The organism is Kribbella sp. NPDC051137 (assembly GCF_040682535.1).
Taxonomy (GTDB): domain Bacteria; phylum Actinomycetota; class Actinomycetes; order Propionibacteriales; family Kribbellaceae; genus Kribbella; species Kribbella karoonensis.
Map to the genome: position 1 here is coordinate 112,101 of NZ_JBFBBI010000003.1, position 55,995 is coordinate 168,095.

Annotated in this window: 58 protein-coding genes (2 of these 58 running past the window's edge); 34 read left to right on the forward strand and 24 right to left on the reverse strand. The window is 70.2% G+C overall.

Annotated features, from left to right (window positions below):
• On the forward strand, positions 1–29 hold the 3' portion of the coding sequence (locus AB0M51_RS15440) for a glycoside hydrolase family 172 protein (protein ID WP_344188831.1). 1,057 nt of this gene lie to the left of the window's left edge; only the last 29 of its 1,086 coding nucleotides appear in the window; its start codon lies off the left edge, out of view; its stop codon occupies positions 27–29.
• Here the strand turns inward: AB0M51_RS15440 and AB0M51_RS15445 are convergent.
• Positions 26–916, reverse strand: a complete 891-nt coding sequence (locus AB0M51_RS15445; RefSeq protein WP_344188830.1) for an acetamidase/formamidase family protein — start codon at positions 914–916, stop codon at positions 26–28. The genes AB0M51_RS15440 and AB0M51_RS15445 overlap by 4 nt on opposite strands.
• A gap of 19 nt (positions 917–935) precedes the next feature.
• Positions 936–1,562, reverse strand: a complete 627-nt coding sequence (locus AB0M51_RS15450; RefSeq protein WP_344188829.1) for a nucleotidyltransferase domain-containing protein — start codon at positions 1,560–1,562, stop codon at positions 936–938.
• Positions 1,563–1,651: 89 nt separating this feature from the next.
• Between AB0M51_RS15450 and AB0M51_RS15455 the strand changes: the two genes are divergently transcribed.
• Positions 1,652–2,446: a polysaccharide deacetylase family protein gene (locus tag AB0M51_RS15455; RefSeq protein ID WP_344188828.1), complete on the forward strand. Its 795-nt coding sequence runs from the start codon at positions 1,652–1,654 to the stop codon at positions 2,444–2,446.
• Positions 2,443–3,642, forward strand: coding sequence for a YncE family protein (locus tag AB0M51_RS15460; RefSeq protein WP_344188827.1), 1,200 nt, complete (start codon positions 2,443–2,445; stop codon positions 3,640–3,642). The genes AB0M51_RS15455 and AB0M51_RS15460 overlap by 4 nt, the downstream gene beginning before the upstream one ends.
• Here the strand turns inward: AB0M51_RS15460 and AB0M51_RS15465 are convergent.
• Positions 3,639–4,382, reverse strand: a complete 744-nt coding sequence (locus AB0M51_RS15465; protein ID WP_344188826.1) for a GntR family transcriptional regulator — start codon at positions 4,380–4,382, stop codon at positions 3,639–3,641. The genes AB0M51_RS15460 and AB0M51_RS15465 overlap by 4 nt on opposite strands.
• A 111-nt stretch (positions 4,383–4,493) precedes the next feature.
• On the opposite strand from AB0M51_RS15465, the gene AB0M51_RS15470 reads away from it, so the two are divergent.
• From AB0M51_RS15470 to AB0M51_RS15510, 9 genes are all read left to right on the forward strand, one after another.
• A complete protein-coding gene (locus tag AB0M51_RS15470; protein WP_344188825.1) occupies positions 4,494–5,597 on the forward strand; it encodes an FAD-dependent monooxygenase in 1,104 nt (367 codons plus the stop codon).
• 79 nt (positions 5,598–5,676) lie between these two features.
• Positions 5,677–6,465: a TIGR03084 family metal-binding protein gene (locus tag AB0M51_RS15475; protein ID WP_344188824.1), complete on the forward strand. Its 789-nt coding sequence runs from the start codon at positions 5,677–5,679 to the stop codon at positions 6,463–6,465.
• Positions 6,462–8,195 (forward strand): acyclic terpene utilization AtuA family protein, encoded by a 1,734-nt coding sequence (locus tag AB0M51_RS15480; RefSeq protein ID WP_344188823.1) that lies wholly within the window; start codon positions 6,462–6,464, stop codon positions 8,193–8,195. The genes AB0M51_RS15475 and AB0M51_RS15480 overlap by 4 nt, the downstream gene beginning before the upstream one ends.
• The gene (locus AB0M51_RS15485; RefSeq protein WP_344188822.1) at positions 8,192–9,313 is read left to right on the forward strand and encodes an acyl-CoA dehydrogenase family protein; all 1,122 of its coding nucleotides are present in this window, start codon (positions 8,192–8,194) and stop codon (positions 9,311–9,313) included. Before AB0M51_RS15480 ends, AB0M51_RS15485 begins: the two co-directional genes overlap by 4 nt.
• 19 nt (positions 9,314–9,332) lie before the next feature.
• On the forward strand, positions 9,333–10,886 hold the full coding sequence (locus tag AB0M51_RS15490; RefSeq protein ID WP_344188821.1) for a carboxyl transferase domain-containing protein: 1,554 nt from the start codon (positions 9,333–9,335) through the stop codon (positions 10,884–10,886).
• A 5-nt stretch (positions 10,887–10,891) separates the two neighbouring features.
• Positions 10,892–12,793 carry a biotin carboxylase N-terminal domain-containing protein gene (locus AB0M51_RS15495; RefSeq protein ID WP_344188820.1) on the forward strand — a complete coding sequence of 634 codons (1,902 nt, stop codon included), beginning with the start codon at positions 10,892–10,894 and terminating at the stop codon, positions 12,791–12,793.
• Entirely contained in the window at positions 12,790–13,947 is a 1,158-nt protein-coding gene (locus AB0M51_RS15500; RefSeq protein ID WP_344188818.1) for an acyl-CoA dehydrogenase family protein, read from the forward strand. The genes AB0M51_RS15495 and AB0M51_RS15500 overlap by 4 nt, the downstream gene beginning before the upstream one ends.
• Positions 13,948–13,962: 15 nt before the next feature.
• Positions 13,963–15,507 carry an AMP-binding protein gene (locus tag AB0M51_RS15505; RefSeq protein WP_344188816.1) on the forward strand — a complete coding sequence of 515 codons (1,545 nt, stop codon included), beginning with the start codon at positions 13,963–13,965 and terminating at the stop codon, positions 15,505–15,507.
• On the forward strand, positions 15,500–16,111 hold the full coding sequence (locus AB0M51_RS15510; protein WP_344188815.1) for a TetR/AcrR family transcriptional regulator: 612 nt from the start codon (positions 15,500–15,502) through the stop codon (positions 16,109–16,111). The genes AB0M51_RS15505 and AB0M51_RS15510 overlap by 8 nt, the downstream gene beginning before the upstream one ends.
• Here AB0M51_RS15510 and AB0M51_RS15515 read toward each other — a convergent pair.
• Positions 16,084–16,818, reverse strand: coding sequence for a helix-turn-helix transcriptional regulator (locus AB0M51_RS15515; RefSeq protein ID WP_344188814.1), 735 nt, complete (start codon positions 16,816–16,818; stop codon positions 16,084–16,086). The two genes, AB0M51_RS15510 and AB0M51_RS15515, sit on opposite strands and share 28 nt — an antisense overlap.
• A gap of 54 nt (positions 16,819–16,872) precedes the next feature.
• Between AB0M51_RS15515 and AB0M51_RS15520 the strand changes: the two genes are divergently transcribed.
• On the forward strand, positions 16,873–17,991 hold the full coding sequence (locus AB0M51_RS15520; RefSeq protein ID WP_344188813.1) for an MFS transporter: 1,119 nt from the start codon (positions 16,873–16,875) through the stop codon (positions 17,989–17,991).
• Here the strand turns inward: AB0M51_RS15520 and AB0M51_RS15525 are convergent.
• On the reverse strand, positions 17,967–19,658 hold the full coding sequence (locus AB0M51_RS15525) for a signal transduction protein (RefSeq protein WP_363749486.1): 1,692 nt from the start codon (positions 19,656–19,658) through the stop codon (positions 17,967–17,969). The genes AB0M51_RS15520 and AB0M51_RS15525 overlap by 25 nt on opposite strands.
• A 104-nt stretch (positions 19,659–19,762) precedes the next feature.
• Between AB0M51_RS15525 and AB0M51_RS15530 the strand changes: the two genes are divergently transcribed.
• The 10 genes from AB0M51_RS15530 (at position 19,763) to AB0M51_RS15575 (ending at position 26,665) form a co-directional block, all read left to right on the forward strand.
• Positions 19,763–20,236 carry a hypothetical protein gene (locus AB0M51_RS15530; RefSeq protein ID WP_363749487.1) on the forward strand — a complete coding sequence of 158 codons (474 nt, stop codon included), beginning with the start codon at positions 19,763–19,765 and terminating at the stop codon, positions 20,234–20,236.
• A 120-nt stretch (positions 20,237–20,356) separates the two neighbouring features.
• Complete coding sequence (locus AB0M51_RS15535; protein WP_363749488.1) at positions 20,357–20,527, forward strand: hypothetical protein; 171 nt, start codon at positions 20,357–20,359, stop codon at positions 20,525–20,527.
• 45 nt (positions 20,528–20,572) lie between these two features.
• Positions 20,573–22,030: a recombinase family protein gene (locus AB0M51_RS15540; RefSeq protein WP_363749489.1), complete on the forward strand. Its 1,458-nt coding sequence runs from the start codon at positions 20,573–20,575 to the stop codon at positions 22,028–22,030.
• A 258-nt stretch (positions 22,031–22,288) separates the two neighbouring features.
• Positions 22,289–22,534, forward strand: coding sequence for a hypothetical protein (locus tag AB0M51_RS15545; RefSeq protein ID WP_363749490.1), 246 nt, complete (start codon positions 22,289–22,291; stop codon positions 22,532–22,534).
• 827 nt (positions 22,535–23,361) lie between these two features.
• Positions 23,362–23,676: a hypothetical protein gene (locus AB0M51_RS15550; RefSeq protein WP_363749491.1), complete on the forward strand. Its 315-nt coding sequence runs from the start codon at positions 23,362–23,364 to the stop codon at positions 23,674–23,676.
• On the forward strand, positions 23,673–23,867 hold the full coding sequence (locus AB0M51_RS15555) for a hypothetical protein (protein WP_363749492.1): 195 nt from the start codon (positions 23,673–23,675) through the stop codon (positions 23,865–23,867). Before AB0M51_RS15550 ends, AB0M51_RS15555 begins: the two co-directional genes overlap by 4 nt.
• Entirely contained in the window at positions 23,867–24,856 is a 990-nt protein-coding gene (locus AB0M51_RS15560; RefSeq protein WP_363749493.1) for a 2OG-Fe(II) oxygenase, read from the forward strand. The genes AB0M51_RS15555 and AB0M51_RS15560 overlap by 1 nt, the downstream gene beginning before the upstream one ends.
• A complete protein-coding gene (locus AB0M51_RS15565; protein WP_363749494.1) occupies positions 24,853–25,485 on the forward strand; it encodes a hypothetical protein in 633 nt (210 codons plus the stop codon). The genes AB0M51_RS15560 and AB0M51_RS15565 overlap by 4 nt, the downstream gene beginning before the upstream one ends.
• On the forward strand, positions 25,482–25,709 hold the full coding sequence (locus AB0M51_RS15570; RefSeq protein WP_363749495.1) for a hypothetical protein: 228 nt from the start codon (positions 25,482–25,484) through the stop codon (positions 25,707–25,709). Before AB0M51_RS15565 ends, AB0M51_RS15570 begins: the two co-directional genes overlap by 4 nt.
• Positions 25,706–26,665, forward strand: coding sequence for a hypothetical protein (locus tag AB0M51_RS15575; RefSeq protein WP_363749496.1), 960 nt, complete (start codon positions 25,706–25,708; stop codon positions 26,663–26,665). The genes AB0M51_RS15570 and AB0M51_RS15575 overlap by 4 nt, the downstream gene beginning before the upstream one ends.
• 248 nt (positions 26,666–26,913) lie before the next feature.
• Here AB0M51_RS15575 and AB0M51_RS15580 read toward each other — a convergent pair whose 3' ends face one another.
• Positions 26,914–27,129, reverse strand: a complete 216-nt coding sequence (locus AB0M51_RS15580) for a hypothetical protein (RefSeq protein ID WP_363749497.1) — start codon at positions 27,127–27,129, stop codon at positions 26,914–26,916.
• Between the two features lie 151 nt (positions 27,130–27,280).
• Here AB0M51_RS15580 and AB0M51_RS15585 point away from each other — a divergent pair, with 151 nt between their 5' ends.
• On the forward strand, positions 27,281–28,465 hold the full coding sequence (locus AB0M51_RS15585) for a helix-turn-helix transcriptional regulator (protein WP_363749498.1): 1,185 nt from the start codon (positions 27,281–27,283) through the stop codon (positions 28,463–28,465).
• Positions 28,466–28,668: 203 nt separating this feature from the next.
• Here the strand turns inward: AB0M51_RS15585 and AB0M51_RS15590 are convergent, their stop codons facing one another.
• Genes AB0M51_RS15590 through AB0M51_RS15600 form a run of 3 tightly spaced genes read right to left on the reverse strand, consistent with a single transcriptional unit; the run spans position 28,669 to position 30,064 of the window.
• A complete protein-coding gene (locus AB0M51_RS15590; RefSeq protein ID WP_363749499.1) occupies positions 28,669–29,532 on the reverse strand; it encodes a tyrosine-type recombinase/integrase in 864 nt (287 codons plus the stop codon).
• Complete coding sequence (locus AB0M51_RS15595) at positions 29,529–29,807, reverse strand: hypothetical protein (protein ID WP_363749500.1); 279 nt, start codon at positions 29,805–29,807, stop codon at positions 29,529–29,531. Before AB0M51_RS15595 ends, AB0M51_RS15590 begins: the two co-directional genes overlap by 4 nt.
• Positions 29,804–30,064 carry a hypothetical protein gene (locus tag AB0M51_RS15600; protein ID WP_363749871.1) on the reverse strand — a complete coding sequence of 87 codons (261 nt, stop codon included), beginning with the start codon at positions 30,062–30,064 and terminating at the stop codon, positions 29,804–29,806. Before AB0M51_RS15600 ends, AB0M51_RS15595 begins: the two co-directional genes overlap by 4 nt.
• Here AB0M51_RS15600 and AB0M51_RS15605 point away from each other — a divergent pair.
• The gene (locus AB0M51_RS15605) at positions 29,991–31,442 is read left to right on the forward strand and encodes an MFS transporter (protein WP_363749501.1); all 1,452 of its coding nucleotides are present in this window, start codon (positions 29,991–29,993) and stop codon (positions 31,440–31,442) included. The two genes, AB0M51_RS15600 and AB0M51_RS15605, sit on opposite strands and share 74 nt — an antisense overlap.
• A gap of 29 nt (positions 31,443–31,471) precedes the next feature.
• Positions 31,472–32,914, forward strand: a complete 1,443-nt coding sequence (locus AB0M51_RS15610) for a GNAT family N-acetyltransferase (protein WP_363749502.1) — start codon at positions 31,472–31,474, stop codon at positions 32,912–32,914.
• 645 nt (positions 32,915–33,559) lie between these two features.
• Here the strand turns inward: AB0M51_RS15610 and AB0M51_RS15615 are convergent.
• A complete protein-coding gene (locus tag AB0M51_RS15615) occupies positions 33,560–33,733 on the reverse strand; it encodes a hypothetical protein (protein WP_165549662.1) in 174 nt (57 codons plus the stop codon).
• Positions 33,734–33,962: 229 nt separating this feature from the next.
• Between AB0M51_RS15615 and AB0M51_RS15620 the strand changes: the two genes are divergently transcribed.
• From AB0M51_RS15620 to AB0M51_RS15635, 4 genes are read left to right on the forward strand one after another with little or no spacing between them, the layout of a single operon-like run.
• The gene (locus AB0M51_RS15620) at positions 33,963–35,258 is read left to right on the forward strand and encodes an XRE family transcriptional regulator (RefSeq protein ID WP_344188809.1); all 1,296 of its coding nucleotides are present in this window, start codon (positions 33,963–33,965) and stop codon (positions 35,256–35,258) included.
• Positions 35,259–35,267: 9 nt separating this feature from the next.
• Positions 35,268–35,798, forward strand: coding sequence for a GNAT family protein (locus tag AB0M51_RS15625; RefSeq protein WP_344188808.1), 531 nt, complete (start codon positions 35,268–35,270; stop codon positions 35,796–35,798).
• A 15-nt stretch (positions 35,799–35,813) separates the two neighbouring features.
• Positions 35,814–36,677, forward strand: coding sequence for an oxygenase MpaB family protein (locus AB0M51_RS15630; RefSeq protein ID WP_363749503.1), 864 nt, complete (start codon positions 35,814–35,816; stop codon positions 36,675–36,677).
• Positions 36,678–36,703: 26 nt separating this feature from the next.
• On the forward strand, positions 36,704–37,897 hold the full coding sequence (locus AB0M51_RS15635) for an ROK family transcriptional regulator (protein WP_344188806.1): 1,194 nt from the start codon (positions 36,704–36,706) through the stop codon (positions 37,895–37,897).
• A 163-nt stretch (positions 37,898–38,060) separates the two neighbouring features.
• Here AB0M51_RS15635 and AB0M51_RS15640 read toward each other — a convergent pair whose 3' ends face one another.
• Positions 38,061–38,657: a ParA family protein gene (locus AB0M51_RS15640; protein ID WP_344188805.1), complete on the reverse strand. Its 597-nt coding sequence runs from the start codon at positions 38,655–38,657 to the stop codon at positions 38,061–38,063.
• A gap of 112 nt (positions 38,658–38,769) precedes the next feature.
• Between AB0M51_RS15640 and AB0M51_RS15645 the strand changes: the two genes are divergently transcribed.
• Entirely contained in the window at positions 38,770–39,072 is a 303-nt protein-coding gene (locus AB0M51_RS15645) for a sigma factor-like helix-turn-helix DNA-binding protein (RefSeq protein WP_344188804.1), read from the forward strand.
• A gap of 169 nt (positions 39,073–39,241) precedes the next feature.
• Here AB0M51_RS15645 and AB0M51_RS15650 read toward each other — a convergent pair whose 3' ends face one another.
• The 5 genes from AB0M51_RS15650 to AB0M51_RS15670 all read right to left on the reverse strand — a co-directional run bounded on the left by AB0M51_RS15650 (position 39,242) and on the right by AB0M51_RS15670 (position 44,629).
• Positions 39,242–40,195 carry an ABC transporter substrate-binding protein gene (locus AB0M51_RS15650; RefSeq protein WP_344188803.1) on the reverse strand — a complete coding sequence of 318 codons (954 nt, stop codon included), beginning with the start codon at positions 40,193–40,195 and terminating at the stop codon, positions 39,242–39,244.
• Positions 40,192–42,135, reverse strand: a complete 1,944-nt coding sequence (locus AB0M51_RS15655) for an ABC transporter permease subunit (protein WP_344188802.1) — start codon at positions 42,133–42,135, stop codon at positions 40,192–40,194. The genes AB0M51_RS15650 and AB0M51_RS15655 overlap by 4 nt, the downstream gene beginning before the upstream one ends.
• Positions 42,135–43,190, reverse strand: coding sequence for a glycine betaine/L-proline ABC transporter ATP-binding protein (locus tag AB0M51_RS15660; protein ID WP_344188800.1), 1,056 nt, complete (start codon positions 43,188–43,190; stop codon positions 42,135–42,137). The genes AB0M51_RS15655 and AB0M51_RS15660 overlap by 1 nt, the downstream gene beginning before the upstream one ends.
• Before the next feature lie 77 nt (positions 43,191–43,267).
• Positions 43,268–43,726, reverse strand: a complete 459-nt coding sequence (locus tag AB0M51_RS15665) for a group II truncated hemoglobin (protein ID WP_344188799.1) — start codon at positions 43,724–43,726, stop codon at positions 43,268–43,270.
• A gap of 12 nt (positions 43,727–43,738) precedes the next feature.
• On the reverse strand, positions 43,739–44,629 hold the full coding sequence (locus AB0M51_RS15670) for an aminoglycoside phosphotransferase family protein (protein WP_344188797.1): 891 nt from the start codon (positions 44,627–44,629) through the stop codon (positions 43,739–43,741).
• 32 nt (positions 44,630–44,661) lie between these two features.
• Between AB0M51_RS15670 and AB0M51_RS15675 the strand changes: the two genes are divergently transcribed.
• Positions 44,662–45,369 carry a hypothetical protein gene (locus tag AB0M51_RS15675; RefSeq protein ID WP_344188796.1) on the forward strand — a complete coding sequence of 236 codons (708 nt, stop codon included), beginning with the start codon at positions 44,662–44,664 and terminating at the stop codon, positions 45,367–45,369.
• A 42-nt stretch (positions 45,370–45,411) separates the two neighbouring features.
• On the opposite strand, the gene AB0M51_RS15680 is transcribed toward AB0M51_RS15675, so the two are convergent.
• The 5 genes from AB0M51_RS15680 to AB0M51_RS15700 all read right to left on the reverse strand — a co-directional run bounded on the left by AB0M51_RS15680 (position 45,412) and on the right by AB0M51_RS15700 (position 49,994).
• Complete coding sequence (locus AB0M51_RS15680) at positions 45,412–45,855, reverse strand: hypothetical protein (protein ID WP_344188795.1); 444 nt, start codon at positions 45,853–45,855, stop codon at positions 45,412–45,414.
• A gap of 130 nt (positions 45,856–45,985) precedes the next feature.
• On the reverse strand, positions 45,986–46,804 hold the full coding sequence (locus AB0M51_RS15685; protein WP_344188793.1) for a siderophore-interacting protein: 819 nt from the start codon (positions 46,802–46,804) through the stop codon (positions 45,986–45,988).
• A gap of 60 nt (positions 46,805–46,864) precedes the next feature.
• Positions 46,865–47,890, reverse strand: a complete 1,026-nt coding sequence (locus tag AB0M51_RS15690) for a hypothetical protein (protein ID WP_344188792.1) — start codon at positions 47,888–47,890, stop codon at positions 46,865–46,867.
• The gene (locus AB0M51_RS15695) at positions 47,890–48,933 is read right to left on the reverse strand and encodes a hypothetical protein (protein ID WP_344188791.1); all 1,044 of its coding nucleotides are present in this window, start codon (positions 48,931–48,933) and stop codon (positions 47,890–47,892) included. The genes AB0M51_RS15690 and AB0M51_RS15695 overlap by 1 nt, the downstream gene beginning before the upstream one ends.
• Before the next feature lie 2 nt (positions 48,934–48,935).
• Positions 48,936–49,994: a hypothetical protein gene (locus tag AB0M51_RS15700; protein WP_344188790.1), complete on the reverse strand. Its 1,059-nt coding sequence runs from the start codon at positions 49,992–49,994 to the stop codon at positions 48,936–48,938.
• Between the two features lie 182 nt (positions 49,995–50,176).
• Between AB0M51_RS15700 and AB0M51_RS15705 the strand changes: the two genes are divergently transcribed.
• Positions 50,177–52,822 (forward strand): hypothetical protein, encoded by a 2,646-nt coding sequence (locus AB0M51_RS15705; protein WP_344188789.1) that lies wholly within the window; start codon positions 50,177–50,179, stop codon positions 52,820–52,822.
• Between the two features lie 41 nt (positions 52,823–52,863).
• Here AB0M51_RS15705 and AB0M51_RS15710 read toward each other — a convergent pair whose 3' ends face one another.
• The 3 genes from AB0M51_RS15710 to AB0M51_RS15720 all read right to left on the reverse strand — a co-directional run bounded on the left by AB0M51_RS15710 (position 52,864) and on the right by AB0M51_RS15720 (position 55,275).
• The gene (locus AB0M51_RS15710; RefSeq protein ID WP_344188788.1) at positions 52,864–53,982 is read right to left on the reverse strand and encodes an endonuclease; all 1,119 of its coding nucleotides are present in this window, start codon (positions 53,980–53,982) and stop codon (positions 52,864–52,866) included.
• Positions 53,983–54,106: 124 nt separating this feature from the next.
• The gene (locus tag AB0M51_RS15715) at positions 54,107–54,784 is read right to left on the reverse strand and encodes a hypothetical protein (protein WP_325039276.1); all 678 of its coding nucleotides are present in this window, start codon (positions 54,782–54,784) and stop codon (positions 54,107–54,109) included.
• Positions 54,781–55,275, reverse strand: coding sequence for a sigma-70 family RNA polymerase sigma factor (locus tag AB0M51_RS15720; protein ID WP_325039277.1), 495 nt, complete (start codon positions 55,273–55,275; stop codon positions 54,781–54,783). Before AB0M51_RS15720 ends, AB0M51_RS15715 begins: the two co-directional genes overlap by 4 nt.
• Before the next feature lie 451 nt (positions 55,276–55,726).
• Here AB0M51_RS15720 and AB0M51_RS15725 point away from each other — a divergent pair, with 451 nt between their 5' ends.
• Positions 55,727–55,995 carry the beginning of a S8 family serine peptidase gene (locus AB0M51_RS15725; protein WP_344188787.1) on the forward strand. Its footprint extends 3,340 nt past the window's final position, so 269 of the gene's 3,609 nt are visible here — the first part of the coding sequence; it begins with the start codon at positions 55,727–55,729; the stop codon falls past the right edge of the window.

The window sequence follows — 55,995 nt, forward strand, 5'->3', positions numbered from 1 at the left end:
CCGGCAAGGACTACCTCGAGGTGGTCTAGGGAGACGTGTACGGCAGGGCCGGCTTCGCCACCTGGAGGAGGTCGGACACCGGGGCGAGGTGCTCGCGGGCGACGAGCATCTTGAAGGTCGGCGAATGCGAGACGACGCTCGACACCCGCAGGTCGCCGATCAGGCTGAGCAGCGCGTTCGCCTCCTCGAATCCGACGCCCTGCGACGCGGCCAGGTGATGTGCGGCGTCCGAGACGGCCTGCGTGTAGGCGTCCCTCTCGGTGAAACGGCTGCACAGGTGGACGAGCGTGTCGGGCGTCTCGACCAGCGGTCGATGCGGTTGCGTGCTCCGGTGGACCTCGACGCGGAGGCGGCAGTGCGCGGAGATCTCGATCCCCTGGCCGCTCACCTCGCCGTCACCCATCGCGGCGTGTACGTCGCCGATCACGAACCGGCCCGAGCCGAGGTCGTCGTGCAGGTAGAGGACCGCACCCGGCCGGAGTTCGCGGGTGTCGAGGTTGCCGCCGTGGTCCCACGGGTCGGCGATCAGCGTCTCGCGGACGAGGCCGATCCAGCCGAGCATCGGGCGGAGTTCGATGCTGTGGCGCCCGTCGAGGACTGCCCGGTCGCCGACGATCTCGGCGTGGCCGACGTACTCGGCCGCCGCGGATTCACGCAGTACGCCGCCCCACGGCTCCCATCGCTTCGTCGTGGTGGCGAAGCCGAACCGGCCGGCTGAGTCCAACCTCAGCTCCTCGAGGTGGAACGCGAGCGTGTCTCCCGGCCGTACGCCGTCGACGCGCAGCGGGCCGGTGAGGAACGGGTACTCGGCGGCGGACCAGGTCCGGATCAGCACCTCTTCACCTGGCGCGATCACCGCGGCGTCGGGCTGGTCCGAGCAGGTGAGGTCGACGGGCGGTACGTCGATCAGTCTCATTCAGGCGACAGTAGGCGGTTCAGAGGGCCGCTGGCACCCGTGCGGCCTCGGTCAGCGGGAGGCCGGTGAGGTGGAGGGCGGGGTCGGTCCAGTCGTTCAGGATGGGGGCGTCGGCCAGGTGGGCGGCGAGTTCGGACTGGCTCAGTTCGAAGACGTGCGCGGCGTTGCCGGTCAGATCGACGACGGTCTGCATGAGGTGGCTGACCTGGGCGGTCCAGAGGGTGTCGTCGGCGGCGTGGTGGTCCGGGCGGATCAGGAGCACGTCGACGTCGCTGTCCAGGTCGCCGTCTCCGCGGGCGACCGCGCCGTACAGGCCGGCATGGACTGGTGGGATGTGCCAGCTGCTGATCTCGGCGGCGAGGTGGGCGGTCAACGTACTGCGGAGGTTCGCGAGCTGCTCGACGATCGGGGCGAGCAGGTGCTTGCGGTTGAGGCGGTACAGCAGTGAGTTGCCGAAGTCGTCGCCGTGGACCAGACCGGTCGCCGCCAGCCGTTGCAGGACGAGCCGGACGCCCGCGACACTGCCGGAGCCGGCGAGCTTGTGGATCTGGCGACCCGACAGGCCTTCTTCGGCGGCGGCCAGGACGAGCAGCACCGGCCCGTCCAGTGAGGGCACGACGGTGCTGATCGGGCGCGCGAGGTCCACCGCAGCACCTTAGTGACCATCGGGTTCCGCTCCGCAATCACGCTGACTGCTCAGGGTCCGCTCAGCATGATCTACGTACGTTCCCGCCTATGGCTGTCGAACGTCGAACGGTCCTCCGGACGGCACTGCTGGCGATCGGTACCGGCGCCGCGGCCGCCTGCTCGAACAACCAGCAGGCGAGTGCCCCACCCCCGACTACCCCGACGTCCGCGTCGCCACCCACCGCGCGACCGACGGCGCAACCGACCGCGCAACCGACGGGGCCGAAGCCCGCGCCACCTAGTGAGGCCGTCGAGATCGGCCACGGCCCGCGGACCGTGCCGCGGGTGGCGCTGACGTTCCACGGCAACGGCGATCCGGCGCTCGGCGCCAAGCTCCTCGACCTCGTCGAGCACGCCGGCGCCAAGGTCAGCGTGCTCGCGGTCGGCACCTGGCTGGTCGCCCATCCCGAGATGGCCACCCGGGTCCTGCGGGGCGGGCACGACCTCGGCAACCACACGATGCACCACAAGCCGATGCGCAAGCTCGGCGCGGCGGACGCCCGGCGCGAAGTACACGACTGCGCCGCGGTGCTTCGCCGTACGGCGAAGTCGCAAGGGCGCTGGTTCCGCGCGTCGGGGACCCAGCAGACCACGCCGCTGATCCGGTCGTCCGCGGCCGCCTCCGGTTACGCTGCCTGTGTGTCGTACGACGTCGACGGCCTCGACTGGCAGGACCCGCCTGCCGCGACCGTGGTGAAGGCGGTCCTGGACGGCGCCCGCCCGGGATCGATCGTCAGCCTGCACCTCGGGCACCCGGTGACGCTCAGCGCGCTGCCCGAGATCCTCTCCGGTCTGCAGGCCAAACACCTCACGCCGGTCACCTTGAGCGAACTACTCCAATGAAGCGGACCGTTGCCCTGGGCATGGTTCTGCTGCTCGCCGTCGGCGGCTGTTCCGGCAACAGCCACACCGACATCGCGACCACGCCCTCCCCCTCGCCGACTCGGGCCCCGACGACGTCGGGCGCGCACGTCACGCCGGCCGCCAGAAGCTCGCTGCTCCCCGGTATGCCTGCCCCGCTGTCGCCGACCGACGTGTGGGCCGCCGACCGCCCGGGCAGGTTCGCCGCCGCGGTACGCCGGTTCCCGGAGCGCATCTACGTACCGAACAGCGGCAGCGATACCGTGACCGAGATCGATCCGCGCACGTACAAGGTCATCCGCACGTTCCGGACCGGCCGCGAGCCGCAGCACGTCGTACCGTCGTGGGACCTGAAGACGCTGTGGGTGAACAACGACCTCGGCAACACGCTGACACCGATCAACCCGCTGACCGGCCTGCCCGGGAGGCCGGTCGCCGTCCACGACCCGTACAACCTGTACTTCACACCGGACGGCAAGCACGCGGTCGTGATGGCGTCGAACGACAGGCAACTGGTGTTCCGCGATCCGCACACGATGGCGGTGCAGAAGACGGTTCCGGTCCCCTGCGCCGGGGTGAACCACGCCGACTTCACCGCGGACGGTACGTCGTTCCTCGTGTCCTGCGAGTTCTCCGCCGAGCTGCTCGTGGTGAACACGGCCGCAGAGAAGGTCACCCAGGTCGTGCGGCTGCCGGCCCGCCGCCGGATGGGTATGCCGATGCCGCAGGACGTGAAGCTGTCGCCGGACGGGCGGTTCTTCTACGTCGCCGACATGGTCAGCAACGGGATCTGGGTCCTGTCCGCGCGGCCGCCGGTCGCGATCAAGGCGTTCATCCCGACCGGCAAGGGTGCGCACGGGCTCTACGTGACGCGGAACTCGCAGTACCTGGTCATCACCAACCGCGGCGAGGGATCGGTCTCACTGCTGAACTTCCGGACCCGCAAGGTAGTGCGGAAGATCAAGATCATCGGCGGCGGCAGCCCCGACATGGGCGGGTTGTCACCGGACGGCCTGGTGTTCTGGGTGTCGGGCCGGTACAACTCGGTGGTCTACGCGATCCGCCTGAGCGACGGCAAACTGCTCGCGAAGATCCCGGTCGGCAGCGGCCCACACGGCCTGGCAGTTTATCCACAGCCCGGGCGGTACTCGCTCGGTCATACAGGAGTTTTCCGCTAGAGGCCTCGGGCGTTGGCGCGGGGGCTGGGGGTGGTGGTGCGGAGTTCGGTGGTGAAGGCGTAGCGGTCGCCGCGGTACACGGCCGACGTGTACTCGAAGACGCGGTCGCGGCTGTCGAAGCTGATGCCGTGCAGCGCGAGGCACGGCTGGGTGGTCGGGATGTCCAGCCAGCCGGCCGTCTTGGCGTCCGGCATCATCGGCTCGAGCCGCGAGGTCGCGCTCACCACGTCGATGCCGTACCGGCTGGTCAGCAGGTCGTACAGCGAGCCGTTCAGGTCCTCGGCGCGCAGCCCCGGGACGTACCCGGCCGGCAGCGTGGTGCGCTCCACCACCATCGGGTGGTCGTCGGCCAGCCGTAGCCGGGTGAACGCGATGATCGGGTCACCGACCGGGATCCGCAGCCGCCGCGCCGCGGCCCGCTCGGCCTTCTGGTGCCGGAACTCCAGCATCGTGCTGCCCGGCCGCATCCCGCGCCGCCGGATGTCCTCGGAGAACCCGATCATCCCGAGCCAGCGCGCCACCTTCGGCCGGGTCGTGTACGTGCCGCTACCGTGCCGCCGTACCAGCAGCTCCTCGATCACCAGTTCGTCGACGGCGCGCCGCAGCGTCATCCGGGCGACGTTCCACCGCGCGGCGAGTTCGCGCTCGGGAGGCAGCGCGGCGCCCTCCGGCAGCGTGTCGATCAGACTCAGCAACAACGCCCGGATCTCGGCGGCCTTCCCCGGCAGCGAACCATGCATCCCACCTGAGTAGCACCGGCTGGACCACTCCGAAACCCTTTAGACGACCGTTGAACAGACCACTCGGCCCCCGAAGCGTTCGGCGCATCGGCAGTCAGTAACCTCCGGGACATGGTTGTCGGTGAACGGACTGCGTTGGTGATCGGCGCCGGGATCGGCGGTCTGGCGGCGGCAATCGGGCTGCGGCGGCGCGGCTGGTCGGTGAGCGTGCTGGAACGCGCGCCCGTGATCGCCGAGGTCGGCGCGGGCCTGACGCTCTGGCCGAACGCGGTGAAGGCACTCGCCGCGCTCGGCGTCGACGTCAGCGATCGGGGCGTCCCGACGATCTCCCGCGGCAACATCCTGACGCCGGGTGGCCGGTGGGTACGGCGCAACCACCCGGACGACGTCGGCGTACTCGCGATCCACCGTGCGGACCTGCACGACGTACTGCGGAAGGCGCTGCCGGAGTCGGTGCTGCACACCGACACCGAGGTGACCGCGGTGACGACCGACGGGACCGTCCGCTGCGCGGGCGAGGAGCGGCGGGCGGACCTGGTGATCGCGGCCGACGGCGTGAACAGCCTGACGCGACGGACGTTGTGGTCCGGCGACGCGGTCTTCCAGCACCGCACGATCTGGCGCGGCGTGACTCCGTCCGGATCGGTGTGGCCGGTGCGGGAGTCGCTCTCGATGGGCCGCGGCGAACAAGTCGGCGTCCTGCCGTTGCCGGACGAGCGCGTCTACTGGTTCCTGACCGCGAACGAGCCGCGGCCGAACGTCCTGTACGCCGACAACCAGGCGGAGGTGCTTCGCCGGATCGGCACCTGGCACCACCCGATCCCGGACCTCGTGAACGCAACGCCCGAGGATCAGGTCCTGCACAACGACATGCTCGACATCGACCCGGTGCCGACGTTCGTGAAGGACCGCGTCGTACTCCTCGGGGACGCCGCGCACGCGATGACCCCCGACCTCGGCCAGGGCGCCTGCCAGGCGCTGGAGGACGCCGTCGTACTCGCGGCATACGTCGACGATCTGGCTCGCTACGACTCGGAGCGCCGAGCCCGGGTGCAGCCGATGATGGCCGCTGCCCGCGCCGGGGTGGCGCGGAACTCCGACACGAACGCCCTCCGGCACCTCGTGCTCCTGGCCGCGGCCCGGGTCGTACCGCCGGCAGCGTGGCGGAAGGCGACCGCACAGTGGGCCGACTGGGAGTCGCCGGTCATCCCGTAACGCAAAAACAAGCACGCTTGATTCTTTTTGGTGGGAGTGGGAGGCTCGGCTGCATCGATCCCCGGCGAGGGAGTGCGGCGTGCGAGTGGACGAGGTGCTGGCCGATCTGTCGGTCGAGAGTGCTGAATTGGATCGGTTGGTCGGTGGGTTGGCGGCGGACGAGTGGTCTACTCCGACACCGGCACCGGGGTGGACGATCGCGCATCAGATCGCGCACCTCGCCTGGACGGACGAGGCCACGCGGCTGGCCGCGACCGATCCGGAAGGGTTCAAGGCGTCGTTGCAGGTCGCGGCGGCGAGTCCGGCGACGTACGTCGACGACGGGGCCGCGGAGACCGCCGCGCTGCCGCCGGATCAGCTGCTGACGTACTGGCGGGAGACGCGCGCCGAGGTCGTGGACGCGTTGCGGCAGGTGCCGGACGGGGAGAAGGTGCTCTGGTACGGGCCGCCGATGAGTCCTACCTCGATGGCGACCGCGCGGTTGATGGAGACGTGGGCGCACGGGCAGGACGTGTTCGACGCGCTCGGCGTACGACGGCAGCCGAGCAACCGGCTGCGGCATGTCGCACATCTGGCGGTGCGGACGCGGGACTTCGCTTATCTGCTGAACAACCGGCAGCCGCCCGCGGAGGCGTTCCGGGTGGAGCTGACCGGGCCTGACGGTGAGGTGTGGGCGTTCGGGCCTGAGGACGCCGGGCAGCGGGTGGTGGCACCGGCGGTCGACTTCTGTCTGCTGGCCACCCAGCGCAGGCACCGCTCTGACCTCTCGGTGCAGGCCGAGGGTGCGGACGCCGAGGAATGGCTCGGCATCATCCAGGCCTTCGCCGGGCTCCCCGGGAAGGGCCGCGAGCCGGGGCAGTTCGAATGAGCGCACCCGCCGGCGGTTCCCCGACCGCCCCCATCCGCATCGGAAATGCGTCCGGGTTCTACGGGGATCGGTTCACGGCGGTGCAGGAGATGCTCACCGGCGGACCGTTGGACGTGCTGACCGGGGACTACCTGGCCGAGCTGACCATGCTGATCCTCGGGCGGGACCGGCTGAAGGACCCGGCGCTGGGGTACGCGAGGACGTTTCTCAAGCAGCTCGAGTCAGGTCTCGGAGAGGCGCTCGATCGGGGCGTGAAGATCGTCAGCAATGCGGGTGGGTTGAACCCTTCCGGGCTGGCCACCGCGATCGGCGAGCTGGCGGAGAAGCTCGGGCTGCATCCGAGGGTCGCGTACGTCGAAGGCGATGATCTGCTGCCCAGGGCCGAAGAGCTGGGGTTGGGTCAGCCGCTCACCGCGAATGCCTATCTCGGCGCGTGGGGGATCGCGGACGCGCTCCGGGCCGGGGCCGACGTGGTGGTGACCGGACGGGTGACCGACGCCTCGGTCATCGTCGGGCCGGCGGCGGCGCATCACGGCTGGCAGCGGACGCAGTACGACGAACTCGCGGGCGCGGTCGCGGCGGGACATGTGATCGAGTGCGGCTGCCAGGCGACCGGCGGGAACTACGCGTTCTTCACCGAGATCCGCGACTTCGGGCGGCCCGGGTTCCCGATCGCCGAGATCCACGCGGACGGCAGCAGCGTGATCACCAAGCACGACGGCACCGGCGGCGCGGTCACGATCGACACGGTCAAGGCGCAGCTGTTGTACGAGATCACCGGCGCCCGGTACGCCGGTCCGGACGTCACCACGCGGCTGGACACGATCGAGCTCGCCGAGGACGGCCCGGATCGGGTGCGGATCTCCGGCGTCCGCGGTGAGGCCCCGCCGCCGACGTACAAGGTGTCGCTGAACAGCGTCGGCGGTTTCCGGAACGAGGTCGACTTCGTCCTCACCGGGCTGCAGTTGGAGCAGAAGGCGGAGCTCGTACACAAGCAACTGGAGCAGGCGCTCCCGACGCGTCCGGCTGAGCTGAAGTGGTCGCTCGCATGGACCGAGAAGCCGAACGCCGAGTCCGAGGAAGAGGCCAGCGTCTACCTGCGCTGCGCCGTGAAGGACCCGGACCCGAAGGTGGTCGGGCGCGCGTTCAGCAATGCGGCGGTGGAGCTGGCGCTGGCGAGTTACCCCGGGTTCCACGTCACAGCGCCGCCTGGCGACAGTTCGCCGTACGGCGTGTTCCGCGCCGGGTACGTCGACATCCACGACGTCGAGCACGTCGTCGTACTACCGGACGGGACCCGGAAGGTCGTCGCGCCGGCGGGCGAGACGCGACCGCTCGCGCCCGTCGACGACATCGAGGAGCCGATGCCGCTGCTGCAACTGTCGAGCGGACCGCCGCGGACCCGCGAGGTCCCGCTCGGCCGGATCGCCGGCGCCCGCTCCGGGGACAAGGGCGGTGACGCGAACGTCGGCGTCTGGGTGCGCGACGACAAGACGTGGCGGTGGCTCGCGCATACGCTCACCGTGCAGTTGTTCAAGGAGCTCCTACCGGAGACGCGTCCGCTGACGGTGACGCGGTACCTGCTGCCGAACCTGTGGGCGGTGAACTTCGTCGTCGAAGGGTTGCTCGGCGAGGGAGTGGCAGCGCAGGCCCGGTTCGATCCGCAGGCGAAGGCGGTCGCGGAGTGGCTGCGGTCGCGGTACGTCGACGTACCGGAGGTGCTGTTGTGAATGACTTCCGGGAGTCCGTACGGCGGTTCATGCGGGCTGAGGTGCTGCCGCAGTTGGACCAGTGGGAGCGTACCGGCGAGCTGCCGCGTGAGCTGCACAAGAAGGCGGGGGCGCTCGGGCTGCTCGGGGTCGGCTTTCCGGAGGCTGTTGGCGGTGGGGGCGGGTCGCTGCTCGACGCGATCGCGGTCGTCGAGGAGATGCATTACGCGGGCGGTTCCGGTGGATTGGTCGCCTCATTGCTCACCTGTGGCATCGCGCTTCCCCATATCGTTGCTGCGGGCAATGAGCAGCAGATCGAGCGGTGGGTCCGGCCGACGTTGGACGGTGAACTGATCGGGGCACTGGCGATCACGGAGCCAGGTGGTGGGTCGGATGTGGCGTCGCTTCGTACGACGGCTCGGCCTGAGGGCGACGAGTTTGTGGTGAACGGAGCGAAGACGTTCATCACTTCCGGGTGCCGGGCGGACTTCGTCACTACCGCGGTGCGCACCGACGGTCCTGGAGCGCACGGGATCAGTTTGCTGGTGATCGAGCGCGGGACAGCGGGGTTCGAGGTTTCGCGGAAGCTCGACAAGATGGGGTGGCTCTGTTCGGACACTGCTGAGCTTTCGTTCACGGAGGTTCGCGTGCCGGCCGGGAATCTGGTGGGGGTCCAGGGGTCCGGATTCGTGCAGCTTGCCGTGAACTTCGTGGCCGAGCGGTTGACGCTGGCCGTGCAGGCGTATGCGGGGGCGCAGCGGGCGCTCGACCTGACGGTCGAGTGGTGCCGGCAGCGCGAGACGTTCGGCCGGCCGTTGATCTCGCGGCAGGTGGTGCAGCACACGCTGACCGAGATGGCGCGCCGGATCAGCGTTGCGCGGGTCTACGTGCACGACGTCGCGCGCCGGGCGGACGCGGGCGAGGACGTGATCGCCGAGACGTGCTTCGCGAAGAACACCGCGGTGGAGGCCGGGCAGTGGGTGTGCGATCAGGCGCTGCAGTTGCACGGCGGACTCGGGTACATGCGAGACGTCGAGGTGGAACGCCAGTACCGCGACCAGAAGATCCTCGCCATCGGCGGCGGCACAACGGAGATCCTGACCGGCCTCGCCTCGAAGAGACTGGGGTACACCACATGACCATTCCCCGGGCGGGCGCATGAGCAACCGCCAAGCAATGCTGGAGAAGTTGGCCGCACTCGATGTCGAGCATGCGAAGGCGTTGGCCGGCGGCGGACCGAAGTACGTCGAGCGGCACCACAAGCGCGGCAAACTGCTCGCCCGTGAGCGGATCGAACTACTGCTCGACCCGGACTCCTACTTCCTCGAGCTCTCACCGCTGGCCGGCTGGGGTTCGGACTTCGCCGTCGGTGCCAGCCTGGTGACCGGGATCGGCGTGGTCGAAGGCGTCGAGTGCCTGATCACCGCGAACGACCCGACCGTCAAGGGCGGCTCCAGCAACCCCTGGACGCTGCGCAAGGCCCTCCGCTCCGACGAGATCGCCCGCGCGAACCGGTTGCCGGTGATCAGTCTGGTCGAGTCCGGCGGCGCCGATCTCCCCACGCAGAAGGAGATCTTCATCCCGGGCGGCGCGATGTTCCGGAACCTGACCCGGCTCTCCGCGGAAGGCATCCCGACGATCGCGCTGGTGTTCGGCAACTCGACCGCGGGCGGCGCGTACATCCCGGGCATGAGCGACTACGTCGTGATGGTGGACGGCGGTGCGAAGGTGTTCCTCGCCGGGCCGCCGCTGGTGAAGATGGCGACCGGCGAGGACGCCGACGACGAGTCGCTCGGCGGTGCCTCGATGCACGCCCGGCAGTCCGGGCTGGCCGACTACTTCGCGGTCGACGAGCAGGACGCGATCCGGCTCGGTCGGCAGATCGTCTCCCGGCTGAACTGGCGCAAGGCGGGTCCCGCGCCGACCCCGACGTACGCCGAACCGCTGCATGACGCGGACGACCTGCTGGACATCGTGCCGGGCGACCTCAAGATCCCGTTCGACCCGCGGGACGTGATCGCCCGGGTCGTGGACGGCTCGGTGTTCGACGAGTTCAAGCCGCTGTACGGGTCGTCGCTGGCGACCGGGTGGGCGTCCGTGCACGGATATCCGGTCGGGATCCTCGCGAACGCGCGCGGGGTGCTGTTCAGCGAGGAGTCGCAGAAGGCGGCGCAGTTCATCCAGCTCGCGAACCGGGCGAACACGCCGCTGATCTTCCTGCACAACACGACCGGCTACATGGTCGGGCAGGAGTACGAGCAGGGCGGGATCATCAAGCACGGCGCGCAGATGATCAACGCGGTCTCGAACTCCAAGGTCCCGCACATCTCGATCCTGATGGGCGCGTCGTACGGCGCCGGGCACTACGGGATGTGCGGGCGGGCGTTCGACCCGCGGTTCCTGTTCGCGTGGCCGTCGGCGAAGTCCGCGGTGATGGGCCCCCAGCAGCTCGCCGGCGTGCTGTCGATCGTCGCCCGGGCCGCGGCGCAGGCGAAGGGCATGCCGTACGACGAGGACGGCGACCGGCAGATGCGCGCGTACGTCGAAGGTCAGATCGAGGCGGAGTCGCTCCCGATGTTCCTGTCCGGCCGGCTCTACGACGACGGCGTGATCGACCCCCGCGACACCCGCACCGTCCTCGGCATCTGCCTGTCCGCCATCCACTCCGCCCCGGTCGAAGGCACCTCGTCCTTCGGCGTCTTCAGGATGTGATGCCGATGATTTCCTCTGTTCTGGTGGCCAATCGGGGCGAGATCGCGCGGCGGATCTTCCGTACGGCGCGATCGCTCGGGCTGTCCACGGTGGCGGTGTACTCGACGGCCGATGCGCGGATGCCGTACGTCGACGAGGCGGATGCCGGCGTAGGGCTGCCGGGGAACGCGCCGGGGGAGACGTACCTGCGGGCGGAGCTGATGGTGGAGGCGGCCCTTCGCGCCGGCGCGGATGCGGTGCATCCGGGGTACGGGTTCCTGTCGGAGAACGCTGCTTTCGCGCAGGCGGTGATCGATGCGGGGTTGACCTGGATCGGGCCGCCGGTGGACGCGATCTCGTCGATGGGGTCGAAGATCGAGGCGAAGAAGCTGATGGCGGCGGCCGGGGTGCCGGTGCTGGCCGAGCTCACGCCGGCGGAGGTGTCGGCGGACGACCTGCCCGTGCTGGTGAAGGCGTCGGCCGGTGGTGGTGGGCGCGGGATGCGGGTGGTGTCGCGGCTGGCGGACCTGGCCGGGGAGATCGAGGCGGCGTCGGCGGAGGCGTTGTCGGCGTTCGGTGACGGGACGGTGTTCTGCGAGCGGTACCTGGCGCAGGGGCGGCACATCGAAGTACAGGTGATGGCGGATCAGCACGGGACGATCTGGGCAGTCGGTGAACGCGAGTGCTCGATCCAGCGACGGCATCAGAAGGTCGTCGAGGAGGCGCCGTCGCCGCTGGTCGAGCGGATTCCGTCGATGCGCCCCGCTCTCTTCGATGCTGCGCGGAAGGCTGCCGCGGCGATCGGATACGTCGGGGCGGGGACGGTCGAGTTCCTCGCGGACGAGAGCGGCAACTTCTACTTCCTCGAGATGAACACCCGTCTCCAGGTGGAACACCCGGTCACCGAGGAGACCACCGGGCTCGACCTGGTGGCGCTCCAGTTCGCGGTCGCGTCCGGCGAGCACCTCCCGCCCGAACCACCGCCGACGGCCGGTCACGCGATCGAGGTCCGGCTGTACGCCGAGGACCCACTCCACGACTGGCAACCCCAGACAGGCGTTCTGCACCGCTTCGCGGTGGAAGCGCGGGTGCGGGTGGATTCGGGGGTGGAGGACGAGTCCGAGGTTTCGCCGTACTACGACGCGATGTTGGCGAAGGTCATCGCGTACGGGGACGACCGTGCGACGGTTGCTCGGCGGTTGGCCCGGGCGTTGGAGCGGGCGAAGGTCCACGGGGTGGGCACCAACCGGGATCTGCTCGTCTGGATCCTTCGGCATCCCGCGTTTCTGGCGGGGGAAACCGATACCGCGTTCTTCGCGAAGCACGGCGTGGGTGCAGCGGTCGACGACGCGGTGGTGCGGGTGTCGGCGTTGGCGGCGGCGTTGGCGGACGCCGCAGGACGGCGTACCCCGGTGCGGGTACCGAGTGGGTGGCGGAACCTGGCGTCGCAGCCGCAGCGGAAGAGCTTCCGGTACGGCGATGGGGTAGTCGAGGTGGAGTACCGGCTGACCCGGGACGGCTTGGTTGTCGATGGCAACATCACGCTCATCGACAGCTTCTCGGACCACGTGGTGCTCGAAGTCGACGGTGTGCGCAGGGCGTTCGAGGTTGCGGCGTACGACGGAATCACCTGTGTGGATTCGGCGCTCGGCAGCGTCATGCTGACACCGGTGGCGCGGTTCACCGATCCGGCGGAGCAGGTGGCCGCGGGTTCGTTGGTGGCACCTATGCCGGGGACTGTGGTCCGGGTCGGCGTGCAGGTTGGTGACGTCGTGACGCAAGGGCAGCCGTTGGTGTGGTTGGAGGCGATGAAGATGGAGCACCTGATCGCCGCGCCGATGGCCGGGGTCGTCGGCGAGTTGAAGGTCGCGGCAGGACAACAGGTCGAGGTCGGCGCCGTACTGGCCGTGGTTGGGGAGAACTCATGAGCTTCGTGGAGTCCGAAGAGCGTCGCGAGCTGCGGAAGGTGGTCGCGGAGCTCGGCAAGAAGTACGGGTACGAGTGGTTCAACCGGCAGGCCCGCTCCGGCGGGAACACCGCCGAGCTGTGGCTGGAGGCCGGCAAGCTCGGCTTCCTCGGGGTGAACCTGCCCGAGCAGTACGGCGGCGGAGGCGGCGGGATGGCCGACCTGTCGATCGTGCTGGAGGAGCTCGGCGCGGCCGGCTGCCCGCTGCTGATGATGGTGGTCTCGCCGTCGATCTGCGGCACGGTGATCTCCCGGTTCGGCACCGGCGACCAGAAGCAGCGGTGGTTGCCGGGGCTCGCCGACGGTACGACGATCATGGCGTTCGCGATCACCGAACCCGACGCCGGGTCGAACTCGCACCAGATCACCACCACCGCGCGCCGGACCGACGACGGCTGGTCGCTCTCCGGGCGCAAGGTCTTCATCTCGGGCATCGACGTCGCGAAGGCCGTCCTGGTCGTCGGCCGCACCGAGGATGCTCGGACCGGGAAGCTCAAGCCCGCGCTGTTCATCGTCCCGGTCGACGCGCCGGGTGTGGAGTTCCGGCAGATCGAGATGGACCTGATCAGCCCGGACAAGCAGTACTCGTTGTTCCTGGACGACGTACGGCTCCCGCGCGAAGCGCTCGTCGGGTCCGAGGACGCCGCGCTCATGCAGCTGTTCGCGGGCCTGAACCCGGAGCGGATCATGGCGTCCGCGTTCGCGCTCGGCATCGCCCGGCACGCGCTCGGCAAGGCGACCGCGTACGTCAAAGAACGCCAGGTCTGGAAGCATCCGATCGGCGCGCACCAGGGACTCGCGCACCCGCTAGCGCAGATCAAGATCGAGCTCGAGCTCGCCCGCCTGATGATGCAGAAGGCGGCCGCGTTGTACGACGCCGGCGACGACATGGGGGCCGGCGAGGCCGCGAACATGGCGAAGTACGCCGCCGGCGAGGTTGCCGTCCGCGCCACCGACCAGGCCGTGCAATCCCTCGGCGGCAACGGTATGACGGTCGAGTACGGCGTTGCCTCGCTGGTCGCGGCCGCGCGCGCGACCCGGATCGCTCCGGTGAGCCGGGAGATGATCCTGAACTTCGTCGCACAACACAGCCTCGGGTTGCCGAAGTCCTACTGAGAAAGGCCTGGGCCGATGATCATCACCAGTCAGTTCCCGCCCGTCGAGGTGCTCGACGTACCGATCCACGACGCCGTTCTCGGCAACGCCCAGGAGTACGGTGACCGGCCGGCGATGGTCGACGGCGTCACCGGCAAGACGCTGACCTACGCGGAGCTGGATCACCTGACCCGCCGGGTCGCTGCCGGCCTCGCGGAGCTCGGTGTCCGGCACGGGGACGTGATCGCGCTCTACAGCCCGAACTCGATCCTCTACCCGGTGGTGTTCTACGGAGCCACCCGCGCGGGCGCGACCGTGACCACGGTGAACGCGCTGTACACCGCGGACGAGCTGCACAAGCAGTTGGTCGACTCGAAGGCGACGTTGCTGGTGACGATCTCGCTGTTCCTGCCGGTCGCGACGGCCGCGGTCGACGGGACCGACGTCCAGCAGATCTTCGTCTGCGACCAGGCCGAGGGGTACCGCTCGATCCAGGAGCTGTTCGCGTCGACCGGTCCGGAGCCGGTGGTGGACATCGACCCCGCCGAGGATGTCGCCGTACTGCCGTACTCGAGCGGCACGACCGGTGCGGCCAAGGGCGTGATGCTCACGCACCGGAACATCGCGACCAACATCTCGCAGGCCGAGGTCATGATCACGCTCGGGGACGAGGAACGGATCATCGCGATCCTGCCGTTCTTCCACATCTACGGGCTGTCGGTGTTGATGAACCTGCCGCTGCGACTCGGCGCGACGGTTGTGGTGCTGCCGAAGTTCGACCTGCAGCAGTTCCTGACCACGCTGGACGAGCAGCGGATCACCCGCGCGTTCGTGGCGCCGCCCGTCGTACTGGCGCTGGCGAAACACCCGGCGGTGGACGGCGTCGACCTGTCCGCGTTGAAGTACGTGACGTCGGCCGCGGCGCCGCTCGACGGTGAGCTGGCCGCGGCGTGCGCGAAACGGCTCGGGTTGCACGCCGTACTGCAGGCGTACGGGATGACGGAGCTGTCGCCCGGTACGCACGCCGTACCGCAGGACGACCCGGAGCCGCCCGCGGGCGCGGTCGGGAAGCTGTTCCCGTCGACCGAGATGCGGTTGGTAGGTGCTGACGGCAACGATACGGACGAGGGCGAGATCTGGATCCGCGGGCCGCAGGTGATGAAGGGGTACTTAGGCCGGCCGGCCGACACCGACGCCACCGTCGACGCCGACGGCTGGCTGCACACCGGCGACATCGGACGCATGGACGAGCGCGGCTACCTGTACGTCGTGGACCGGGTGAAGGAGCTGATCAAGTACCACGGGTACCAGGTGCCGCCCGCCGAACTCGAGGCCGTCCTGCTCACCGACGACCGGATCGCGGACGCGGCGGTGATCGGCGTCGACGCGGACGGGACCGAGGTACCGAAGGCCTTCGTGGTGCCGATGCCGGGCGTCTCGCTGTCCGCGGAGGACGTGATGGAGTACGTCGCCTCCCGGGTGGCGCCGTACAAGAAGGTCCGGCAGGTCGAGTTCATCGACGCTGTCCCGAAGGCGGCGTCCGGGAAGATCCTCCGCCGGGAGTTGCGGGCCCGTGAGTGAAGTGCTCAAGGCGCCCCAGCAGGACCGTTCGCGGGCGACCCGGCAGCGGCTGCTCGAGGCCTCGGTCGAGTCGCTCGCCGAGGTCGGGTACGCCGCGACCACGGTGAGCGTGGTCGCGACGCGGGCCGGCGTCTCGCGGGGCGCGGCGCAGCACCACTTCCCGACCCGGGCGGATCTGTTCGCGGCGGCGGTCGAGTACATGACCGAGGTCCGCCTGGCCGAGATCCGCGCGCAGGCCTCCGCGCTGCCGAGCGGTGCCGGGCGGACCGAGGCGATCGTCGGGATGCTCGCGGACGTGTACACCGGGCCGTTGTTCCGGGCCGCGCTGCACCTGTGGGTGGCGGCGTCGACCGAGGAGGCGTTGCGGGCGCAGATCGTGCGGCTGGAGGCGCATGTTGGCCGGCAGGCGCATCGCGCGTTGCTGGAAGTGCTCGAGGTGAGTGAGCGGACGCCCGGGGTTCGGGAGACCGTGCAGGGAGTGCTGGACATGGCGCGCGGGCTCGGGCTGGCGGATCTGCTGACCGACGACAGCGCTCGGCGTCGCGGCATCGTGCGGCAGTGGAGCCGGATCCTCGATCAGGCTCTGCGCGATCCCGGGGTGTGACCGAACGCCCGGCGGAAGCTGTCGATGAACGCACTCGTCGAGGCCCATCCGGTCTCGTGCGCCACCTGGGTCACCGATCTCCCTTCGGCCAGCCGGATCAACGCCCGCTGCAAGCGCAACTGCACCCGCCACTGCGGGAACGTCATCCCCAACTCTCCCTTGCACAACCGACTCAACGTCCGCTCACTGGCACCCACCACCCGCCCCAACTCCACAAGGGTCCTGCCGTCGGCCGGATCCTCCTGTAGCAGCTCACAAATGCTCATCAACCGAGGATCCTGCCCCGCCGGCAAGTACGTAGGCCGCTGATCCGACGCCCGCAACTGATCCAGCAACACCCCCCGCAACCGCACCCGCTCCACAGACTCACCCCGCTCCTCGTCCGAGGTGTACGTGAGGATCAGTTCGCGGAGGAGGGGGGTGACTGAGAGGGCTGTGGGGGTGGTGAGGGCGAGGGGGTTCTCGTCGAGGGCGATGGTGTGGAGGGTGGTTTCGCCGTAGGCGCGGTGTTGGTGGACCGTGCGGGCGGGGATCCAGATCGCGGTGGTGGCCGGGGCTACCCAGGTGCCCGTACTGGTGGTAACCGCCAGGACGCCGTGGCCGGCGTACACGATCTGATGGCGGTCGTGCCAGTGCGGGTCGATGCCGCCGCCGGCCTGGATCGGGCGGTGACCGGTGGTCGCGGGACGTTGGCGGGTTTCCGGCATCACCTGGCATTTTATCGGAAGCCGGACAACCACCTCCGCGACGACGATCGTCAGGTGCGGAGATCAATCGGACTGATGGCGGTCGGCCACGCTTGCGTGGACATCTACCAGGGATGCGTTCCGGCACTCGTCCCGTTCCTCGTCGCCGAGCGCGGCCTCGGGTACGTCGCGGTCTCGGGCATCACGCTCGCCGCGACCCTGCTGTCCTCCGTCGTCCAGCCCGTGTTCGGCGTACTCACCGACCGCCGCTCGTCGACCTGGCTGATCCCGGTCGCGATGACGACAGCCGGCCTCGGGATCTCCCTGCTCGGCGTCGGCCACCGGTACTGGCTGATGTGGCTGGCTGCCGCCCTCTCCGGCCTCGGCGTCGCGGCGTACCACCCGGAGGCGGCCCGGATGGCGCGCCTGGTCAGCGGCGGCAGTCACGTCGGGATGAGCTGGTTCTCGGTCGGCGGGAACGTCGGCTTCGCGCTGGCACCGGTGCTGGTCACCCCGATCATCGCCGCCGGCGGTCTGCCACTGACCCCGGTGCTCGTCGTACCGGCGCTGCTGGGCGCCGCGATCACCTCCTGGGCGATCCGTTCACGCGCCACCCGGCCCGTCGTCCGCAGTACGCCGGAGGGCGCCGACGACTGGCCGTCGTTCCTGCGGTTGTCGGTGATCATGGTCTGCCGGTCGATCGTGTTCGTCGGCCTCGGGACCTTCATCGCGCTGTACGCCGGACAGCGCGTCGGCGGCGGGACGACCACCGGCGGGACCGCGCTCTTCGTGCTGTTCTCCTCCGGAGCGCTCGGTACGCTGCTCGGCGGCCGGCTCGCCACCCGGTACGGACGGGTCCGCACGCTGCGGACGTCGTACGCCGTCGCCGTCCCCGCGATCGCGTGCCTGGTGTTCGTCCCAGGGCCGGCCTTCTTCGGGTTCCTCGCGCTGACCGCGATCGCGATGTCGATCCCGTTCTCGCTGCACGTCACGCTCGGGCAGGACTTCCTCCCGGGCCGCGTCGGGACGGCGGGCGGGATGACGCTCGGCCTCGCGGTCAGCGTCGGCGGCGTCGCGACCCCGGTCCTCGGCACGATCGCGGAGCACACGTCGCTCCGGCTCGCCCTCAGCACACTGATCGCGCTCGCCCTGTGCAGCAGCCTGATCGGCTACGCGCTCACCGAACCCGCCTGACGACGCGCCTCCCGCTCGGCGATCCGGCGCTCGACCTTCGCGGCGAGCTCGTCCGGTGTGCACTCCGCGAGGTGGTCGCGGACGAGCAGGTGGATGAACGCGTACTGGCCGTGCCCGGTGCGAGCGAGCACAAACCGATCGGCGGCGTACTGCAGGAACGCCCGGCGCCGCCACGAGAGGTACCCGGTCCACCGCAGCAGCAGGTCGTGCAGCCAGCGGGACAACGGCCCGGCCAGCACCGGCGGCCGCCGGCGCCACGCCTTCGCGGCAACGGCTCCCACCACGATTCCAGCGGCCGCCTCCAGCTGCGGTGACGAGAAGTCGGCTCCGAGCAGTACGGCGATCAGAAACGCAGCCACTGCACCGCCGGCGACCCACACGTCCATACGCCAGGTGTCACCCACCGCGGCGGCCGGCAGGTGGTCCGTGGGCAGCGACTTCACCATACGGATGCCCTGAGCAACCAGGAGCCCGACAGCAGCACCAGCAGCGAACGGACCGGCAGCACCGAGGCTGAGCACGACCCAACTTGCTGCCACTACCGCTAGAAGCCGCACCCCCAGCAGCAACCGCCGCCTGTTGTCGTGGAACACCATCAGCTCGACCCCATAGGCACCGGCAACCAGCGCAGCCTCGATAGCAAGAGCCACCTTGGCCGTGAGCATCTCCACCAGCCCCAACGCAGCAGCCGTCACCGCGACCGTCCCAGCCGTGCCTATCAACAGCACGACCGCATAGAGCAGCACCGGCCGCGGCGCGTTCCCGACAAGCTTCTGCCACGGATGCGGCAGCAGGTGGACGAGCACCAGCGCCGCACCGGCAACAGCCAGCCCGGCGAGTGCGCCGTACTGCGCAATCATCATCAGCGTGGCGCCCGCACTGAGCGCGCCGAACAGGGCCGGTAGACAGACCGCGTGCGTCAGATAGTCCACCTCAGGCAATGCCAGTCCGTACCAACCGTCCGGCGTCATCCACCGCGGTACGGCGGTCCGGTCGCCGGCCCTGCTGCGTGTCCACCAGGCCAGACACCACAGGCGCCGTACTGCGGTCTTGGCGTCGTACTGTCTGCCGGTCTTGCGGTTGCGAGCGAGGACCTCGCAGATGAACGTGTCGAAGAGCTCGCGCCGCAGGTCGGCGACCCCGCCGGCGGCGACGTCCTCGGGCGCACGGTCCTGGTACGCGAGCGTCATCACGTTCAGCATCAGCGGTGAGCTGACCAGGTCCCACAGCTCCTCGTCCTGCTCGATCGCTTCCCGCGCACCGTCCAGCACCGGGCCGACGGCGGCGAAGTAGTCGAGCACCTGTTGCCTGGAGAGCGGTCTGATGTGCACGGCCCCGAACAGGCTCAGTCGGCGCGGCAGGCGCTCGTAGTCGTGCGTCCGGCAGGTGATCGCGAGCTGGCTGACCCGGTAGTTGTGGCGGAGTTCCTCCAGCACCGGTTCGAGCTTGGCGCGGTCCGGCTCGGCGATCTCGTCGAGTCCGTCGAGCAGCAACGCCAGCCGTCCGGCCCGCAACCAGGTCCGTCCGACGCCTGGCGGGATCCGGTAGCGGTCGTTCAGCTCGTACAGCAACCAGCGGACGAAGCCGGCGAGCAAGGCGCTGTCGCCCGGGTCGTCGTCGTTCCGGTGCGACGTCTGCGCGCCCCATCCGGCCAGGTCGAGCACCACCGGGACGGGTTGCTGCTCGTCGGTCTGCGCGAGGGCGGAGAGCCCGGCGGGCCAGGTTCAGCAGCATCGTGGTCTTCCCGGCGCCGGGCGCGCCGAGGATCAGCATGTTGTCCTCGAGGTCGTCGAAGACCGTCGCGATGTCCGCGTCGTCGGGGATCCGGGTGGGCGCGTCGTTCAGCGGCTGCACCAACAGGTCGAACGGACGGACCGCGTCCGGTTTGCCGTCCAGCGCGACCGCGATCCGGGTCCGCGAGGCGAGCGAACCGGCGCGGCGTTCGGACAGGTACCGGTCGACCTGGAGCAGCGCGTTCTGCCGGTTCCGTGGCTGGTCGGCGGTCCGGTTCGAGATCCGCGGCTGCCGCCGGTTCCGTACCTCGAGCAGCGCCGTGCCGACCGCGACGACCCAGAGCACCCCGATCACCGGCCACACCAGGCCGACGTACGGCTCGAGGAACGCGGGTGCGGTGCCGCCGGTGCCGACGTTGATCGCGATCGGCAGCAGCACCACGGTCAGTGACACGGTCACCACGAGCACGGCGCCGCTCACGAAAGACCGCTTCCTCACTCCCGGAGCGTAACGGCCGGGGAGCCCACGTGCCTTGCACCAGGCGCGCCTGCCTCGTCGTACCTGGGTGAAGTCCACGAGGCGGTCCACGGTTGAGGGAATAGCTGTCGGTTCACCTACATTGGTCGGTGATATGACTACTGAGCGGATCGACCGGGCGAGTGTGGGGCTTCGGTCGGAACGGGGCCCGATCCTGCTCGCGGTGATGCTGAGCGTCGGCCTGGTCGCGATCGACGCGACGATCCTGGCCACCGCCGTACCGTCCGTGGTCGCCGACCTCGGCGGCTTCACGCAGTTCCCGTGAGTCGAGTGTTGTCAATACGCCTACTCATCCTGCATGCTGCGATGCATGACTCAGTACGTCGCGTTGTGCTGCCGGATCAGCCGTGACAAGTCCGGCCGAACCGAGGGTGTGCAGGCTCAGGAACGGTGGGGCCGCGAGTACGCCGCTGCCACCTGGCCGGGCGTTCCCGTCGAGGTGTTCGCCGACGGGAACAACTCGGCGATGAACCCGGACGGGCCCCGGCCCGAGCATGACCGGTTCAAGGAGTGGCTAGCCGCGGGCCGGATCGCTCACGTGTGGGCCGTCGAACAGTCCCGCCTCGAGCGTGACGAGCTCCGCTGGTTCGGCCTCGCAGCCGAGCTGGACGCCGCGGGGATCACCCACCTGCACACCAAGCGGGACGGTCTGGTTGACGTGCGCGGCGAGGTGGCCGGCATCAAGGCCGTGCTGAACGCCGGGGAGGTCCGCAAGATGCGGCGGCGGCTGATGGACACGCTCGCGGACAAGGCCGGCCGAGGACTGCCACCAGGCGGCGCGCACGCCTGCTATCGGGGCGCGAAGACCCCGGACGGTGAGAAGACCCTCGAGCCGATCCCGGACCGCGCCGAGGCGTACGCGTGGGCCGCCGACGCCGTGTTGTCCGGCTGGTCAATGGCCAACATCACGACCGAGCTCCGGGCCCGTGGCGTCACCGGTACGCGGGGCGGGGAGCTCGGAGCGTCCTCGGTCCGGTCGACGCTGCTGTCACCCACGATCGCCGGGAAGCGCGTGCACCAGGGCGCCACCGTCCGCGGGAACTGGCCACCCGTGCTGGACGAGCCGACCTGGCGAGCCGTGACCGCGAAGCTGACCGCCGACCGGGTTGTACAGCGCAGCGACGGCGAGGCCCACCTCGTGCGCGGCCGGCGCCGCAACCACCCCGGCCGCAAGTACCTGCTGACCGGCGGCGACCCGTGCCTGGTGGTCTGCGGGGTGTGCGGCTGCGACCTGATCGGGGCGCCGAAGGTTCACCGCAACGGCACCAGCAAACCGCATCTGCTGTGCGCGGTGGTGAAGGGCGGCCGAGCCTGCGTCAGTGTGGCGATGGATCGCGTGGACGAGCTCGTGATGGATCGGCTGTGGGCTGAGCTCGACAAACCGGAGTTCCTGCACGCCCTGGCCGTCGATGAGTACGCCGAACGTCGCGACGCGCTGGTCAAGCAGCTGGGCGACCTTGAGCAGCAGCGGACCGAGCTCGCGAAGATGTGGACCCGCCGTCACCTGACCGCGGCCGAGTGGTCGACGGCCCGGGCTGATCTGGCCGACCAGGAACGGGAGCTGTCCGGCGAGCTGGCCAACCTGCCCGCGCCTCGAGCCCGGGTCGACGTGGCCGAGGCCCGCGAGGCCTGGCCGTACATGACGCTGGACGAGCGACGCGACTTCGTGCGGCTGTTCATCGAGCGAGTCACGATCCACCGGGCCGCGCCGGAGACGAAGCACACCTTTGACCCGAACAGGGTTTCGATTGCATGGCGTGTCCTGTGACCTGAGATCTCACAGGGTTGTAACTTGTCGGTGCACACAGCCGCCGTCGCCGGGAGGATGACGGTCGACCCAGCGCCCCGGTGAGCGGGGCCGGAAAGGCAGAGATACCCCCGGAGGACCCGTCCAGTCCGGCCGGGACCGCCCCCGCAGACAGCCAGTGGCGCCCCCGACAGCCGGGGCTCACAACCTCCGCGGGAAGTCTCTCGGGCTCGCGTACATCCATGCGCGGGCCCCGCCTCGAAAGTTGTGCGCAACCCCATGACCGCATCCGAGACGCTGACCCCTGACCGACGACCCGAAAGCCCGGAAGACCGCGCCGCCCGTACGTCGAACGCCCGCCGTAGCTTGATGACCAAGGCCGCCGTTCGGGCGGTGGATGACCCTGCCCAGCTCGCTAAGGCTGCCCGCATTGTCCGGGCCGCTCTCGCTCGGCGCGTGTTGACTGAGGCCGATCTGCGCGGCGAGATCGTGCAGCCGGCCGACCTCGCCGGCGGTGATCGGTGACATGGAAGAACCCCCGACCGGAGCCAGGGGTTCAACAGTCAGCGAGGCACGCGACTGGTACGACTGTATCGGCTGCCCCCGGCCGCGAGCGGTACGCCGAACCGCTTAGCGACGCTACGAAGGTGGGGCGGCTGGCCGGTCGGGAAGGTGCCGAACCGGCCAGCTCTCGGGACCCCGATGGGCCGACCCTCTCAGCTGCCACGGTACGCGGTAAGGCGGACAACCGAGGAGCTGACGCGCCTGCCCTGGTCGACGGGCCGCGCCCTGCTGTCGAGTGGGTCCGGCGGTTACCGCGACGGTGGACGACCACGCGCGAGCGCCTGGTGCTGATGCTGCTTGCACTCGACACGTTCGACAAGCAGCCGCCGTTCACGTGCTCGCCAAAGCTGGACGACTTGAGCGAGTGGTCAGGCGAGTACAAGGGCCAGGTGTCGGATGCGATCCGGTCACTCGCTGGCCCGGGTCGCGAGGGCCGGCCGCCCCTGATCGAGATCCGCAGAGGTTCCGGCCGAGCGCGGTCCGAGTACCGGCTGTGCACCGAGCACGGTCCTCGTTTGTGGTCCGCGGAGCCCGACCACTACGGGTTGTCCACAGCCCTCGCTAGTGGTCCGGTGAGCCCGACCACAAACGATCCGTTGTGGTCCGGTGTGCCCGACCACAACTTGTGGTCCGGTGTGCCCGACCGCTACGGCGCTAGCGGTCTGCGTAGTGGTCCGGCTAGTGGTCCGGGGAGCCCGACCACTCCCTATCCCTATCCCATGTATCCCCACCCCGCCTCTACAGAACTACAGGAGGACGCACCCAAGAGCGGGCGGCGGAATGACGACGTGCAACGAACCCTCGAGCTGCTCGCCGAGCTCGCCGGCCAGGCGGTCCCGAGCTGCACCGGGGCTGTCCGGGATCAGCTCGGCCGCGGCTGGACACCGCACCAGATCGCGGACCACGTACGCAGCACCGGCGACCCCCGGACTGGTTCGCGCAACGTCGCCGCGGTCGTGCGTTCGAGGGTCGAGCAGATGGACACACCGGCCCCACCGCTGCCGCCGAAGTGCACCAGTTGCGACGCGAGCCGGATGGTCGAGCTACCGGACGGCCGCATGGCCAGATGCCCAACCTGTAACCCGAATCGAGCCGCCTCGTGAAGATCCAGAAGACGTACGCGACCTTGGCGACCCACGCGGTCTGCTCGAGATGCGACCGGACATGGCGCGGCCGCAACGCGCTCGCGGTCGGCGCCCAGCACGCCCGCATCCATGGCCACGAGGTGCGGGCCGTCTGGACCACCTGCGCGGTGTACGACCCCGCCCCACGAAGCCGGAAGGGAACCAGCTGATGCCTGCCCACCACCTGAAGTACTACCGCGTCGCCGCCGAGCCGTACGCCGAGCCCAGCCCGGACGCCGACGTGTTCACGCGGATGCAGCACGCCGACCGCGCCGAGCGGCAGCTGCGCGAACACCTCGCCGCCGGCCACACACCCGCCGTGCTCCTGGTCGCCAGCGAACGCGCCGTGCCCGCCGAGATCGAGCCGGGCGGCCAGCTCTCGCACGTCTTCGCTTGGGCACCCGACGCGGCCGGCACCCAGTTCACCAGCTGGTCCACCCGGCACCACGTCCGCGCCGAGCTCGAGGTGCAAGGCACGCTCACCACCGCCGACCCGTACAGCAGCGACTACGCCGCAGACGGCAGCGTGCACCTCGCACACGCCCGCATCCACCGACTCGTCCTCGCACCCTGGCTCGCCCCGGTCGCCGGCCAGCTCGCCGAGCGGTACGGCGTACCCGTCGACCAGGCGACCGAGCCCGAGCTGCCCGCGGTCGACGCCCGGCCGGCACCCGCCGTGCTGATCCGGCAGGCCCTGCCCGATGACGTGATCGCCGACCTGGTCGACCTGTTCGAGCGCACCGCCGAGTACCCCGACCTGGACGGATACCGGCCACCGCGCCAGCACGCCGCCCTGCCGTGGGACGACTGGGGCCCGCTGATCTCCGAGCTGCTGCACATCGTCGGCGAGGCGTACGGCCTGCCCGTCAACTACGCCACCGCAAGCGTCATGAGCTACACACCCGGCGACCAGTTCGAGCAGCACACCGACCGGGTATCCGAGGTACCCAGCACGTGGGACCGCACCGTCAGCCTGAGCCTGCTGCTCAACCAGCCCGGCCAGGACTTCGCCGGCGGACAGCTCGAGATCAACTGCCAGCCCGTCGAGCTCGAGGCCGGCGACCTGCTCGGCTTCACCGCTGCCACCCCGCACGCCGTCCGACCGATCACAACAGGTCGCAGACTCGTGCTCGTCGCGTTCGGAGAGTACCGACGATGACCGCCGAGCTCGCGCGCGCGACCCCCGTCTTTCCCGTGCAGGGCCCTAGGACATCCACGTCCCTCTGTCTTCACTCACACTGCGGAGGCCCGGTCGACAGCGCTCGAGCGCACGCGGGAGAGGCCTTCGGCGACCGGCTGCAGGCGGCCGAGAATCCGCGCATCCGGCCGAGTGCCGGCGAGCTCGCGCCGCAGCTGACGCGCGGCCTCGAGATGCCGCACAGCGCGCCTGATCTGGACGTGCGCAGCTGGCCGGTTGGCGAGGTGCACGTGCTGTGCCTGACCTGCCTGACGGGCTGGCGTGGACCGGTGGCCCTCGCGGCTGCCGCCGAGCATTCGCGGGCCGAGCTGCATCCGCGGCTGCTGGCGACTGGCGGCCCGCCGCGGGCCGTTCGGGACTGCTGCCGGGCCTGGTGGTGGCTCGCGCCCTCAGAGGGCGGCACGCGGTCGCTGGCGGTCTACCACGGCCAGGGGTGCCGGCGGCCAGGTGAGCGGCGGCCTGTGACGCCGCCAGTTGACCCCGCGCGCCCGACGATCCGGGACCGTCTGGACCCGGTGAGCAGCGATGTCGTTGCCCTCTGGCTGGCGGACTGCCGTGCCAGGAACACCCGATTGGAGACCGACAGATGATGTTCGACCCCGAAGCCAACCGCCCGGATGACGCGCGGTACGTCGACCCGAGCGAGCCGCGACGTACGCCGGCAGAGCTCGGCGAGATCCGCGAGCAGGAGATCCGCGACGGCTGGGCCCGCGTCGCGAAGGAGCAGCGCGCCGAGCAGGAGCGGACGGACCGGGAGCTGGCGCGGCAGACCGAGCGCCTCGCCGCCGACCACCCGGACGGAGCGGACGCGTGAGCCTGCTCGACCGCTGGCGGGTGCGCCAGATCACCGCAGACAACACCACCACCATCACCGAGAGGATCTCGACCATGACCAGTGAGACCGAGCTGCCGACGACCGGGGCCAAGCCGCACCAAGCAGGCGGCGACGCATACAAGCTGCGGGCCGCGCTGCATGCCGTCGACCGGCTGTCGCTGACCACGCTGACGTTTCCGCACGCCCGCGAGTGGTTCGGCCGCGCGGACCAGCTGGCCGCCGAGCTCGAGGCGATGCGGGCGGCGGACGAGGCGACCCGCACCGAGCTGATCGAGGCCCTGGCCGATGGGTCCGTGCCCGCGAACGAGGCCGCCGTGCGGGCGCTCGAGCTGGCACGTGCCGACACCGGCCCGCAGCGAGGGCCGGAGCCGGGGCACGCCCTCGTGACCGCGGCCGCCGATCTCGCGGCGAACCGGGCGCTTGCGGCTGCTCGAGACGGCGAGGCGGCCGAGGCGATGACGATGCTGCGGGCCGAGGGCGAACGTGTCGCTCACTCGGCCGCCGTGCTCCCGGTGCCGTTGAGCGGACTGGCCGCGTTCGGCTACACGTCACGCGAGGCCGAGACGTGGGACCAGCTGATGCAGCTGCTCGAGCGTTGGGAGGCGATCTGTGCCGCTGCGGTCGCGGTACGGCGGGCCGTCAACCGGGATGCCGTTGAGCAACTGGTCGCCGGCATGGGCGGCACGCACCAGGCCGTTCCGGTCCCCGGGTGGGCCAAGGTCGCGCCGGACGGCTGGGAGCTGCCTCCGCTCGAGTCCGAGCACGTGCTGATCCGAGCGAGCATCGAGCGGCAGTTGCGTGCTCAGGCTGCGCAGGAGCGGGCCGCCGAGCAGGCTCGAGAGGAGGCCAACGCGGCATACGCGAAGTCGCAGAAGGGCGGGATTCGTCCGGGCATGCCGGGGTCGAACTCGTTCCCGCCGCTCGGGATGTGGTGAGCTCAACGCACAAGGAACACCCCCGGGACCATGCGCTGGCCCGGGGGTGTTCGTCTGTGTTGCGGTGGGCAACTATCCGTCCCACACGCGCGACCTCTTGAGGGTCGGGTTGTGGCCGATGTGCCTGCCCTTATGGCCGACTCTCTGGACGCACCGTACGCCGTCCCGGGTCGCCTCGCACTTCTCGTACTCGCCGATCCGGTAACCGTTCGGGACGTGCTCCGGCCGGCCTCGATCGTCCCGGGTCGTCATGGCATCTCCGGGTCATCGTGGTACTCCCACGCCGTACCGCTCGGCGCCTCGCTGGCCCGCAGTACCGGCCAGCCGCGGCCGGTCAGCTCCACCGGCTGGCGCTCGCGCGGTGGCTCGAGCAGCTTCCTGATAGCCCGGATCGTGTCCTCGGCCGGCCGCCGCTCGTCCAGGATGTGCCGTACCGTCGCCAGCACCTCAGCGTCGTTGCTCATCGTCTCCCCAGTCCCCGTCTTGTTGGGTCGGCCAGGGCGCCCGGGACTCGCCTTCACCGGGCACGCCCTGACCTGATATCCACCCTGGCGCCGTGTGGCATCGTGGAGGGACAAGAAAGGGACAAACCGCCCGAGCTCGAGGGGGAACCCGATGGATGACATCGGCGTCGCGACCCGCCTGCAGACCCTGCGCAAGCTGCGAGGCGTCACACAAGCCACGCTCGCCCAGCGGGCCCACGTGTCGCTCTCGCTCGTCAAGAAGGTTGAGCAGGGCTCGGCCCCACCCACGCCCGCGTTCGTCGCTCAGGCGGCCCGTGCGCTCGGCGTGAAGCCCGGCTACCTGTACGGCACAGAGCAGTACGACGCCCGCGAGCCGAGCTGGAACGAGGCCCCGGGCATCGCCGACCTGCGGACCGCGGTCGATGCGTACGACGACCCACAGCCCGCCGGCGAACCGCTGCCGCTCGAGTACATCGATGCCCGGCTGACCGAGATCGCCGGCCAGGTGTTCCGGCTGCGGTACGACCAGGCGGCGGCCGAGCTCGCTGGGCTGCTGCACCACCTGTACGTCCTGGTCGCCGAACCCGACCCAACCGGCGTACTCGCCCGCGCCGCGCTGCATGACGCCTACCGGCTGACCGCGACCGTCGCCGGCCGGTTCCGGCAACTGGACCTCGCCGCCACCGCATCCGAGCGGCACATCCAGCTCGCGCCATTCACCGGCGACCCGCACCGAGTCGCAGTGTCGGCGTTCCACCGCTCGAGCCGCCACCTGCAGAACGGCGACTACCGCGCCGGCCTTCGCCTGATCGAGCGGGCCCGCGAACACGTCGACAGCACCGAGACGGGCCGTGCGCTGCAGGTCCAGCTCGATCTACGGTCGGCCGTGCTCGCCGCTCGCGCCGGCGATCTCCCGGAAGCTGACGAGTACCTGCAGGAGGCCCGCGCACTGCAGGAGGCCGAGCCGATCCCGCTACCGATGACGCCGTACCGCGGGCTCGACTCATCCGCGACGAACACCCTCGTGCACTGGGTCGCCGCTCCGGTCGAGCTCGGTGACGGCACCGAGTCGGTACGGCGGTCCGGCCTGGTCGAGATCGTGGACCGTGACCGGCCCGAACGCGTCGGCCACTACTACATCGATCTGTCGCGGGCGTACGTGCTGCACGGCGACGCCGGCCGGGCGCTCGAGGCGCTGGACAAGGCCCGCCGGATCGACCCGCACAACACCCGCCGGCACCCGACCGTACGTGAGACGGTGCTCGCCCTGGCGAAGGGCAAACGCCCGCCCGAAGCGCTGTCCGACTTCGCCACGTGGGCCGGCATCGACAGCTGAAGTAACCGGCTATCGAGCGTTTACCGGTTACGATCCCGACACGGAACGGCCCCGCACCAGGTGAGGAGGTGCGGGGCCGTCGTACGTCGGGGGAAGCTACCGCCGGCGCCTGACCAGCAGCCCAGCCGCGACGCCGAGCAGGAACGTCACACCGCCGATCGTCAGCAGCTCGGCAAGGGGCATCGACACCCGGATTACCTCGGTCACCACTGCTGCCCCCTCAGTTCGAGGCCGCGCACGGCGCTCACCTTCGCGTCCGAGCTCACCTCGGTGTAGATCTGCGTGCTGGCCAGGTTCGCGTGCCGCATCAGCTCCTGCACCACCCGTACGTCCTTCGTTGTCCGCAGCAACCACGTGCCGTACCAGTGCCGCAGCTGATGGGCCGTGACGCCGGGGTGCCCGGCCTTCGCGAACGTGCGTTTAATGACCTTGCCCACGGTCTGCGCTGACACGTGCCCGTCGTCGCTGCCGGGGAACCACAGACCCGAGCTCGGATAACCGCGCCGCAACTGCTCGAGCGCCGGATGCACCGGCAACCAGGCCTCGCGATCGCCCTTCCCGTGCACGTACAACCACCCATCCGCGAAGTGTTCACCGTCCACCTTCGCGATCTCGTGAACCCGCAGCCCGGCACACCGCCCGAGCTCGATGTACGCCCGCGCCCGGTAGCCGGCCACCTCGAGCGCGTCAGCCAGCGCCCGAGAGGACACAGGCCGCGGGACGCTGCGCGGCGCCTTCGGTCGGCGGACCTTGTCCATCGGGTTGTCGTCCCGGTAACCCTGGTCGACCAGCCACGCGAACCACATGCTCGCGCTCGTGTAGTACGTCGACCTGGTCCACGGCTTCCGGCAGTCCGCGAGCCACGCCACGATCTGCCTCGAGCTCACCGCGGCCGGGCCCGCGCCAGCATGTGCGGCCAGCAGCTCGACGTTCACGACCCGGGTCGTGATCGTCTTGTCCGCTGCGCCGCCGGCCCGGTACCAGTCGGCCCACTCCTCGAGCAGCTGCGCGCCGGCCGAGCTCGCGGCGACTGCGACGAGCTGCAGGTGTCCCCGCGCCGCGCTCACTGCCGCCTCACCGCCTCGAGCGCCCGGCCGAGTACGGCGTGCAGCTGCGCCGCCTGACCGACCGTCAACTCCCGCCCCTGGTGCTCCACGATCACCACCGGCTCGGCGTCGCCAGGTGCACGCGACACCGTCACGTGCACATCGGGCGACTCGAGGACGGGGAACACCGCGCCGCACTCGTCCGCGCCGGCCGTCAGCGGGTCGGCCGGGTCCTCGGACAGGTGATGCGTGCACCACGGCTGATGCGGACGCAACTCGATGACAGCAGCGCTCACCGGTCCGCCTCCGGGTCGTCGTGGCGCTCCCACGCCGTCCCCTGCTCGTGTCGGGGCTCGGTGCCGGTGTCGAGCCACGGCGTACCGGCGTCGTCCGGCAGCTCGAGCACGCCGAGCTCGCGCAGTTCCTGGGCTCGCTGCTCGAGCAGCAACCGGACCTGCAGCCCGATCCAGGCGTCCGACTTGCCCTCCCGGACCAACTCCCGCAACTTCGCGACGATCGCCGCGTCCCCGTACTTCCGCGATACTGCACTCACGATCGGAACCAACCTTCCGGTCCAGGCCCCGGCCGGCGCTGAGATCGCCGCGTCCGGGGCCGCCCTCACTCTGAGGGCGTATCGGAAGCATTTCCCGTGGCTGTTCTCGATCTATCTGCTCGCCCAGGCGGTGTCGGTGCCGATCTACGGCAAGCTCGCCGACCAGCGCGGGCGGAAGCCGATGATGCTGCTCGGCGTCGGGTTGTTCCTGCTCGGGTCGGTGCTCTGCGGGTTCGCCTGGAGCATGCCGGCGCTGATCGCGTTCCGGCTGATCCAGGGGCTCGGCGCGGGCGCCATCCAGCCGATCGGGATGACGATCATCGGCGACATCTACACGGTCGCCGAGCGCGCCAAGGTCCAGGGGTACGTCGCCAGTGTCTGGGGGATCTCGTCGTTCGTCGGGCCGACCCTCGGCGGCGTGTTCTCGGACTACATCTCCTGGCGGTGGATCTTCTTCGTGAACATCCCGCTCGGGATCGCGGCAGCCTGGGTGCTGGTCCGCCGGTTCGAGGAGAAGGTCGCGGACAAGACCGGACACACGATCGACTACGCCGGCGCGGTGCTGCTCGCGGCCGGCGGTTCGCTGCTGCTGCTCGGACTGCTCGAGGGCGGCGTGATGTGGGACTGGGGTTCGGCGCGGAGCGTCGTCATCCTGGCCGCGGCCGTCGTACTGCTGGTCGCGTTCGTCCTCGTCGAGCGGCGGGCGGCCGAGCCGATCCTGCCGCTGTGGGTGCTCGGCCAGCGGGTGCTGAACTCGGCGAACTCGGCCGCGTTGCTGATCGGCCTGCTGATGATCGGGCTGTCGACGTACGTGCCGCTGTTCGCGCAGAGCGTCCTCGGTACGTCGGCGTTGATCGCCGGGTTCACGCTCGCCGCGATGACGCTGGGCTGGCCGATCGCGGCGTCGTTCGCGGGGCGGATCTATCTGCGGGTCGGGTTCCGGACGACGATGCTGATGGGCTCGCTGATCGTCGTCCTCGGCTCCGGAATCCTGCTCACGGTCGGCCCGCGGAGCTCCGTCCTGCATCTGGCCGTCGCGTGTTTCGTCATCGGTGTCGGGCTCGGCTTCTCCGCCTCGCCGTCGGTGGTCGCCGCGCAGTCGTCGGTCGACTGGCAGACCCGCGGCGTGGTGACCGGCGCGAACATGTTCTCCCGCTCGGTCGGCAGCGCGGTCGGGGTCGCGGTCTTCGGCGCGGTCGCGAACGGCGTCGTCGCGGCCCGCCTCGGCGACGACCACGCCGACCTCGAGAAGGTGCCCGCCGGCATCCTCGCCCCCGCCGTCCACGACGTGTACTACGGCGCCGCCGCGGCCGCCCTCCTCCTGGTCGTCGCCGTTCTCTTCATGCCGAACCGCATCACCGAACGCCCGCTGCGGTAGCTAGGGCGACGTGCCCTAGGTTGGGTCGCATGCGTGCTGTCGACTGTGTGGGTGCACTGATCCGGGACGAAGAGCATCGCGTCTACCTGCAGCGGCGTACCGCGGAGCGGCGGTTGCTGCCGGGGATCTGGGACATCGTCGGCGGGCATCTCGAAGCTGGTGAGACACCCGAGGAGGCGCTGGCCCGGGAGGTCGAGGAGGAGACCGGGTGGAAGGTCCGCGACATCGTCCGGACCGTGGCGGACTGGGAATGGGAGTGGGAAGGCCGGGTACGCCGGGAGATCGACTACCTGGTCACCGTCGACGGTGACCTGACCCGCCCGCGTCTCGAACCCGGCAAGCACGACAAGTCCGCCTGGGCCGGACCGGACGACCTGGATCTGCTCATGGTCAACCGCACCGACGGCGACCGCCGCCTGCGGGACCTGGTCGCGCACGCGGTCCGGTCCCGCTTCACCGACCGTCTCCGCCTGGAACCGATCACCGGACCGAACGGGGTCCTCCCCGGACATGCACCGGACCTGGAGCGCCTCTTCGCGGACCCGTGGGTGTCCCGCTGGTACGACGGATCGCTGTCCGCGGACCAAGCAGCCGACCAGGCGGCCAAGCACCAGGCGGACTGGGACCGCGACGGCGCCGGCAAGTGGATCGCCTACGACCGCACCACAGGCGCCCTCGCGGGCCGCGGCGGCCTGTCCCGCATCCCCGCCGACACCCCGACCGCCGAGGCGATCGCCGCGCTGGCCGGACCGGAGTGGGCAACCGACCGCCTGGAGCTCGGCTGGGCACTGGTCGAAACCGCCCGCGGCCGAGGCCTGGCCACCGAGATCGGCCGGGCCGGCCTCGACTACGCCTTCAACACCCTCAAAGCCTCCTCGGTGATCGCCTTCACCGAACAGTCCAACGCCGCCTCCCAGGCCGTCATGCAACGCCTCGGCATGCGGTACGCCGGCGAGATCCGTGCCGAAGGCTGGTCCATCGACGCGTCCAAGGTCCTACCCGACGCCCCCTTCGCCGTGTACGTCACCGACCGCGCGGCCCGGGCCCAGGAAGTCGGCGAGGTGGTCTCCGACGCGGTCCGCTGGGCGGCGGACCAGGCGGACATCCGCGGTCTGGCGATGGTCGGGTCGTGGGCGCGTGACGTCGCCCGGATGACGTCCGACCTGGATGTGATCGTGCTGACCGACGTACCGGAGCGGTACCTCGGGGAGGACGACTGGCTCGAGGTGTTCGGCGCGGTGAGCGTGGTACGGCGGCAGGAGTGGGGGCCGTACCTCACCGAGGTGCGGATCCAGCGGGCGTCCGGGCTGGAGGTCGAGGTCGGCATCACGGCGACCGCGTGGGCCGCGAGCGACCCGGTCGATCCCGGGACCCGCCGGGTGGTGGCGGACGGCGTACGCGTGCTGCACGACCCCGAGCAGCTGCTCGCCGCCCTGGTCCGGGTCTGCACCGGACCTGCAGCGGACCTCTGACGCTTTCCGGAAAGAAGTCGGCACGGAGCGGCGAAAAAGTTCCGAAGAGCGGTCCAAGGCGCTGAGCGGCGACCCGGCCGAGCTCGGCGCGGTGACGAATCCGCTGGTCGAGCGCGAGTGGCTGACCGGCGCCGAGCTGACGGCGGCCGGGTCGCGTGCCCTGGCGGACCTGACGATCGAGGTCCGGGCGCAACGCCGCAGGATCGCGGCGGGCATCTCCACCGAGGAGTACCGGGCCATCGTCCTTCGACGGATGGCCGGCAACCTCGTTCTGAGGGCTCCGGGTGTGACCGCCCAGGCGCGGCGGTCACACCCGGAGCCGACCACCTCAAGGGGGAGGTTCCCGGTGAGGTGTCGGGAGCCTCCGGTGTCCTACCGCCCAGGACACTCGGCCCTGCCTGACCCGAGGTGTCGGTCAGGAGGTGGGTTGGAACGGCTGGGCGGCGGCGATACAGGGAACTCAGCCGCCAAGCCCAGCCGGGTCGGTGGGCGGCGCGGTCCGGAGTTGAGGAGTACTCCGGACCGCACCTGGGTTTCGTCCGGGGCTGAGGAGTGCCCCGAACCTTCCAGCGCCGGCCCTGGACGTGAGGAGACCCCAGGGTCAGCATCACCGGGTCTGAGGAGGACCCGGCAGCATCGGGTGTTTCAGTCGGTGGAGTCGAGCGGACCGAGCAGGTCGTTGGTGACCTTGAGACCGGCGAAACGGCGCCGCATCGCCTGTTCGTAGCGGGCCGCCAGCGGCGCCTCCGCGACGTACTGCGCGATCACGTGCTCGCCGAACCAGACCCGGACTCTGCGCCGGTGCTGTCTCGACGTCATTTCCGCGATGGTCACAACCTCTCACCCCGTAACTCTCAGGCCTTGCAACCAGTTGGACTTACTGGTTGTCATGGCAGTAATGGTGCACGAGCCCAACGTGACCGCTCTAGGACCTGGACCGGACCTTTGCCGGACCTCTTCCGGTCCTCTCGCGGACATCTGGGGGACAGCACCTTGTCGTGGGGCATGAGTCGAGACAACGTCTGAACTGACGTGAACGGGAGGAACGATGGCGGGTAGGTATGCGCCAAAGACGGTCCTGGCGCACCTGATCCAGCGCCGGAACCAGACCTACTCCGAGATCGTCGCCGAGTTCGTCGAGCTGGGTGGAACCATCACCGAGCGGCACCTGCGGCGGCTCGCATCGGGCGAGCGCGCAGGGACCACTCCTCAGACCCGGCGCACCCTGCAACGCATGTTCGGCAAGCCGGTCGAGGAGCTCCTCGCGCCGTACGTCGCCGAACCGGCCGCCCAGGTGGTGCCGGCACCTGCCGCGAGTGGACGGATCACGACAGGTAACGAGATGGAGGTTCTCGACATGGCTGCCAGCCGAGCAAGGGCGTTCGCCCTTGCGGCCCAGTCCGGTCTCGGAAGCGAGGCCATGGAACAGGTGTACGACGACGTACGCCACGCCGCCCAGGCGTACCCACAGCGCCCATTGCCGGAGATCCTCGGCCAGCTGGTCGAGACCCAGGACCTGGTGTTCGGCCTGCTGGAGAGCCGGCAGCGCCCGGAGAACCACCGCCAGCTGTACTTCCTGGCCGGTGTCACCGGCGGGCTGCTCGCGAAGGCCTCCCACGACCTCGGTAACCCGCACGCCGCGCTCACCCAGGCGCGGACCGCGTTCATGTGTGCCGACAACGCCGACCACCACGGGCTGCGCGCCTGGGTGCGCGGTCTGCAGTCGCTGGTCTCCTACTGGGCCGGCAACCCGCACGACTCGGTGCGCTACGCCCAGCTCGGCGCCGGCTACGCCGAGCAGGCGAACAGCACCACCAGCGTCTGGCTCCCGGTCAGCGAGGCCCGCGCCTGGGCCGCGCTCGGCAACCCGGAGGCCACCCGCGCCGCGCTCGAGCGCGCCGAAGAGGCGTGGAACTCGGTGCACAACGACGACCTCGACGACATGGGCGGTCTCTGCACCTTCGGCCGCAACCGCCAGCTGTACTACGCCGCCGACGCGCTCGCGCAGCTGCCCGGCGAGGTCGAGCAGGCCCAGCGGTACTCCAGCCAGGCCGTCGACGCGTACACCGACCAGAGCCACCCGGAGTGGGCCTTCGGCGACGCCGCCGGCAGCCACGCCGCGATGGCGATCACCCGGATCGCGAGCGGCGAGCTGGACGGGGCCGCGGACGCCCTCGCCCCGGTGCTGACGCTGCCGACCGAGCGCCGGATCAACGGTGTCGTGAACTCGGCCCGCCGCGTCCACCAGGCGCTGCGGCAGTCCGGGCGCGCGGACGACGCCCGCGAGCTCCAGGAGGAGATCGAGTCCTTCACCCGGACTCCGATGCAGTCCTTCCCCCGGTAGCCTGCGCCAATGGAGCTCAGCGGACAGCTGACTGTGTTGCGCGAATTCCGGACCTCAGACCTCGACGACTACCTGGCCGTCGCCGGTGACGACCGGGTGACGACCTGGATGGCGTTCGACAGCTACGACCGGGCCAAGGCCGAGCAGAACCTGGCCGGCATCGTCCAGCGGTCGGCGCAGCAGGACCGGCCCGACTACATGCTCGCGGTCACCCGGCCGGACGACGACCGGGTGATCGGGTTCGGCCGGATCGCGCCGAGCGGGTCCTGGACGGCCAAGCTCGGGTACGCGATCGGCGCCGACCACTGGGGCCACGGGTACGCGACCGACGCGGCCCGGGCGCTCCTGCGGTTCGCCTTCGGTCCACTCGGCCGGCACCGGGTGACCGCCGCGATCGGGCCGCAGAACGAGGCCTCGATCGCGGTGGTGAAGCGGATCGGCTTCACCTACGAGGGCCAACTCCGCGACCACGTGTTCACCAACGGCGCCTGGCGCGACTCCCGGCTCTACTCGCTGCTGGAAGACGAGTACGACGCCTGAGCAACACTGGTTCGTATGATCGATCCGCTGCGGGACGGGCTTGCCCGGATGATTCTGACGAAGGTGGCGGGGCCGGATCCGCAGGCTGAGCGCAGTCGGGTGCACAGCACGCCCGGCCCGCGCTGGTTCCCGCCGGACCGGCCGATCCGGCGGGTGCACGGTGACGCGTCGATGTTCGCGGGCGGCCTGCGGGCGCTCCTGCTGCAGTCGCTGCACCCGCTGGCGATGGCCGCGGTCGCGGCGCACTCCGGGTACCGGGGCGATCCGTGGGGACGGCTCCGGCGTACCAGCTACTTCCTGGCGATCACGACGTACGGCGCTGTCCCGGACGCGGAGGCGGCGATCGCGCACGTCCGGGCGGTGCACGAGCGCGTCCGCGGCACCAGTCCGGACGGGGTGAAGTACCGAGCCTCGGACCCGCACCTGCTGAAGTGGGTGCACATCGCGGAGGTCGACAGCTTCCTGGCGGCGCACCAGCGGTACGGCGCACATCCGCTGACCGCCGCGGAGCAGGACCTGTACGTCGAGGACGCGGCGCTGGTAGCCGAGAAGCTGGGCGTGATCGACCCGCCGACGACGCTCGCCGAGGTGCGGCAACTGCTCGAGGAGTACCAGCCCGAGCTCCGCGGTACGACGGAAGCACGTCAGGCGGCCCGCTTCATCCTGGTGCACCCGCCCGTACCGTGGGCCGTGCGTCCCGCGTACGGCGTACTGACCGCTGCCGCCGTCGGACTCCTCCCGTGGTGGACCCGCCTGCCGCTGCGGCTGCCGTACCTCCCGCTGGCCGAGCAGACCGTCGTACGCGCCGCCGGTGACGGGCTCACCAGGACCATCCGCTGGGCGCTGACGTCGCCAACACTGGCAGAAACCGGCCCATAAGGTCCCTGCGCTTGTAAGTTGTTCTCGTGCCGCTGCGTCCTCATCGTCCGCTTCCCCTGGCTACGCCGGCGGGAATCGAGGTGCTGACCAAGATCCTGACGCAGGGACCGATCCCGCGGGTGGAGATCGCGCGCCGGACCGGGCTGTCACAGGCGGCGGTGACGAAGGCGGTCGCGCCGCTGATCGAGACCGGGTTCGTCACGGACGCCCCGGCGGGCGACGACGGCCAGCTCGGCATCGGGCGACCGGTGAGCCCGCTGACCGTGGTGGCGAGCAGCGCGTCGGTGATCGGCGTCAAGGTCACGCCGACCAGCCTCATCGGGGTCACCACCGACCTCACCGCCGGGATCCTCAACGTCCGGCACGACGCGCTGGACAGTACCGACCCGGAGGCGGTGATCGACCGCCTGGCGGACCACGTGAAGGCGCTGATCAGCGCGCTCAAGACCGGTACGGCGATGGCCGGCCCGCTGGTCGGGATCGGGATCGCGGTCTCGGGTGACGTGGACGCGACGCACGGCGTGGTGCGGGACTCGCCGCTGATGGGCTGGCGCGGCGTCCCGGTCGCCGAACTGCTCGGCAAGCGCGTCCGGGTGCCGATCCTGGTCTCGAACGACGTCCGCGCGCTCACCGTCGCCGAGCACTGGTTCGGGGCCGGCGTGAACGCGGACTCGTTCGCCGTGGTGACGATCGGCTCCGGCATCGGCTGCGGGCTCTACATCAACGGCGAGGTGGTCTCCGGGGCGTACGGCGTGTCCGGCGAGCTCGGCCATCTTCCGCTGGCGCCGGGCGAGCTGGTGTGTACCTGCGGGCGGCGGGGTTGTGTCGAGACGGTCGCGTCGTCGGACGCGATCCTGGCGCGCACCCGGGAGCAGACCGGGCGGCCGGGGCTGGATCTGGCCGGGGCGGTCGAGCTGGCGCACGACGGGAACCTGCAGGCTCGCGAGGCGTTCGACCGGGCCGGTGAGGTGATCGGTGCGGCGCTGGCCGCGATGGTGAACCTGGTCGGGCCCGAGCTGGTGATGATCGCGGGCGAGGGCGTGGCGGAGTACGACCTGTACGAGGAACGGATGCGCCGCGCCTTCGCGGAGCACGCGTTCGGCGCTGCCGGGGACTGCCGGCTGACGCTCCGCTCGCACACGTTCGACGACTGGGCCCGCGGTGCGGCGGCCACCGTGATCCGCTCGTACGTCCGAGGCGAACCGCCGCTCCAACGCTGACCCCCACGCCACACCCATCGCCGGTGCACACCCGCGCCCGGTCCCCACTCACCGGGGGTGCGCCCGCGGGGCGGGGGCGTTGAACAGGTTATTTCCGGTACAAACCCACCACTTCCTGTTCACACCCCCGGCGCGAGGTTGCGTGGTACGCCGGTAGGTGGGGTTAGGTGCGGGCGGCGGCGAGGATCTTGCGCCAGACCTTCTTGTAGGAGTCGAGGCCGTCGGAGGCGAGGGGGCCGGTGGGGCCGGCGGTGATCGAGACGCGCTCCGGGATCGTGCCCCAGACCGGGATGTTCTCGGCGCCGTACTGCTGCATCGCCTCCTGGTAGGAGCGGGTGTACGTCCGGGCCGAGCAGATCACCAGTCCGGCCGGTACGTCGTCCGGGACCAGGTCCAGCACGGCCTTCACCCGCGGGGTCTCGACGCCGCCGACGCGGGTCGGGATGACCACGATCCGGGCGCGTTCGAGAGCCTTGTTCAGCAGGCGCTCGTGGGACGGCGGCATGTCGACGATGCCGATGCCCTCCGGCGGGACCTTGTCGAGCGCCTTGTTCAGCAGGCGCTCCGTCGGTGCCTCCGCGATGTCGATCCGGGAGAGCTGTTCGTCGCTGGAATCCGCGATCCAGTCCGCGGCGCTGCCTTGCGGATCCGCGTCGACCAGGGTGGATGTGCGACGGTTGGAAGATGCCAGCGCGGCCAAGTACACCGACGTGGTTGTCTTACCGACCCCGCCCTTCAGTGCAGCTGTCACGATGATCATGACCACGAACTTACCCGGTCTTGTCCGATTTCCGGCGTGTCGTCGGCGTTGCTCGCTCCGATCGTGATAGTTGCCCCCGGCCCGTGTGCACAAGCTCAACCCCACTTCAGCGGTGAATCCTTTCCGTCATCCACCGCCTCTTACTCCGTCGGCGGACCCGTGGCTGACCTCGACGAGCAACTGGTCCGCGCCGTCCGCCGAGGACGAGGTGCTGAGCCGGCTGGAGGCGCAGGCGGTCGCGGCGGCGATCGCGCAACTGCCGCCGGACCAGCGCAGCGTCGTCGACCTTCGGGACGTTCAGGGCTACAGCGGGCCGATGGTCGCCAAGGCCCTCGGCCTCACGGTCCCCGCCAGGAAGTCCCGCCTGCACCGCGCCCGGACAGCCGTCCGCGAGACGCTAGGAGTCCCCACATGACCTTCGCCAGCACCTCACTGGCCCGCCACGTCGCCCGCGGCGTGCTGGGCTTCGGCAGCCTGATCGCTGCCTTCGCCCTGATCCCAGCCGCGGGTGCGCTCAGCCTTCTCCTTCTCCCGGTGGCATTGGCAGCTTCCGCAACGCGACTGCACCGACGGTCAGTGCACGCTCACTTCCCCAGCCAGGCGTTGACCTTGGACTGGTTGTCCTTGACCCACTTCTCGGCGGCCTGATCCGGGGTCAGCTTGTCGACCGCGATCATCCGGGCGACCGTGTTCTGGTCCTCGTTGGTCCACTTGAAGTTCTTCACCAGGTCGTACGCCGGGCTGCCGGAGTCAGCGAACTTCTTCGAGACGATCTTGTCCAGGTCGTACGGCGGGTAGTCGCAGGCGACCTTCGCCGGGACCGCGTCGCAGCCGGGCTTGTACGCGGGCAGGTTGATCTTCACCAGCTTGACCTCGTTGAAGAACCACTGCGGCTCGTAGAAGTACGCGAGCAGCGGCTTCTTGTTCTTCTCCGCGTCCCGGAACGCCTGGATGAGCGCGGTCTCGCTGCCGCTCTGCACGACCTTGTAGTTCAGCGACAGGTTCTTCACCAGCGCCTCGTCGTTCGTGACGTACGACGGGTCGCCGTCGAGCAGCTGCCCCTTGCCGCCGGACTCCGACGTCTTGAACAGGTCGGCGTACTTGTTCAGGTTCTTCCAGTCGGTGATGTCCGGGTACTTGGCGGCCATCCACGGCGGCACGTACCAGCCGATCACGCCCTTGACCCCGGTGGAGCCGGCCTCGACCGCGACCTTGTCGGTCTCGATGTACTTCTTCTTCAGGTCCTCGTGGCCCCAGTTCTCCAGGTTCACGTCCACCTCGCCGGTGGCGAAGCCCTGCCAGGCGACCTGCTCGGCCAGGTTCTTCTCGACGACCTTGCAGCCGAGGTCCTTGGTCGCGACGTACGACACCACGGCCGCGTTCGCCGCGTACCCGACCCAGGGGCTGACGGTCAGGTTGAACGAGCCGCACTCCTTCGCACCGGCGGCGGGCTTGTCCGACCCGACCTTCTGCCCACCGCAACCCGCAACCGCCAGCGCGACCGCCGTCAGCACACCGGCGTACCGGAGTCTCTTCACCGCTTGTCTCCTTCGTAGTCGTGGGTACGGCGGGCCGCCGCCTGTGTCACCCGATCGAGCAACACTCCCAGAAGAACAATCGCCAAACCTGCCGCGAGCCCCTTGCCGTACAGGTCGCTCTGCGCGAAGCCCGCGGACACGTCGTACCCGAGCGCGCCCGCGCCGACGAGCCCGCCGACGACGACCATCGACAGCACGTAGATCAGCCCCTGGTTGACCGCGAGCGTGATCGCCCGCCGGGCCACCGGCAGCTGCACCTTGCTGATCACCTGCCAACTGCTGGAGCCGACCGAGTTCGCCGCCTCGACGGTCGCGACCGGCACCGCCCTGATGCCGTCGGCAACGATCTTGGTGGTGACCGGGACCGCGAACACCACCGCGGCCGCGATCGCGGTGAATCTGCTGGTGCCGAACAGCGCGAGGAACGGCACCAGGTACACGAACGGCGGCATCGTCTGACCGGCGTCCAGGACCGGCCGGATCCAGGTGTCGACCCGCCGGTTCCGCCCGGCCCACACGCCGAGGGCGAGTCCGACGGCGACCACGACGACGGTCGCGAGCAGCGTCGACGCGAGCGTCACCATGCTGTCGTGCCAGAGCCCGGTCGCGACCAGCAGCCCCAGGCAGACGGCGGCCGGCGCCGCGCCCCGCCACCCGCCGAGCACGGCGGCCAGCGCGACGACGACCACGGAAACGAGCCACCACGGCGACCCGGTCAGCAGTGCCTCGAGCGGATTCAGGAGCGCGTTGGTCACCACGTCACGCACGCCGTACGTGAACCCGCCGAAGACGTCCTGCACCCAGTTCGTCATGTCGGTGGTGACCGCCGCGATCCGCGAGCCCACCTCGACCGACGGGAATTCGGCCGCCCAGACGTAGGTCCGCGAGAACCACACCGCGACGAGCACCGCGACCGCCCCGGCGCCGAGCAGCACCTTCCGCCGGACACTCGCCGTACGCCAGGGCCGGTCGCCCGCGGCCGTCGTCACCCGGTCGAGGACGATCGCCAGTACGACGATCGCGAGGCCGGCGTTGAACGCGACGCCGACGTCCAGCGTCTGTAGCGCCTTCAGCACGGTCTGGCCGAGGCCGGGCGCGTCGATCAGCGCGGCCACGGTCACCATCGAGAGCGCCGCCATGATCGTCTGGTTGATGCCGACCACCACGGTCGACCGTGACATCGGCAGCAGCACCTTGAGCAGCGTCTGGCCACCGGTCGAGCCGAGCGAGCGGGCCGCCTCGACGCTCTCCGGCGGCACCGAGCGGATCGCGTGCGCGGTCAGCCGGACCGCGGGTGGCGCCGCGTAGATCAACGTGGCGATCGTCGCCGCGGCCGGGCCGATCGCGAAGAACAGGGTCAGCGGCGCGAGGTACACGAACGTCGGCAGCGTCTGCATCAGGTCGAGGACCAGCGTCGCGACCTTGAACGCGCGATCGGACAGCCCCGCCCAGATCCCGAGCGGGATCGCCACCAGCAACGAGAGCAGTACCGCCGCGATCGTCAGCGCGAGCGTGTCCATGCTCTGCTGCCACAACCCCTGCACCCCGACGAACCCGAGCCCGGCGGCCGTCAGTACGGCGACCTTCCAGTTGCCGAACGCCCACGCGCAGTACGCCGCGATCGCGATCACGCCTAGCCAGCCGATCACCGGCACCGGCCGGTCGAACGACGGCTGCGAGATCACGTCCTGCAGCAGCACCACGATCTGGTCGACGGCGACCCGGATCGCGGAGAAGAAGCCGTTGCCCTGGCCGACGTCGTCGCGGTGCTCGGTCAGCCACCGGTGCAGCGCGGTCGTGTCCTGCCCGCCGAGGACCAGCGTGTCGATCCCCCGCAGCACGAAGTACGCCGCGATCCAGACGACCAGCAGTACGCCGACGACCACACCACGCCGAGGTCGGTGTACCTCGACCTCGATGTCGCTGGTGATGGCGGCCATCAGGCGTCCGCGACGACGGTGAGGATCTCTTCGTCGCTGATGACGCCGAGCAGGGTGCCGTTGTCGACGACCTTGATCGGGCGGTCCGACTCCAGCACCAGGCGGGTCGCCTCGCGGACGAGGACGTCGGGGCCGAGCTCGGGGCCGTCCAGCGGCTCGTCCGGGTGCGGTTCGCGGGCGATCCAGCGCAACGTGAGGACGTCGGCCCGCGGAACGTCGCGGACGAACTCGCGGACGTAGTCGTCGGCCGGCGCACCGACCAGCTCGTCACCGGTGCCGAGCTGTACCGCGGCGCCGTCGCGCATCAGGAGGATCCGGTCGCCGAGCTTCAGCGCCTCGGACAGGTCGTGGGTGATGAACACCATCGTCTTGCCGACCTCGCGGTGCAGCCGCACCACCTCGGTCTGCATCTCCCGGCGGATCAGCGGGTCGAGCGCGGAGAACGGCTCGTCGAACAGCAGCACGTCGGGGTCGTTCGCCAGCGCCCGCGCGAGGCCGACCCGCTGCTGCATGCCGCCGGAGAGCTGCTCCGGGTACAGGTTCTCGTTGCCGGCCAGGCCGACCAGGTCGATGACCTCCTGCGCACGGCGCCGGCGGTCGGGCCTGCTCTCACCGCGGATCTCCAGGCCGTACGAGACGTTGTCGATCACCTTGCGGTGCGGGAGCAGGCCGAAGTGCTGGAACACCATCGAAAACTTGCTCCGCCGGAGTGCGCGCAGCCGCTTCTCGTCGGCCGCGCGCAGGTCCTCGCCCTCGAAGGTGAGCCGCCCGGCGGTCGGCTCGATCAGCCGGGTCAGGCAGCGCACCAGCGTCGACTTGCCGGACCCGGACAGGCCCATCACGACGAACACCTCACCCGGCGCCACGTCGAAGCTCAGGTCGCGGACCGCCGCCGTACAGCCGGTCTTCGCGTACAGCTCCGTCCGGTCGAGCGCCGCGAGGTCCGACCGGTGCGGCACCCGCTGCGCCTTGGGACCGAACACTTTCCACAGTCCCTGGACGGACAGCAGCGCCTCGGAATCCTGAACGTCGGGGTACTCCAGCTGAGCGGTCACAGGTAAACCCTCGCATCCCCGCCGGCAGACACAACGTGAACCGGGACTCTACCCAACCTGTGGGGGCGCGACTCCTGTCAGGGTTGGTACGGCGGGGCCTCGCCCCAGCCCCAGTGGGGGACGGGGGCTTCCGGGGGTGGGGTGGCACCGGGCTGGGAGTTTGCCAAGGCGATCCGGGTGCCCCACTCGATGTAGGCGACGAACGCGGAGCGGAACTCCGGATCGTCCGGCAGCCCGGCCGGGTCCGCACTGGCGGCGATCAGCGCCGCCCAGCGGGACCGCTGCTCCTCGGTCAGCCCGAGGTTCAGGTGGTGTCCGAGCATCGCAGGGTAGCCGCCGAGCTCGTCGGTGTACCGGCTGTGCCCGCGGAACACCTCGCCGAGCCAGATCGCCACGTGCTCGCGGTGGTTCTCGCTCATGTGCGCGAAGACCGGCGCGAGGACCGGATCCTCGAGCACCCGGTCGTAGAACACCTCGATCAGCCGGCGGAGCGCGTCGTGCCCGCCGGCCCAGTCGTACAGCGTCGGAGTTGTCACGTAATCATGTAATCACGAGAACAGGGCATCGGCTACCGCCTTCAGCTCGGCCTCGATCCGGGTGTCGCCGTCCTCGGTGAACCACAGCACGTTCTGCAGGATCCGCCCCGCGGTCCAGGCGAGCGCCCGCTCCCGCTCGATCCCGGTCACGTCGAGCATCAGATCGAACCTGTACCGGATCGCCCGCGAGAGGTCCCCGGTGGCGACCAGGTCGTCCCACCGGTTCCACACCGCGGGCATGAGTTCGAACGCCGGGTCACCGGCCAGCGGCTTCGGGTCGATCACCAGCCACGGCTGCCGCTTCGCGGCCATCACGTTGTAGTAGTGCAGGTCCCAGTGCAGCAGCCGATCGCCGGGCTCGGGCAGCGCCTCCGCCATCCGGTCGGCCAGGCGGCGGGCCAGCGCGCGTTCGGCCGGGTCGGCCAGCAGCGGGATGATCGCCGGGGCGTCCGCCAGCATCTGCCCCGCGATGTCGGCCAGCCGCCGGATGCCCGGCGGCGCGGGGACGGCCATCAGGTGGGTGAGGAGCTCGGCGAGGATGCGCGTCGCCTCGACGTCGTCCGGCAGATCGTCGAGGGTCCGCGGTTCGAGGCGTTCGAGAAGGAGCGTGGACGTCTCCGGGTCGTCCTCGTACACCTCGACGACGTCGTCGTGGTTCCAGGTGCGGAGCGCGAGCGCCTCCGACTCGGACTCGTCGTTCACCGACTGCAGCTTGAGCATCGCCGCGGTCCCGTCGCGACGTACGGCGGGCACGATCAGCGACGCCTCGCCGCTCAGCACGTCGCCGTCGACGGTCAGGTCCCACTCGCCGACGTACCGCTCGACCGCCCCGGGCAGGCTGTCCAGCCAGTCGGAGGCCTTCTCGCGGTGGTTCCGGATGAGCTTCGCGGGAATCTCGATCACCCGATGCACAGTAGATGTGATTGGGTCCTCCCGTGGAGAGCAGGCATCGGCGGGTGCAGCGGATCGTGGCGGCGACGTACTTGGGTATCCCGGTGCTGTTGCTGATCGTCGTAGCGGTGATCGCGTCCCGCGGTACGGCGGCCGCCTGGTTCGGGTGCGTCGTACCGCTGGCGATGTTGGTGTTCGGGTTCGTCCTGCGCCGCCGGCACCGGTACCAGCCGCGCTGGTGGACGGGCGTCGCCGGGTTGTTCGGCGGGCTGACCGGCCTGATGGTGACGCTGTTCCCGCTGGCGGTCGGCGTGTGGTGGCCGGCGATCCTCGCTCTTCCCGGACTGATCGTCGGCGCCGTCGCCGGTCTCGCCCTCGCCCGTACGGCGGACCGCGCGCTGCTCGTCCCGTTCGACCCGGAGCTGGCGGGTACGCCGTACGAGTTGGTCTTCCGCCTCCGAGGCGTCCCGCTCGCCGCGGTGCTGGTCGGCGCCGACCAGGTCACCGTCCAGTCGCACCCGGTCCCACGCGGCGAACACCAGTCCCGGCGCTACCCGCTGAGCGCGGTCACCGGCACCCACGAGTTCGCCCTCTCGGGAGCGGAACGCCTCAAGTTCCCGATCGCGGTCACCCACGCGACAGCCACCCCCGGCCCCGCCGTCATCCTCCAGGCCAACGGCGACGACTGGGTCCTCCCCACCAACCAGGCAACCACCCTGATCGACGTCCTGACCGTCCGCCGAGGGACCTGACCGTCGTACGAGCCGGTCCCGGACACGCTGGAGTCCGCGAGGTCAGCGGCCGGCGAGCATCGGCCCCACGAAGTTGGCCAGCAAGGAGGAGGCGATCCCGATCGCGCCGGCGCCGCCGATGCCGATCGCGATGCCCGCGGACAGCCGGTTCCGAGCCGCGCGAGCGCCGACGATCCCGAGGATCAGAGCGGTCCCGTACCCGGCGAGCAGCAGGATCGCCTCCACGATGGAGCCGATCCGGAACAGGGCGAACCCGTCCCTGCCCGGGATCGTCGAGCGCGTGTAGATGAGCGATCGCAGCACGACGGAGCCGACGACACTGATCACAACGCTCACGAGGCCGACGATCAAGCCGATCCGGCCCGCGGCGCCCGTTCCTCCCCGCGGCGTCTCACCCAGTTGCCCCGGATAGCCCGTTACGGTGCCGGGCCACGCGGCATCGGCGGGACCGGAGGCGTACGGCCGGGGAGGCTGTGGCTCGCTCATCCATCGAGCCTAGAGCGCCTCCGGTCCACGAGGTCGTTGGCGCGGGGGGATCAGGATGCCTCGCGGCCCGCGCGCAACCTGCGTACCGGGGTCTGATTCCGCACCGCGGCTACTTCCCGCGCTGCGGCCGCTAGGAGGCGGTTTCGCGCTTCCTGGTTTCGGCCTTCTCGGCCTGCCAGCCGTCCTCGTTCTTGCCGAGGCGCCAGTAGCCGGAGAGGGAGACCTGGTCGCGGGGGAGACCGCGGTCCTGGAAGAGGTTCTTGCGGATCCGGAAGACGAAGCCGGCCTCGCCGTGGACGAAGACGTCCGGGGTGCCGGCCGGGAAGTCGAGCGCCTCGACGGCGGCGACCAGGGCGTCGCCGCGGGTGCCGTCCGCGCGATGGAACCACTGGACGTCGACGTCGGCCGGCGTACCGAACTTCTGCTGCTCGGTCTCGTCCGCGACCTCGACGAGAACGGTGGCCCGGGCACCGGGCGCGAGCGCCTCGACAGCCGCGCCGATCGCGGGCAGCGCGCTCTCGTCGCCGACGAAGAGATGCCAGTCGGCCTCCGCGTCCGGCGCGTACGCACCGCCGGGGCCGTTGAACCACAGCACGTCACCCGGCTGCGCCGACGCCGCCCACGGGCCCGCGACGCCCTCGTCGCCGTGGTGCACGAAGTCGATCGTCAGCTCGCGGGTCGCCTCGTCCCAGCTGCGGACGGTGTACGTGCGCATCGTCGGCCACTGCTCGCTCGGGTACGTCTCCCGCACCACGCCCATGTCCAGCGGCTCGGGGTACTCGACGCCGTCCTTGCCGAACAGCAGCTTCACGTACGTGTCGGTGAACCCGTTGCCGGCGAAGTCGTCGGAGGTCAGCACAACCCGGATCATGTGCGGCGTGATCCGCTCGGTCCGCTGGACGACGGCACGCTTGCAGACACGGTTACGGCGGGGTGCGGGGCTGGGCACGCGACCACTTTCCTCTCGGGCGGATAGGTAAGGTCACCCTAACCCATCCGCCCAAGGCGCCTAGGTCCCGCGGATCGAGAAGGTTTTGCCGAGGCCCGCGACGTACGGCGCGCACGCGGGGAAGGAGACCCGGTACGGGATCGTCCCGCGGTACGCCGGTTGTGCCTCGAGCGTGAAGCGCCCGGACTGGCGTACTCGCCGGACGTTGACGGTCCGCCACTGCGAGGCGCCGTACAGCCGCTGCAACTGGACCCAGCAGTTGAAGGGTGCGCCGGCGACCGCGCCGTTCACCGCGACGATCGTGCCGACCGGCGCGCTGGTCCGCGACGGTGTCGCGGAGACGACCGCCGGGCGGGCGGCGGTGAAGGCGAGCGACGCGTTCACCCACGGGTCGCCCGGAACGATCAGGCAGTTGCTCGGGCTGTACGTCGACCCCGGATAGGTCTTCGTCACGATCCCGTTGGTGTCGGTGACGTCCGTCGTTCCCGGGCCGAAGTACTCCACGCACCCGCTGTCATGCTTCAGCGCGACCCGGATGCGGCTCCCGTACGGCTTGCCGGTCTGCGCGTCGGTGACCGCCCACCGGATCGAGTACGGCGCGCCGAACGGCACCACCTTCGGCGTCACCGCGGCGGTGATCCGCGGCTGATGCGTACCGATGACCGCGAGCGACGGACCGGCGTACGGCGTCGGATCGAACGTCGGCGGGCTGGTCGGCGAGAACGGCCCGACCTGTACCCCGCTGACCTTGAAGGTCCCGTTCGCCGTGGACGGGACCTTCAGCGCCCCGCTCCAGGTACCGGTCGCCGCGTCACGGGACAGATTCGTGGAGAAGAGCGCGGACATCCCGCCGGAGCCGCCGGTGCGCTCGAGGATCACGTTCACCGGCGCTGCCGTGTTGACGGTGTACGACCCCTTCACCGTCACCGTGACCGGCACCGTGTTGAGTCCGCTGACCGCGACGCTGCCGCGGTTCAGCGTGACCGACTCGACGTGCAGACGCGGATCCGGGTCGGCCTGCGCCACCGCTGGGAGAACAGCCAGCGCCAACGGTGCTCCCAGCAGTGCGGCGAGCGCACGCTTCATCACGTGCCCCGGATGTAGAACGTCTTGCTGAACGCGGCGATCGAGTTGCAGGCCGGGACGTACGAGCGGTACGGGATGTTGCCCTTGTACCCCGGCTGGGCGTTCACCGTGTAGCGCCCGGACGAGCGGACCTGCCCGATGCTGACGCTGCGCCACTGGGTCGCGCCGTACAGCCGCTGCAGGTACACCTTGCAACCCGCCGCCACCGTGTACACCCCGCCGTTGACCGGCACGATCGTGCCCACGGGCGCGCTGGTCCGAGATGGCACCGCGGTCACCGTCGGCTTGGTGACCGGACGGGCCACGAAGAACGACAGCCAGCCGACGGGAGCCGGGTCGCCCGGCAGCAGCAGGCAGTTGAGGTAGTCACCCAGGGAGCCCGGGTAGGACTTCGTGACGACGCCGTTGACGTCGGTCAGGTTCGTGTAGCCGGGCCCGAAAGACTCGACGCAGAGGTTGTCGTTCTGCAGCGCAACCCGCAGCCGGGACCCGTACGGCTTGCCGGTCTGCGCGTCGGTGACCGCCCACCGGATGGTGTAAGGCGAGTTGCGCGGCACGAACTTCGGTGACACCGAGGCCGTGATCCTCGGCTGGTGCGTGCCGGTGACCGCGAGCGTCTGCCCGGAGTACGGCGTCGGGTCGGTCATGCTGCCGCTGCCCGGGAAGTACGGGCCGGTCATCACCCCGGTGACCTTGAAGGTGCCGTTCGCCGTCGACGGCACCTTCACCGACCCGGTCCAGGTGCCCGCGCTCTGGTTCCGGACGAGGTTGGTGGACAGCAGCGTGCCGACCATCCCGGAGCCGCCGGTCCGTTGCAGGATCACGTTCACCGGCTGGGTCGGATCGGGTGCGTACGAACCCTTGACGGTCACGGTCACCGGCGCGGTATTCAGGCCGCTGACGGCCACCGCGGTCTTGTTCAGGGTCACCGAGGTGATCTTCAGGTCCGGATCGGGCGCGGCGTGCGCGGCGACCGGCACGGCGGCGCTGAACCCCAGCGCCGCGATCGGTACCGCGAGCAGCGCGGACAGTACTCGTTTCATGGTCACGTCCCTCGGATGTAGAACGTCTTGCTGAGTCCCGCGACCACGTAGCCGCAGGCCGGGAAGTAGGCGCGGTAGGGGATCAGCCCCTTGTACGCCGGTTGCGCGTTGAGCGTGAAGCGCCCGGAGGTCCGCAACCGCGCGTTCCCGACGGTCCGCCACTGCGAGGCGCCGTACAGCCGCTGAAGTTGCACCGGGCAACTAAGAGTCACGTGGTACACCGAGCCGTTCACCGGCACGATCGAGCCGACCGGTGCGGCTGCCTTCGCCGGGGCCGCCGAGACGATCGCCGGGCGCGCGACGCCAAGCCACTGGCCGGCGATGTAGTACGGGTCGGTGTAGATGTGAGCGCAGTTCATCAGGTCGCCGGCGGCGGCCGTGTAGGACTTGGTGATCAGCCCGTTCGTACCGGTCCGGTACATCGGGCTGCCGCCCTCGGCGCACGGTACGTCGACGCCGAGGCCGATCGGGATCCGGCTGCCGTACGGCTTCCCGGTCGCGCTGTTCGTGACCGCCCAGGTGATCGAGTACGGCTTGCCCCACGGCACCACCCGCGGGCTCACCGCGGCGGTGATCCGCGGCTGGTTGGTGCCCTTCACGGTGAGCGTCTGGCCGGAGTACGGCGTCGGGTCGAGCGGGGGGCCATCGGCGCTCGGCCCGCCGTACGGGCCGGTGGCCACGCCGACCACCTTGAAGGTGCCGTTCGCGGTCGAGGCGACGTTCAGCCGGCCGGTCCAGGTGCCGTTCTCGATCGTGCCGGCGGTCCGCTTCAGGTCCGTGGACGCGATGTCGGTCCGCGCCCCGGTGCCGCCCGTCCGCTTGAGCAGGACGTTCAGGACGACGTGGTCGTCGGCGGAGTTGCCGGAGTGGTAGCCGGCCTTGACGGTGATGTTGACGGGATAGGTGTTCAGCCCGGACACCGCGACCGACGTACGGTCGAGGGTGACCTGGGAGACGGTCAGGTACGGATCGGGAGCGGCCTGGGCGGCCGGCATACCACCGAGCAGACCTCCCGCGAGAGGTATTGCGGCCAGCGCCGCAAGCACTCGATAGATTCGCATAACACAGAGCGTGACAGCGGTACAGGCCGCTTCCAACCATTTGCGCGCGGAACTGCACGATCGGGCCGCCGTCGATAGACCACTTGCCCCCGGCCACGGGTTCAACTTCCGGGAGCCGACTGTTAACCCGCGGGCAACTCACCGACAGTGTCGGCGACCGCTACGATCCGCAGGCTGTTCCAATGAGCCAGGTCCCGGGGGTCGACCGCGTCACGCGCACCGACCGGCTCGGCAATCCGATCTCGCTCGGCGACGTCCTGCCGGAGAGCAAGGCGATCCTGTTCACCGGCCCGCCGGGCATGGGCAAGAGCACCGAGCTCGACCGCGCCGAGGACCTGGCCGCACAGCACGGCTGGACCACCATCCGGATGTCGGCGTCGGCGAACATCCCGATCGAGCACCACCTGACCGCGGCGGTCCGGAACAGCCTGGACACGCTGGACCGGCGGTTCCGGCAGCGGCGGCCGCCGACGACCGGCGTCGGCCGGATGCTCGCCCGGTTCCGTCCCGACCCGCTGCGCAAGCTCCGCACGACCGTCAACGACCTGACCCGCAGCGGCCGGAAGACCCGGGTCGGGGTCGAGACCCGGGTCGGCGGCGGCCCGGTCCAGGTGATCCACAAGACCGAGCAGGACACCACGGCGTACGACAAGCTCGGCACCACGCTGAACGACTTCGCCGACGAGCTCGGCAAGCTGACCGAGATCGACGACAAGCCGATCCTGCTACTGGTCGACAACATCGACAAGGCAGCGGAGCCCGACCGGGCCGGTCTGAACGAGCTGGCAATCCACATCGAAGGCCTCGATCGTCCGGTCTGGCTGATCGCGGCCGGCGGCTCGATGTCGACCAGCAGCCTGATGGTCGCGTCCCGGCGGATGTCCGGGATCGCCACCACGACGTCGAACCAGTTCGACATCCGCGAGCTCGAGCCGGTCGCGGACGAGCAGCTCCGGCCGGCCGTCACGAGGCCGCTGGAGGCGGCCGGCATCCCGTACGACGAGGTCGCGATCGAGAACCTGCTCGCCGCCGCGAACGGCCACCCCGCGCGGATCCGGAACTTCTGCAACGCCGCGGTCGCGTACCGGGACCAGGAGCAGGGCATCACCGTGCTGACCGCAGCCCGGGCGATCGCCCACGTGAACGCGGACGCGGCACAGATGTACCAGGACGTGTGGGACCAGAAGGACACCACCGCCGCGCAGAAGGATCTGCTCGCCCGGGTCGCCGCCGAGGGGTCGAACGGGCTCTCGATGCCGGCCGTCACGCAGGCCGCCGGTCCCGGCACCTGGCAGCAGATCGACGAGGCCCGCCAGGACCTGGTCGCCCGCGGTCTGCTCCGCGAGCACGACGGTACGGTCGTCACGATCCCCGACCACGGGTTCCGGGACTGGCTGAACGACTACCTCGGCCAGATCCCGAAGCCGCCGGCCGCGACGCCGGTGCTGCCGGAGGCGGGCGCCCGGTCCGCCGCGCTCGCACCCGCGCACCCGACCGGCAGGCGCGAGCGGACCAACGAGGTGTTCGGGTCCGGGGCGAAGCTCGTCCACCAGGTCGACCGGAAGGACGACCGCGGCCGGGCGCTGTCGCTCGACCAGCGGGTCCCCCGCGGTACGTCGGTGTTGTTCACCGGGCCGCCCGGATCCGGGACCAGCCAGGAGCTGAGCCGGACCAAGCAGCTCGCGGACCAGGAGGGCTGGATCTCGATCCGGCTGGACGCCACCCGGCGGGAGCCGATCGAGGCCCGGGTGATCCGCGCCCTGCAGAGCCAGATGGGCGCCTTCGAGGCGCGCTTCCCGCCGGGCGAGGTGAACCAGCTGAAGAAGCTGGTGAACGGGATGGCGATCCGGACCCAGAACCGGATGCACACCGCGCAGGCCCGGTTCGGCTGGCCCGGCGCGTTCCAGGTCGGCGTGCACCGGTCCTGGGAGGGCGTCGCCAAGGACTCGGTCGGCGCGACGCTGAACGACGTCGCCGCGCAGCTCGGCAGGATGACCGCGCCGACCGGACAGCCGATGCTGCTGATGGTCGACAACCTGGACGCCGCCTCGAAGTCGGACCTGACCACGCTGACGGAGCTGTCGGCGCACCTGCGCCGGGCCAGGAAGCCGCTCTTCCTGATCGCGGCCGGCGGCGAGGAGGCCACCAGCCGGTTGCTCGAGGCATCGGGCGGGAAGGCCGGCAAGGAGACCATGGAGGCCGCGCGCTGGGACGTGCGCCGGCTCACCCCGCTGAACGCGGAGGAGCTGCGGCCGGCGCTGGCCAGGCCTCTCCAGGAGGCCGGCATCCGGTCCACTCCGCAGGCCGTCGACCAACTGCTCGCCGCGGCGAACGGCAACCCGAGCCGCCTGCGGACCCTGACCGGCGAGGCGCTCGACCTGGCCGGCCCGGACCAGGCACTCACCGCGGAAACCGTCGGTACGGCGATCGAGCAGCACCAGATCCGTTCCCGCGTGCTGTACGACGCTGCCTGGTACAACTGCACACCCGAGCAGAAGGACCTGCTGGCCAGGACCGCCTCACACGGAGCACAGGGGATCCCGATCCCGGCCCGGTCCGGGACCGACCCGAATCGCTGGTCGCTCGACGGCGCGGCGCAGAAGCTCGTCTCCAACGGCCTGCTGACCCGGACCGGGCAGCAGATCAAGGTCGGCGACCCGGGCTTCCAGAAGTGGGTGCAGACCCGGCTCGGGGTCGCCGCCGCGCAGTCCGGCGTCGTACAGGCCTCGCAGGCGAAGGCCGCCGTACCGACCGGGCAGCTGACCGGTGAGCGGGCGCCCGAACTGCGGGCCGCCGGGCAGAGCCGGGACCTGCAGACCAACAGATAAGGCCGCGCCTCCGGGGAGACGCGGCCCTCGGGTTCAGACCGTCACGGCCAGATCGAGCTGATCCACTCCGGGTGGTCGATGAACGGGTTCCGGTTGTGCTGGAACTGGCTGTAGATGACCTCGTTGCGGTTCTTCTCGAACGCGTCCGGCGGGTCGGCCGCCGCCCACGCCTTCAGCACCGAGAGCTTGCCCATGTACGGAGCGGTGCCGTTGTTGACCTGGTCGTCGAGCTCGAGGTTCGGGAACCCGTCGTCGCCCTCGTAGCGGACGGCCATGTAGAAGATCATCCGGGCGACGTCGCCGCGGACCGCCGGGCGGGGCGCGAACGAGTCCGAGTCCGCCGTACAACCGGTGCACTGGGCAACCGCCGTACCGCCGTTGTCGAAGTCGAGGTTGCCGCGCGCCGAGTTCACCGTGACGTCCTCCGGACGCAGGTGGTGGATGTCGGTGCCGGGGCCGGTCGTGGTGCCGAAGTCGCCGTGCGACTTGGCCCAGACGTGCTCACGGTTCCAGTCGTCGGCGTCGCCGCCCTGGCTGCTCTTCGGGATCGAGCGGCCGGAGTAGACCTCGATGACGTTGTTGCTGTTGTTCGGGTCCTGGTCGGTGACCTTGAGTGCGTCCCAGACCTGGTCGTAGGTGAGCTTGGTCTGCTGCGAGATGATCGCGTGCAGCGCGGCCTTGAGCGCGGCGCCGGTCTTGCCCTCGGCACCGGCGTAGTAGTCGCCGGGATCACCGGGATCCGAGCTGCCACCGCCGCCGGTGAAGGCGGTCGCGTTCTTCAGGCCGGGATGCGAGAAGTACGCCGTCAGCGTGCCGGTGACGGTGATCTGCTTCCCGAGCAGGCTCGGGTTGCTCTGCAGCCCGTACGACGCGCGGAACGCGTCCGGGATCTGCACGTAGAGCATCGACGACGTACTGGTCTGCGACGCCGAGTCGGCGAGCGCCAGCGCGTAGTCGTTCGGGAAGTTGCTGCGGACAACGGTGCTGGTCGCGGTCGGCTGACCGACGACATAGCCGGTGACCGAGGCGGTCGAGTTGTCCTGCTGGCCGATCGCGGTGGCGACGGTGATCGTGGTGGCGGCGTTCGACGGGGTGATGCCGAAGCCGAGGAGCGCTAGGACGGCGGTGACGAGCAGCGCCGGACGGAACAATCGGGACACGGCTACTCCCAGGGGCGGGTGGGGACCGGACCCTCACAGGTTGCCCGTCCTTTCCCCGCCGCGAAACCTCCCACCGCCTGAAAGTTGCCCGGCCATCCGGCGAACCACGGGTCACGAATCAGCGTTACGGCAACTGCAGCCGGCCGATCGGGCCGGCCGCGACGAGACTCTTCGAGGGCTTGGCCGTGGGACTCAGGTCTTCGTAGAGCAGGTACGACCCGGCCGGCAACGATGCGCCGGCACAGGACCGGATGGCGATCCCGGCGTCCACAACCTTCGACTGACCGGCGCGCAGCTCGACCGCCTTGGCCGTCGTACTGACGGTCGCGTGCCCCACCATCCGGCCGTCGCGGACGACCGCGACCCACTGGGGTGGCAGACCGGCGATGAGCGGGTGTGGCAGGCCGCCGTGGTACTGATACTTCGAGCGGATGCTCCCTGACCACCCGCCGGCGGTCCGGCTGATGCTCTTCTGGGTCAGGGTCACCGTGGCGACCTGGCGTCCGCTGCCGGTTGGGTCGGGCGCCGGGAAGACGTCGCCGCACTGGTACGGCGCGACCGCGGTCGGCCGGGCGGTACTCGCCACCGTGCTCGCCGGACCGGCCGGAGTCGTGGCGTTTCCGGGCATCGCGGCATACGCACCGACCGCGAGCACGGCCACGGCCGCGACTCCGGAGGCGCCGACGAGCCCGGCGCGCACGCGACGCCGGCGACGGATCCGGGGCAGCAGGTCGTGTTCCGCGAGTTCCACGCCGGCGCCGTGTCCGGCCAGTTCCTCGAGCAGGTTCTTCACGTCGGTCATGTCAGGTTCTCCTCCGGTACGGCGAGCTGCGCGGCGAGCTTGCCGCGGGCATCGGCCAGATGGCGTTTGACCGTGCCTTCCGCGCAGTCGAGTTGCGCTGCGATCTGCGGCACCGTGAGGTCTTCGTAGTACCGAAGCACCACACAGGCACGTTGCCGCGGCGACAGCGTGGCCAGGGCGTGCCGGATGTCGTCGGCCGGCCCGTGATCCGGCTCCTCGGCAACCGGCTGGACGAACAGGTGCCGCTTCGCCCGCCAGAGTCCGGCGCGCCGCCTGCCGTCGACGTACTGGTTCAGCATCGCCCGCCGGACGTAGCTCTCCAGTTCGGCGATGTCGTCGCCGAGCCGCAGCCGGCTGAAGACACGCAGCAACGCGTCCTGGACCAGGTCGGCCGCCGCTGCCTGCTCTCCGGTCAGGAGATAGCCGTACGCGCGCAGCGCATCGCCTCGTGCCGCGAGGAGTTCCTGGAAGGCTCGTTCCCAGTCGGCCATGGCACCCGCTTCGTCGATTACGCCGTCAGATTCGCACTGTCAGCCGTCAAGACGAGCCATGCCGCCGGAACGTTGGGGGCATCGCGAGAAGTTTGAACCGGTGGGGTGCTGAAAGAGTGAGTGTCATTCAGCACCCCACCTGGGCAAGCGGGCCCCCATCAGGCCGTGACGTACCGCCGCAGCCTGCTCTGCCCACCTACCAGCGAGGTACCACTGGCGGGCGGCACCTCACCGACACGGCGGCGTTGGGCGGACGCCGTTACGGACCGTACTCATTTCGACACGTCTTGTCCATACCCCGTCGGCGGCCAACTGCTCGGCGGGGGCGAGGCCGAAAGTATGGCGCGGTTGCGCCATGTCGCAGGGACGGCAGTGCTGGACAGGCCGGATTTCCCTGACGTGATTGCAAACTCTGTCGAAAGGTTGTCCCCGCCCGAAGGAGAAACCGCCCATGCCCTCCCCCCGACGGATCGCCGCGCTGACCACAGCGGCGGTCCTTGCCCTCGGCGCGGCGACGGTGATCCCGTCCGCCGCCGCCCCGCCACCATCCGCGAACCAAGCCCCCGGAAAGACATCCACGGTCACGCTGATCACCGGTGACGTCGTCGAGGTGACCGACGCCGGCGCCGGCCGGAAGGCCGCCACCGTGCACCCGGCCGCGGGCCGCGAAGGCGTCTCGTTCCATACCGTCGAGGCCGACGGCGGCCTGCGGGTGCTGCC

Coding starts and splice junctions, on each gene's coding strand:
- AB0M51_RS15445 (WP_344188830.1), bottom strand. CDS start 916: ATGAGACTGATCGACGTACCGCCCGTCGACCTCACCTGCTCGGACCAG.
- AB0M51_RS15455 (WP_344188828.1), top strand. CDS start 1,652: ATGGCTGTCGAACGTCGAACGGTCCTCCGGACGGCACTGCTGGCGATC.
- AB0M51_RS15460 (WP_344188827.1), top strand. CDS start 2,443: ATGAAGCGGACCGTTGCCCTGGGCATGGTTCTGCTGCTCGCCGTCGGC.
- AB0M51_RS15465 (WP_344188826.1), bottom strand. CDS start 4,382: ATGCATGGTTCGCTGCCGGGGAAGGCCGCCGAGATCCGGGCGTTGTTG.
- AB0M51_RS15470 (WP_344188825.1), top strand. CDS start 4,494: ATGGTTGTCGGTGAACGGACTGCGTTGGTGATCGGCGCCGGGATCGGC.
- AB0M51_RS15480 (WP_344188823.1), top strand. CDS start 6,462: ATGAGCGCACCCGCCGGCGGTTCCCCGACCGCCCCCATCCGCATCGGA.
- AB0M51_RS15490 (WP_344188821.1), top strand. CDS start 9,333: ATGAGCAACCGCCAAGCAATGCTGGAGAAGTTGGCCGCACTCGATGTC.
- AB0M51_RS15495 (WP_344188820.1), top strand. CDS start 10,892: ATGATTTCCTCTGTTCTGGTGGCCAATCGGGGCGAGATCGCGCGGCGG.
- AB0M51_RS15500 (WP_344188818.1), top strand. CDS start 12,790: ATGAGCTTCGTGGAGTCCGAAGAGCGTCGCGAGCTGCGGAAGGTGGTC.
- AB0M51_RS15505 (WP_344188816.1), top strand. CDS start 13,963: ATGATCATCACCAGTCAGTTCCCGCCCGTCGAGGTGCTCGACGTACCG.
- AB0M51_RS15515 (WP_344188814.1), bottom strand. CDS start 16,818: ATGCCGGAAACCCGCCAACGTCCCGCGACCACCGGTCACCGCCCGATC.
- AB0M51_RS15530 (WP_363749487.1), top strand. CDS start 19,763: ATGTTGTCCTCGAGGTCGTCGAAGACCGTCGCGATGTCCGCGTCGTCG.
- AB0M51_RS15535 (WP_363749488.1), top strand. CDS start 20,357: ATGACTACTGAGCGGATCGACCGGGCGAGTGTGGGGCTTCGGTCGGAA.
- AB0M51_RS15540 (WP_363749489.1), top strand. CDS start 20,573: ATGACTCAGTACGTCGCGTTGTGCTGCCGGATCAGCCGTGACAAGTCC.
- AB0M51_RS15545 (WP_363749490.1), top strand. CDS start 22,289: ATGACCGCATCCGAGACGCTGACCCCTGACCGACGACCCGAAAGCCCG.
- AB0M51_RS15560 (WP_363749493.1), top strand. CDS start 23,867: ATGCCTGCCCACCACCTGAAGTACTACCGCGTCGCCGCCGAGCCGTAC.
- AB0M51_RS15565 (WP_363749494.1), top strand. CDS start 24,853: ATGACCGCCGAGCTCGCGCGCGCGACCCCCGTCTTTCCCGTGCAGGGC.
- AB0M51_RS15570 (WP_363749495.1), top strand. CDS start 25,482: ATGATGTTCGACCCCGAAGCCAACCGCCCGGATGACGCGCGGTACGTC.
- AB0M51_RS15580 (WP_363749497.1), bottom strand. CDS start 27,129: ATGAGCAACGACGCTGAGGTGCTGGCGACGGTACGGCACATCCTGGAC.
- AB0M51_RS15585 (WP_363749498.1), top strand. CDS start 27,281: ATGGATGACATCGGCGTCGCGACCCGCCTGCAGACCCTGCGCAAGCTG.
- AB0M51_RS15610 (WP_363749502.1), top strand. CDS start 31,472: ATGCGTGCTGTCGACTGTGTGGGTGCACTGATCCGGGACGAAGAGCAT.
- AB0M51_RS15615 (WP_165549662.1), bottom strand. CDS start 33,733: ATGACGTCGAGACAGCACCGGCGCAGAGTCCGGGTCTGGTTCGGCGAG.
- AB0M51_RS15620 (WP_344188809.1), top strand. CDS start 33,963: ATGGCGGGTAGGTATGCGCCAAAGACGGTCCTGGCGCACCTGATCCAG.
- AB0M51_RS15625 (WP_344188808.1), top strand. CDS start 35,268: ATGGAGCTCAGCGGACAGCTGACTGTGTTGCGCGAATTCCGGACCTCA.
- AB0M51_RS15630 (WP_363749503.1), top strand. CDS start 35,814: ATGATCGATCCGCTGCGGGACGGGCTTGCCCGGATGATTCTGACGAAG.
- AB0M51_RS15640 (WP_344188805.1), bottom strand. CDS start 38,657: ATGATCATCGTGACAGCTGCACTGAAGGGCGGGGTCGGTAAGACAACC.
- AB0M51_RS15655 (WP_344188802.1), bottom strand. CDS start 42,135: ATGGCCGCCATCACCAGCGACATCGAGGTCGAGGTACACCGACCTCGG.
- AB0M51_RS15680 (WP_344188795.1), bottom strand. CDS start 45,855: ATGAGCGAGCCACAGCCTCCCCGGCCGTACGCCTCCGGTCCCGCCGAT.
- AB0M51_RS15690 (WP_344188792.1), bottom strand. CDS start 47,890: ATGAAGCGTGCGCTCGCCGCACTGCTGGGAGCACCGTTGGCGCTGGCT.
- AB0M51_RS15695 (WP_344188791.1), bottom strand. CDS start 48,933: ATGAAACGAGTACTGTCCGCGCTGCTCGCGGTACCGATCGCGGCGCTG.
- AB0M51_RS15700 (WP_344188790.1), bottom strand. CDS start 49,994: ATGCGAATCTATCGAGTGCTTGCGGCGCTGGCCGCAATACCTCTCGCG.
- AB0M51_RS15705 (WP_344188789.1), top strand. CDS start 50,177: ATGAGCCAGGTCCCGGGGGTCGACCGCGTCACGCGCACCGACCGGCTC.
- AB0M51_RS15715 (WP_325039276.1), bottom strand. CDS start 54,784: ATGACCGACGTGAAGAACCTGCTCGAGGAACTGGCCGGACACGGCGCC.
- AB0M51_RS15720 (WP_325039277.1), bottom strand. CDS start 55,275: ATGGCCGACTGGGAACGAGCCTTCCAGGAACTCCTCGCGGCACGAGGC.